Below are 57,671 nucleotides of genomic sequence, written 5' to 3' on the forward strand. Positions count from 1 at the left end.
GTGGGCCGTCCGCGATTCGAACGCGGGACCAATTGATTAAAAGTCAACTGCTCTACCAACTGAGCTAACGGCCCTGAGAAGCGTTTAAAAATTGCATGCAATTTTAGCTTCGCAAGTTAAAATCCTTTAAATAGGATTTTATTAAATCTTGATATCTTAGAGATATCTATTACGAATTTACATTTTCGTAAATTTATTAAAACTTGAACATATCATCTATCTGAGCATAATAAGATTTAAAACTTAACTTATCAAGCTAATGCCGGATAGGGCAATATACTTAATAAGGTCTAACTGAAATATGGTGGGCCGTCCGCGATTCGAACGCGGGACCAATTGATTAAAAGTCAACTGCTCTACCAACTGAGCTAACGGCCCTGAAGAGCTGATAAAAAAAGCACTGCTTTTTTAGCTCTGCAAGAGAAAATTCTTTAAATAGAATTTTCTTAAAACTAGATACCTTTGAGATATCTATTATGAATTTACATTTTCGTAAATTCTGTGAAAACTAAAAATTGTATGCAATTTTAGCTTCGCAAGATAAATTCCTTTAAAGGAAAATTTATTAAAAATTTGCACTTAATCAAGCTTAACAGCAAATTAAAAGACATTAAGCTTGTTTCTGCGTTTAGATAATTTGTATCTCTAAACGTGAGAGCACATTATATATACTCTTGTAATAATTACAACCCTATGTAATGAAAAAAATGTAAATTCTAAGGAAAAGTTAGCATTTTCTTAAAAACTATCCCTGAATAAGTCTAAAGTTTTAAATTTAATCTCGAGAAAGGGCTTCAACCGGATCCAGTTTGGCTGCATTGTGTGCAGGCAAGAAACCAAAAATAATACCGATAAGTGTCGAGCATACAAAAGCGGCGATAATAGAGGTCGGTGAATAAATAACCTTAAAGCTATCACCACCAACCCGATTAATCAGCTCGCCGATGGCAAAGGCTAGACCGATACCGAGGAGGCCCCCTAAAATACAGACCAAAATAGCTTCAATCAAAAACTGCTGCATGATATCACTTTGGCGTGCCCCTACTGCCATTCGTACACCAATCTCATTGGTACGCTCAGTGACCGATACCAGCATGATATTCATAACCCCAATACCGCCAACAATTAAAGAGATAATAGCAATGGATGAAATCAGTAAGGTAAGGGCAGCGGTGGTAGACTCAATGGTCTGGCGAATAGAGTCTGAATTGCGTATCCGAAAGTCATCGGTACCATGGCGGCTTTCTATCAGCTGGAAGATGGCGGTCTCCGCAGCAGAGGAGGAGATGTCATCATCAATCAGCGCCACGAAACTTTCGATATAAGCACTGCCGATGAGACGTGACATCATAGTGGTATAAGGCATATATAGTGTCGGTGAATCCACCCCACCACCAAAGCCGCCATCATTGGGTGCAAGTATCCCAATCACTCGTCCCGGTACGCTGCCTATTAACAACACTTCACCGATAGGGTTGGCATTATTAGGAAAAAAGGTTTGTTTGGCATTATCATCAATAATAATATCTTGGGTACGGCGTAAGATGCTTTGCTCATCGAAGCCTTGACCTTTAATTAGGGTCTCACCGGTCACATCAAGATAGTCTTTACCCACGCCCCTGACGCTTGCCGCCTCTTGCACGCTGCGATAGCGTACATTAGTATTGTTATTAATCTGCGGGCTGACGCTAATGACATACGGCTGATCGGCTACTGCTTGTGCGTCTTGTGGGGTTAGATTGTCATCGTTATATTGGCGTCTGGGGTCGCCATATGGGTAACCATCAGAAACAGTGATGGTGTTGGTACCCAGCGAGCTGATATTGGTTAAGATTTGCGCTTGTGAGCCTTTGCCAAGTCCCACGACTGACACGACTGAAGCGATACCGATAATGATACCCAGCATAGTTAGCAAGGTACGCATTTTATGAGCGCGCATCGCTAGGAGTGACATTTTAAAGGCTTCGAACAAACGGTCTATAAAGCTACCAAAAGCACTCTTGCGATGTTTATCAAGGATGGCTTCCGGTTGCGCTTGGGTTTGCTTGTATTGCTCCGTTTTATAGTCGGCGATGATATAGCCGTCTTTAATTTCAATAACACGTTCAGCTTGTTCGGCAAGATTGGGATCATGGGTAACCATGATAATAGTGTGACCTTGGGCGTTTAAACCTTGTAAAATTTGCATCACATCATCGCCAGACTTACTGTCAAGCGCGCCTGTCGGCTCATCAGCCAAGATAATATCGCCGCCATTCATCAGCGCCCGTGCGATAGAAACGCGCTGCTGCTGACCCCCAGACAGCTGGCTGGGACGGTTATTGACTTTATCGGCCAACCCTAAATCTGATAGTAGCTGCTCAGCTCGTTGGCTGCGTGCTGGTCCATCCATACCTGCATATACTGCAGGGACAGCGACGTTATCACGAGCGTTAATATCGCCTAATAGGTGGTAGCGCTGAAAAATAAAGCCAAAGTGCTCACGGCGTAATTTCGCTAATTCATCGGCTTCTAAACGATTGACAGACTGGCCAAATATTTTATAGTCACCAGCGCTGGCTTGATCTAAGCAGCCTAAAATATTCATTAAAGTGGACTTACCAGAACCTGATTGCCCAATGATGGCGACCATCTCACCTTGATTAATGGTCAGATTAATATCATGCAGCACGCGAATGGTCTGCTCACCAGCTTTAAACTCTTTAATCAGCCCTTTGACTTGCATCAATGGGACATCAATCACATCAGTCGCAGCGTTCGTATTGGGGTCTTGGATGCTCATCTACCATACTGCCTATATTAATATTACTTATATAAATCGATGTCAAAAGCCAACCTACTTCGATTTAACGTTTGATGTTAAAACGGTCTTCCACCTCTACCGCTTTTCGCTGCGCCTTCTTCGCCTAATATGACTTCATTGCCTACGCTTAATCCGCTTAAAATTTGTGCATTAACACGGTTATTGATACCGACTTTTACCCGTTGCTCGGCTACTTCGCCATCGTTTTTAAGGACGCGAACTTTGGCCATGGTTATGCTAGGATCGTTGTTATCATTAATATTCGTATTAACAGTGGCGTTGTCAGGGTCAGCATTTGAATTTTTAGAGCTATTGGGTTTTTTAGGTTTGTCGGCAGGTTGTAACGCTGCAGAAGGAATGAGTAAGGTGTTTTTTGCCTGATTGATAATGATATAAACCTGCGCAGTCATATCGATACGAAAGCGGCGTTCGGTATTAGGTACTTCGATGTAGCCCACATAATAAATGGCGGCATCGGTTGAGCTGGTATCGCTAATGCGCTCGGGCGCCGGCTCAATAGCTTTGAGTACGGCATCATATTTTTGATCAGGGTTACCGATAATATTGAAATAAACTGGCATACCGGCCTTTACGTTAATGACGTCGGCTTCAGATATTTGCGCATTGATGCGTACGGTCGATAAGTCTGCTAGGGTGACAATGGTCGGTGCACTTTGATTGGCGTTAACGGTCGTGCCTTGTTCGGTAGTGACTGAGACTACGGTACCTGCCATCGGTGCGCGAATAGTGGTATAGCTGAGGTCTTCTTGGGCGGTATTGACGTTGGTCTGTGCTTTGCGTAGGGCAGCTTGTTGGCTACTGATGTTAGCTTTTGTAGTCGCAATCGCGGCGTTAGCGGTATCAATAGAAGCGCGAGCATTGGCAACAGCCGATTTTGCGGTGTCGATACGAGTGGCTTGAGTATCGTACTCTTGCTGGGAGATGGCATCAATAGCAAGCAAAGATTGTAGACGCGCGAAGTCCGATTGGGCTTGTTTCAGCTCTGATTGCCGGCTAGTAAGGTCAGCATAAGCACTTTTTAGTCCCGCTTCACGGCTCAAGGCTTCTGCTTGGGCGCTTTGGATAGCGGCTTCACTCTGATCGAGGCTGGCTTGTTGATTGCTCAAGTTATTCTTTTGAGTGACTTGGTCAATCTGCGCAATGAGGTCGCCTTTTTGTACCTCGTCGCCCACTTCAACAAATAGCCGTTTAACCTCACCGGATACCTGAGCCCCGACATCAACAGTATTGAGAGCTTTGACTTTACCTGATGCCATGACGTTATTTTCGATATCACCAATCTCAGCAATCGCGGTAAGATAGTTGGGCTGGATTTCTTCCGGTTTTAAGGTTTTATAGGCCAAAGCCGCTAATGCTATGACAATTAAGGCAATAACGCCCCATTTAATAGCAGACTTTTTGCTTAGTTTGCGCATGCTGAGCATCCAATTACAATCAAATCAAGTGTAGGTATAGTAAAGGCTTCATTGCCAAAAGGAAATGACAATTAGTTTGCGAAAGGTTAAGGAGAATGTTAAAGAAGATTAGTCATTATAACGACTATAAATAAAGGCTTTAAACGATGTTCAAAAGAACCACTGCAAGTAACGGATGGTAAGATTTGTTAACGTTTATTTGATAGGGAACAGACGTTTTCCTGCCAGCTCTAATGCTGCTTGCAATAATAATTCCCATGCTGGCTGACGTACAATACCTTTAATGGCTTGGTCACAGCGATAAATCAGCTCAGGCCATTTGGCAGCTTGTGCTTTTGACTGTCGGTGACATGCTTGCTGATATAGACTTTGTTTACTGCGCCAAATACCAAGCGCCTGCGGGTCTTGACCATCAAGTAACGCCATGATTAAACGCATGTCTTTACTGATGGCCCAAAGCACTAAGGTAGTCGGCTCGGCAGTCGCTTTGAGCTGAAATATAATCTTTGCCACTTGTGCGCTATTACCCGCTAGCATGGCATCGGATAAATCAAACACGCTAAACTGCGCATCGCTAACCAGTGCAGCTTGTAGATCGCTGATATCCAAGGCTACTTTTGCAGAAGGTGTTGTAGCCGTGCTGCTCTCATTACCATGCTGACTATTATTATGCTCTAAATGCTTATTGTTAGCCGCTAACTGCGGTGCAAATAAATAAGATAGCCGCCATAAGGTTTGATAGGCGCTCAATAGGTGATGCTCAGTATGTGACATCAATAGCTGCCAGGCATCTTGTGACAAACGTAGTCCAAACTGTTGCGCCTGAATCTGCAAAAGCTGCTGCCGTTGTTGTTCATTATATAAGTTACAATCAATGACATGACCATACTGCGCAAAAGGCGCAAACCATTTACTGCTTTGGGCGCGGCGGTCTTGTTTGGATGTTAGCCACAATAAACTGTGACCATTGGCCTCTGTTTGCGCTTCTTTAGCAAAGCGCTCAAGCTCAATGATAACCGCTTTATCTGGCTTATGGTTACCCGTCACAATTAATGCGCTCGCATCATCAAATAAAGACAAACTACCCAGCTCAGATAATACCTCTTGCCAGCTCTTTACTGATATTAATTCAATACGCTTAACCGCATAGTTTTTCGTACGCCAATGTGGACGAAGTGCATCAATTAGCCACTGACTTAATAGCGGCTCATCACCATGCGCCAACCACACACCCGCTACCGCAATCGACGACTGCAGTAGCTTTGGGTAGGCTTGTATAAAGGTCTCTTGCATAGGTATTGAGCGATCACTTTATGAAGTAAATATAAATAAAAAACTAAGGGCTGGGCTCAACGACGGTTACTGTTGCTGGGCTATTACTGATTGACGCTCGCTTATTAGCGCTAGGTGCTACTTTTGGTAGGCCAATCGCTACATATTGATCTGTAATACGACGGGCTAAACTGTCATATAGCCACGTGCTAATTTGACTGCCTTGCTGATCATCGGTACTTACTGAGGCTTCATTATATTGATAGCTGCGCTCAACTTGAATAGGGTTAGTTAACGTCACCGGCTGACCGTTTTGAATGGTCTGATAAGTCACATCCGCTGATAATACCACACGAATCTCAGTCAGGACGCCGACCAATTCATAACGCTTAAAACGCACGTTATTGACGGTAATAGTGGCAATCTTTTCAGAATCATTATTGCTGGTGGTGTTATTACTCGCATTTTCTATCAGCGCCATACTGTCAACGACATCGACACCTAAGGCTTCTAAACGCCGCGTTAAAGGTAGCTTCAATGGAAAGGAGATGCGATTGTCTTCAATCACTACCGCTGTTTTGGCAATATCGAAACGCATAGGCGTATCATAACCACGTAGATGAAAGCCACAACCGCTAAGACTGCTTGCCGTACCAAGCACCATAAGCATTGGCACGGAAGCCAGTAGAATCGTGGCTATTTTTTGTCCACGATGTTTTTTTACAGGTGCTGATAACTGCGTAAATCGATGCTGATACGACATAATCGCTATCCTTGTTTTTAATAAAGTGGCTTAACGCTTAGCCGGCTACCACAATATTAACCAGCTTATTAGGCACAACAATCTCTTTTTTGATCTCACCAGTGATAAATTTAGCGACACTATCAAGGGCACGCGCTTGTGCTTTTAGCTGCTCAGGATCACTATTTGGTGCCACATCCATCTTGCCGCGTACTTTACCATTGACTTGAACGACCATCGTGACCGTATCTTGTACCAGCGCATTAGTATCAACAGCTGGATAGCTCAGGGTTTTAGTATCAAGCCCCAGCTCTTCAAGTAAGTGTTCACCGACATGTGGCGCATATACTGACAGCATAATAAGCAAATCAATCAGTGCTTCATGTTGGACTTGTAGGTCTTGCTCGTTGCTAGCCTTAAAGCTTCCCAGCTCGTTGGCCAGCTCCATCAAACTTGATACAGGGGTATTCAGCGCCAAACGGCTACCAAGGTCTCTATCAATTTTGGCTATAGTTTCATGCGTTTTTCGGCGTAAATCTTTGGCAGCTTTAGATAAGCCATCATTATCTAAAGCCTTGCTATTTAACGTATCAAGGTTTAAATCCGCTATTGTTAGCGCCTGCATATGCTCAGTGGCAATTCGCCAGACTTTTTTAACAAAGTTATAAGGGCCTTTTAAAGCATCATCTGACCATTCTAAAGTTTGGTCAGCAGGTGCCGTAAATAAAGTATAAAGGCGCACCGTATCAGCACCATATTGATCAATGGTGGTTTGTGGATCAACCCCGTTATTTTTGGACTTAGACATTTTTTCTATTTTGCCGATAGTGACCGGTTGTCCATCCGCTTTGAGTATCGCTTTGATGGGCTGTCCACGCTCGTTATAGTCAATATCGATATCATGCGGGAAGTAATAAGTGGTACTACCGTCAGCATTGACGCGGTAAAAAGTACCGGCGAGTACCATTCCTTGGGTCATTAGGTTGGCAAAAGGCTCATCTCCTGATACCAAGTTCTCATCACGCATGAGCTTATGGAAAAAACGCGCATAAAGTAGATGCATTACCGCATGTTCAACCCCGCCGACATATTGATCAACAGGCAGCCACTTATTAGCAGCAGATTTATTAACCATATTTTGTGCATCTTGCGGACTGGCAAAGCGTGCATAATACCAGCTGGATTCGACAAAGGTGTCAAAGGTATCGGTCTCTCGCTCAGCAGGATTACCACATTTAGGACAGCGGGTATTAACGAATTCGGGGATGTTTTTGAGGGGGTTACCGCGTCCATCAGGAACAACATTAGTAGGCAGTACTACTGGCAAATCTTGTTCTTCGACAGGAACCGTACCGCAATGCTCACAATTCACCATAGGGATAGGGCAGCCCCAATAACGCTGGCGTGACACACCCCAGTCACGCAGACGATATTGAATCTTTTTATTGGCAAGCTCTAAGGGCTCAAGCTTCGCAAGCATAGCTTCAAAGGCTTGTTCAAAGTCCATACCATCAAATTCACCTGAATTGACTAAAGTGTTGCGCTCAGTATAAGCGCGATTGCTGTCAGTATTGTTGTCTGAATTGACATCTGCATCGTCAAAATAACCGTCAGGAATGTCAATAACTTGCTTAATAGGCAAATCATACTTGATGGCGAATTCATAATCGCGCTCATCATGGGCAGGTACGGCCATGACCGCACCTGAGCCATAGCTCATTAGTACATAGTTGGCGACCCAAACGGACACTTGCTTTCCGGTGAGTGGATGAGTGACCGTTAGACCGGTATTCATACCGATTTTTTCTGCTTTAGCAAGATCTGCCTCAGCAACTGAGCCTTTTTTGCAAAGCGCACAAAACTCAGCGATTACTTTATTATGTTCAGCAGCATACTGCGCTAATGGATGCTCAGCAGCAACGGCGACATAAGTGACGCCCATCAAGGTATCAGGACGGGTGGTAAATACGTCTAAGGTATTGTCTTGGCCTTCGAGGTTATAAGGAAAATGTACTTCCATTCCTGCACTACGACCAATCCAATTGCGTTGCATGGTGAGCACTTCAGACGGCCAATGACCCTCTAATTGATCCAAGTCATCAAGCAACTCATCGGCATAATCAGTAATTTTAAAGTAATACATCGGAATATCGCGCTTTTCGACCGCAGCACCACTACGCCAGCCTTTACCATCAATGACTTGCTCGTTTGCCAAAACCGTATTATCGACAGGATCCCAGTTGACGGTAGCCAGTTTCTTATAAACCATGCCTTTTTTGTATAACTGCAAAAATAACCACTGTTCCCACTGATAATAATCAGGGTTGCAGGTAGCAAACTCACGTGACCAATCCACTGACAAACCGAGTAGTTTCAGTTGTGCGCGCATATTATCAATATTAGCAAATGTCCATTCGGCAGGTGGCGTTTGGTTGGCAATAGCCGCATTTTCAGCGGGCAGGCCAAATGCATCCCAGCCCATTGGCTGCATGACTTCAAAACCTTTAAGGCGATAATAACGACTCAAAACATCGGAGATGGTATAGTTACGCACGTGCCCCATGTGCAGCTTACCGCTTGGATAAGGAAACATAGAAAGCATGTAACGGCTCGGCTTAGCGCTGGGCTCATTACTGACTTCAAAGCGCTTGTCCGTTGCCCATTTAGCTTGCTGCGCAGCTTCAAGAATCTGCGGCTGATAAGTGTCAATATTGGCGTCGGTGGTGTTTGCTGATTGGTTATTAGTTGGGGCAGTTTGCGAGTTACTCATTGTCGGCTCTAATTGGTTAACACAGATAAAGGGTGAGATTTTGCAATGCCATAGCATAGCGTAATTTGGCAAAAATTGCGACGCTATGATGAGGCAATCGAATCAGGGATACGCGGTGTGCTCGACTGATAAAATGCTAGACTACGTGCGGATTAACCACAATTTAAATAAAGACTTAAATACAAAAATATTGGAGATCCTATGACCATCACCATTTACGGCATTAAATCATGTGACACGATGAAAAAAGCGCTTACCAAGCTTGATGATCTGGGGGTGGAATACAATTTCCATAACTATAAAAAACAAGTTATTGACAAAGATAGTGTGCAGCGCTGGGTTGCTATATTAGGAGTAGATAAAGTACTGAATAAACGTGGAACCACATGGCGCAAATTAAGCGATGAGCAAAAAACTACAGCAGATACAGACGAGATCGCAGCAATTGAGCTGTTACTTGCCAATACTAGTATGATTAAGCGTCCAATCGTAGAGGGAGTACATAAAGACAAACAGGTACTGTTATGCGGCTTTGATGAAAACGCGTTCAATACCGCTTTTTTATAAAAATGCTGTCAGGTGTATGGAACGAGTTATCATAGCAACGTAGAGTTCTACGCCTATTAATATAATTCAGCCATAATAAATATTACCCCAATGAAACCTGAGCTTAGAATGACCTAAGATCAGGCTTTATAACCCCTAAAATAAAATAAACCAGACTGGCCAGCCAAATAAGCAGCATATACATACGAATTTGTTCTGCATTCCAGTCTAGCGCAAACCATTCAACTAGAAAGAATGACCTCCAGCCTTCTACCCATTTTGCGCCACCGTAACCGATAATCCACCAGCAATATAGGCTATAAAAGGCAAAAAGTAGACACCATAACCATAATGGCATTATCTACTCCTAGCATAGTGCGGCATCCAAATCGCGGCTGATTAATGTGCCCACACCTTCATTAGTAAAAATTTCTAACAGAGTGGCATGCGGAACACGGCCATCAACAATAACGGCGCTTTTCACACCACTACGAACGGCATCCAGAGCGCACTGTATCTTAGGAATCATACCGCCTGAAATCGTACCGTCTTCAATTAAAGCATCGACAGTTTTGGGCGTCAAACCTGTGACTACTTTGCCATCACGTCCCAATACGCCTTTAATATTGGTCAGTAACATTAGCTTTTCAGCTTGTAAGAATTCGGCAACTTTGCCAGCGACCAAGTCAGCATTAATGTTGTAAGTATTGCCTTCGCTATCGACCCCAAGTGGCGCGATAACGGGGATAAAATTGGAGGAGATGAGCATGTTAATCACGTCTTTATTGACGCTGACCACTTCCCCCACAAAGCCTAAGTCTACAGGCACAGCGATACCATCATCGCCAATTTTTTCCATGATAAGTTTTTTGGCTTGAATCAGATTGGCATCTTTGCCGGTTAGGCCAATGGCCTGTCCGCCATGCTTGTTAATTAAGCTAACGATAGACTTATTGACACTACCGCCTAGCACCATCTCTACTATATCCATGGTTTTTTTGTCGGTCACCCGCATCCCATCAATACGTTGAGACTGGCGCCCAAGCTCTTTTAATAAGTTATCAACTTGTGGGCCACCGCCATGGACTACCACCGGATGTAGGCCGACGGTTTTTAGGAGCACGATATCGCGGGCGAATGAGCTTTCAAGCGCCGGGTCAGTCATCGCATTACCACCATATTTGACCACGATCAACTTACCTACAAAACGTTGAATATAAGGTAGCGCTGTGGTTAATACTTCAGCGGTGATTTTGGCATCATCAAAATTAAGCGACATCATGAGTTCCTAAAATAGTGTTATAAAGCGCACGCTCAAAACATGCGACAGCTATTAATAATGGTTAAAAATTAACTTTAAAATTATTATTCAGTAAATGTTGCGATTAAGTTATTTGCTCATCGTTTTTATTGGCGTAGCTACTGAAAACCAAAGCTATTCAGGATAAATAGCGGCAATTTGCGCTGCTAACTGGCTATCAAAGGGGTGGCACAAAGCCACAAAGCGGGCTTGTATGTCTTTTAAGTCAGCAACGCTATCACCAGCAAAACGTACGGTGAGGCTATGACTGGTATTTGATTGGCGCAATACGCCAAAGCCGTGCGCAAAATCTAAGCGGACACCGTCAATACAAGATAACAGCGTCCCTGCTGGCAATAAGCGCTGTGCTTGTGCTCTCGTTGTATGTTGACCTGTAGTGAAACAAGCGCAAGATGATGAGGTTGCTAAAGTTGACGTCCCAGTAGCAGAATTCTCAAAAATAGGCTTTTTAAGAGATAGGGGAGCACTAATTAAACGCTGCAAATAACGGCAAAACTCTGATAAATGTTCGACGATTGAGCAATTAGTGCTCAAATTAGTCGTCAATGGCAAGTAATGGTCAGCGGTACTGACAAGCAAGGGCATATTATGGGTAAAGTCAGTCAGTTGATAAGGTGGCAAAATTGCTCTAGGTTCACCCCATAAGTCAGTGGTCATGGGTACCATATTAAGGTCAGTATCATTATAGATAGTGGTGTTCAGTACCGCTATAATATTGAGGTTAGCAACCGTATTTGCCAACCAATGTAATAGCCGTAAGCCCGCATACATCGCATCATCATAGACAATAAAATAGCTGTCATTAAAAATAAAGTGTCCTGATAGCTCGCCTGCGAATATAGCCTGACGTTCGCAAGCTTTTAGCCGCTGGCGTAAGAGGCTGCTGCCCGTCTTAGTCATAACTGGTATCGCACCAAGGGTAGTAAGCAGCTTTGGTAGATGATGTGAGCATTTGACATCGAATAGAACCTGCGGCGCGGCCAAATCTTTTGTAGAGATGGGGCGTTCAGTTATCGCTACTTGCGCTAATAAGTACAGTAGATGATCAGGGGTAACCACCTTACCACTATTATCGACGATCATTAATCGGTCACCATCGCCATCAAAGGCCAGTCCAATATCTGCCTCATTAATGATGACAGTTTGTTGCAATTCTGCAAGACGATTGGGTTCCGTAGGGTCAGGATTACCGGTGGGGAAATTGCCATCAGGCGTATCATTAAGCATAATGACCCGTTGGCAAAAGCGCGTAAATAAACGCTGAGCGATGTTGCTGGTGGCGCCATGCATACAGTCAATGATGATCGTTAGATTTAGCTTAGATACTGTCTTGGTAATGAGGTTGTCATTGTCTGATTCTAGCTGGTCATTATGCTGATGAATACGAGTAAATACCTGTGCGATAGCATCGATATAAGTCGTCGCTATCGTATCAGTAGGTAAATTAGTAATGGTACTGGCAAGTGCATTATGACGTTGTGCAGAAATACTTTGAGTGTTATTACCTTTATAGGTATGGCTTTTATTATTATTTCGAGTATTAATAGCGTTTTCTGAATGAGCAAAAGATAGGGTCTGATAAAGTTTTTGGATATCTACGCCACTAGGAGACCCATTATTTACCAGCCACTTTATCCCTAAGGTATCTTTAGCTGAATGACTGGCGGTAACCATGATACCGTGACCATCATACTGCTCGGCCCAAAATGCCATCATAGGAGTAGTAATGAGCCCTAAGTGAATGACCGTTAATTCATCATACTCATTTAGAATGTTAGCAAGTATATGCGCAATAGTGTCACTATTACAGCGCACATCGTAACCGATCACAACAGTGTTGGTTCTAGGGTTAGCTTTGTAGGTTAGCTCGCCGTTACAAGCTGCATGACTGTATTCTATAGCATGGCTTTGTAACTTATAAAGCTGAGCGAAAGCTTTACCTAGCGTTCGTACAAATTCAGAAGTAAAGTACTGCCGCGCGCCGCGAATATCATAAGCACGAAATATGGATTGCTGAGCGGCAAAAGGCGGCATAATATTCATCTCCTTACTTTCATCTCCCTATTATCGCTATGATTGTTTAATGGCTTATACCGTTTTAGAGTGACACAAAATCGTGCTAAAAAGTAATTTTACTGACGACCGGAATGTCCAAAGCCGCCTACACCGCGCGCGCTTTCATCACTAAACTCAGCAACCACTGTAAATTCAGGACGGGCAATAGGCACTACGACATACTGCGCCATACGCTCAGCGGGGTTAAGCACAAAGTCCTCGTTACTACGATTCCAAACACTGACCATCAGCTCGCCTTGATAATCAGCATCAATCAGCCCGACCAAATTGCCCAATACAATGCCATGTTTATGGCCGAGACCTGAGCGCGGTAAAATCATCCCTGCATAATTAGGGTTCTGGATATAAACCGCTAAACCTGTACCTACCAAGTGTGTCGCACCTGCTTTGATCGTCAATGGCTCATCGATACAAGCGCGCAGATCAATACCTGCTGAACCATCAGTGGCCCGCGTTGGTAGAGAGAATGCCTCATCTTGGGTGATTTTTGGGTTTAAGACTTTAACTTGTACCGCTTGCATAACACGCTCACTTAACGATTTGACAGTTTGGATTAATAAATTTTAATAAATAGAGAGACAACCACAGTGCTTTAACATATGCCGTTTTTAAATTTAAATGTATAACGCTGCAACTAGAACCATCATCTTTAAAGTAGCAGCACGCTTGCCAATCCTAAAAACGACATAAAGCCGACAATATCGGTCACAGTAGTTAAAATAACTGAGGCTGACAGCGCCGGATCAATATTCATATTCTTTAACATCAGCGGTATAGTGATACCTGAGACATTAGCAGCGGTCATATTAATAGCGATCGCACAGCCAATCACGGCACTAATCTTAACATCATGAAACCACATCTGTGCAATTATCGCCATAATGACTGCCCAAATAATACCATTTATCGCCCCAACCCATAGCTCTTTATTGAACAACCACCAGCGGTTGGAGCCCCCGATTTGACCCATTGCCATACCGCGGATGACCACCGTTAGCGTTTGTGAGCCGGCGATACCGCCCATACTGGCGACTACTGGCATTAATATTGCCAGGGCCACTACTTTTGCAAGTACGGCTTCGAACTGACCAATAACTGCGGCGGCTAGAAGGGCGGTACATAAATTAATACCCAGCCAAATACTACGGCTTTTGGCACTGGTCAAAATGGGCGCAAACAGCTCCTCATCTTGACTGACACCAGCTAGGTTTTTCATGGTGCTATCGACATCATCTTGGATGATTTCCATGATGTCCTCACCATTTAACTGTCCAACCAGCTCACCATGGCTATTAATCACAGGCGCAAAACGAATATCTTCTGAACGGAAAATCGCTGCCGCATCTTGGATATCTAAGCGGTCATTGATAGTAATCGCGTTATCAATAAAGCCCGATACCAGAGCGCTTTGCTCATGTTTTATTAAATCAACGAGACTGAGTAACCCTAATAACTGCTGGCTTTGATCAACCACCAATAGCTCTTGGCTCTGGTCATCAAGCAAATCATCATTAGCGCGTAGCCACTCTTGTACTTGCGCGAGACTAATGTCATCGTGTACCTGAATGATATCTGGATCCATATAGCTACCGACTTCCCAATCGGCATACGTATCAAGCTTATTGACCTGAATACGAATATCTTCATCTAAAGTTGCCATCACTGAGGTACGAACCGTTTCAGTGACTGTATCTAGAATCTCCGAGATATCCTGTGCATCAAGATCTTGGGTGAACAAGGAAATCTCTTTTGAAGATATATTTTCCATCAAGGGCTGGCGCGTATCGAATTCGAGCTCAGCCAGTACTTCACCTTTTAGCTGCTCAGGGACTTGTGCCCAAATTAGCAGCCGATCTTGAGTTGGGAAGGATTCTAGTAAGTTAGCAATTTCGTACTCAGACTGCTTAGCCAAAAACTCTGTAATGGCAACATAGGCCTCATCAGCCACCAATTCCTGTAAATATAGTAGCTTATATTCAGCACTATATTCTAGTGCATTATAGTCTGCCTGCGGCTTGAACGGACGATTAGAGCTAGGCATGGGGGCAGACATAAGCGTTCCAAAAGTATTAAAAAAATATAAAATGAATCAAAGGTAAAAAATAAGTAGCAATCTGCTGCCATTTATTGAGGTATTAACATCAAGACTAGCCACTGCCCAACTAGCGCTTACCCAATAACGCCCGAATATTTGCCAAATACTCATCAGCGACCGCTTCCGGATCTTTTGTCGCTTTCACCTTTTTAGCTTTGGCGGGCCAGTCGATATGATCCTCTGGCAGTTCCTCTAAAAATCGTGATTCCGACGTCACGCGCATCTGCCCGCCTGAGCGGCGCTGCGTGGCTAAGGTCAAGGTCAGCTCACGACGAGCGCGGGTAATGCCCACATACATTAAGCGGCGTTCCTCTTCGACCGTCTCACTCATAATAGAATTACGGTGCGGTAGCATTTCTTCCTCTAAGCCCATAATATAAACGTAATTAAATTCTAGGCCTTTTGCCGCATGCAAGGTCATTAGATTAACTTTATTGGTATTCTCGTCTTCTTGTTGCTGTTCCAGCATATCAAGCAATACTAGCTTACGGATGATGGTATCAATAGTACGATCTTCGTCGTTTTCCGCGCGGTTGATAAGCGATTGAATGCTGGTATAGAGCACCTCAATATTATCTAGACGGTTTTTTTCTTGCTGCGGGGTTTTGGCCTCCGAGCGTACCACGTCAACGTAACCGGTTTCATCAATCATTTGGCGTACGATAGGAACAGGATCAGGGTGCTGATCAAGCTCGCGGGTATAATGCTCAATAAACTCACCAAACTCTTTTAAAGTGCTATAGGCTTTAGTCGGCAACACATGGCTAAGACCCGCATGGGTACAGGCCGCTAGTAATGAGACACTATGTTCTTGTGAAAACAGTCCGAGCTTCTCTAATGTCGCAGGGCCCATACCACGCTTGGGGGTGTTAATAATGCGTAGAAAAGCACTGTCATCTTCTGGATTTAAGATAAGGCGCAAATAGCCCATGATGTCTTTGATTTCACTGCGCGCAAAAAATGACTGACCACCAGAAATTTTATAGGGCACTTGTAATTGGCGTAGTTGTGCTTCTAACATCCGCGCCTGAAAGTTACTGCGATAAAGCACCGCATAATCTTCCCATTCATTACCAAAGCGTAGTTTATGAGTGACAATCTCTTTAGCCACGCGCTCAGATTCATCGTCATCATTACGGCAATTGATAATACGGATTTTTTCACCATGACCTTTGTCTGACCATAGTTTCTTTTCAAATAAATGCTCATTATTGGTAATGACCGCATTGGCAGCGGTCAAAATACGACTGGTTGAGCGATAGTTTTGCTCAAGCATAACGATTTTTAACTTAGGAAAATCTTCTTTTAGCAACGCCATGTTTTCAGGTTTTGCCCCGCGCCATGCATAAATGGATTGGTCATCATCACCGACTACGGTAAAGCGCCCTTGTGGCCCCACCAGATATTTAATCATCTCATACTGAGCGGTATTGGTGTCTTGATATTCATCGACCAATAGATAGCGAATACGGTTTTGCCATTTATCACGCAGCTGAGCATTTTCGCGTAAAATTTTAGTCGGCAATACAATCAAGTCGTCAAAATCGACCGCATTGTAAGCGCGCAAATTACGCTCATATAGTGCGTAAAGGGTGGCAAAAATCATATCTTCTGGATCGGTTAAAGTATCTGCCGCTTGTGCTGGATCAATCAGATCGTTTTTCCAGTCGGAGATGAATTTCATCGCTTTACCGACCAGCTCGCGACTTTCAGCGCCACTTAAATTGTCGCGCATCATCAGCTCCATCAATAAGCGCTTACTATCATCGCCATCCATGATCGAGAAATTACCCTTTAGCGGCGTATGAATCAGCTCATAACGCAAAAACTGTAAGCCAAACTGGTGAAAGGTTGAGACCGTCAGCCCGCGTGTTTTTTCACTGGGCATCAATTTACTAACCCGAGCTTTCATCTCACGCGCCGCTTTATTGGTAAAAGTCACTGCGGTGATACGCTCGGCTGGCATGTTGCATTCTTCGATAAGATAAGCAATCTTACGGGTGATAACTGAGGTTTTGCCTGAGCCTGCGCCTGCCAACACCAGTAGTGGGCCTGATACGTAGAGCATGGCTTCTTGTTGTTTGGGGTTTAGTTGACTCATAAGGTGACCTGTAAGACAAAAGCGAAAAAGAAGAGTAAACAATGATAGCGGCGCTGACAAAATGAATGCGGCGCGTAGCAGTATAAAAGAGTTAAGTAAAAAATTAGGTTAGAAGAGTAGGGGTTAAGCGCAGTGAAAATAACGACTAGTAATTTATTGGATCGCTAGTAACAATCGTATGCATAAAAAATGCTGTGTCATTATACTCAGTATATTAAATAACACTATAAATTCAACAGTTAGCATCAAAGATGCGATCAAAATTAGGTGGGTTATTATAAAGCAAAATAGTACTTTTGGGCAGGAGATCGATAAAGAGTGTCAAGATTATAATAGAAGTATAAAGATAAAAATATCAATAAAATCGCATCAACTAACCTCAGTCAATTGACACGAAAAGGTAGTTCTTTAATAAACATCCTAATATTAAGCGTTGTTTAACTGCCGTGCTGCCTCTAGCGCAAAATAGGTTAAGATACCATCAGCACCGGCGCGGCGGAAACCAATTAGTGATTCTAAAATCACCGCCTCACTCAACCAACCGTTTTGAATCGCGGCCATATGCATGGCATACTCACCAGAGACTTGATAAGCAAATGTCGGTACGCCAAAAGTGTTTTTCACTTCACGAATTAGATCTAAGTACGGCTGACCCGGCTTAATCATCACCATATCAGCGCCTTCATTGATATCCATGGCGACTTCATGCAACGCTTCTGCACGATTGCCATAATCCATCTGGTACTGTTTTTTATGGCCACCTTTTAGATTGCCAGCACTGCCGACCGCATCACGGAAGGGGCCATAATAAGCGGAGGCATATTTAGCTGAGTAGGCCATGATCGCAGTATTGAAGAAACCTTCTGCTTCCAAAGCATCACGCATGGCTTTGATACGGCCATCCATCATATCACTGGGTGAGATAATGTCAGCACCAGCGCGGGCATGTACTAAAACTTGCTTGACCAATACCTCAACGGTTTCATCATTAATCACATAGCCGCTATCATCAAGTAGGCCGTCTTGACCGTGTGAGGTATAGGGATCTAAGGCTACATCGGTCATCACCACCATTTCCGGCACCGCATCTTTTACCGATTTTACCGCACGCGCACTTAAGCCGTTTTCATCATAAGCGGCGTGACCATCGGCCGTTTTTAAGCGGTTATCGATGACTGGAAAGATATCAATCGTCGTCACGCCTTCTGCTAATAACTCTTTAGCATAGTTAATAAGCAGATCAATTGATAAGCGCTCAACCCCTGGCATACTGGCGATCGCTTCGCGTTGATTATTGCCTTCTAAGACAAAAACTGGCGCAATAAAATGCTTGGGATGTAGCTCAACCTCACGAATCATCGCGCGTACATTGTCGTTATAACGCAAGCGGCGCAGGCGAGTAGCGGGAAATTGGCGATTAAAAGTGTAAGTCATTATTATTCCTTATTAGGTCGTAAACCAAATATAAAGCTGTTACAAGGTCAGACTCGCTTACTATACTTGCTTTGAAAAGCTAGCGACAATTTGCATTCGTCTTTTTGGTACCAGATTTATATTTGACTCACTATTATGGTTGTTTTTTCATACTATAGAATAGCTTCAGATATGGTGAGGCTACTATAACCAAAATTGAGGACTAAAAGCAAAAAGCCCCACCAAGCTGGCAGGGCTGATTATGCTAAATTTATTCATTATTGATTTAATAAGTAGTCAAGGCGCAATAAATTGCGTGAATAACACTTACTCAATCGGTGTTTCTTTGGTGATGATACCGACAGTGGCATCTGTTTTACCATCGTTATCGACATCAACGACTGCCGTCGGCTCAAAAGTAGCGGTTGCTGGTGTTTTAGACTGTTTAATCGCTAAGGCCTCCTGTGCTGAAGCAACTCGCGCTGAGCTTGATACTTCAAGGGCATAAGCCGCTTTTGCTTCGGCGCTGTTGGCAGGTGCTCTACCTAATTGTGCAACATTAGTGTACTGCGGCACTGGAATAATCGCGGGAAGATCAAGATTAGCCCCACCACCCAGTACTTGATAGAGCTCAACTTGGCTAATGATTTTTTGCAATTCTAAATCTAAAATCCCTTGCTGAGTTGAAAACAATGAGCGCTGCGCATCGAGCACGTCTAGATAGTTAGAGATACCGGCTTTAAAGCGCGCATCTGCAATTTGATAGGTCTGCTCAAAGTTATCTTGCAAGCGGTATTGCGACTCAAGCTGCTCACCTAGTGTCGCCCGTGTTGCTAAGACATCGGAGACTTCACGGAAGGCTGTCTGGATAGAATTTTCGTAGCCGGTGAGCGTTTGCTCACGTTCTATCTGAGCCACATCGTAGTTGGCATCTAAGCGACCGGCATCAAAGATAGGCACGTTAATGCTTGGGCCAAATGACCAACCGACCGCGCCACTTTTGAACAAATCATCCAAACTACCGCTACTCACGCCTATACTGCTTGCCAGACTGATAGAGGGATAATAAGACGCGCGCGCCACTTCAATATTAGCGCCAGCGGCTTTTAAGTTATATTCCGCTTGTAGCACATCAGGCCGATAGCGTAATAGCTCACTAGGCAGTCCAGCACTAAAGATTTCTTGCGTGGTGATGTTGCTGACCGCCGGTGTGGGGATAAGCGCACTTGGAATCGGCGCTCCAAGCAAATATTGCAAAGCATTACGCGAGGTTAAGATGCTACTTTGGGCACGCAGTACGGCAAGTCTAGCGGTCTCTAATGAAGCACTTGCTTGTAATGACGGCAGCTTAGGATCAATACCGGCCTCAAAACGTTTGCTGGCGATAAACAGTGATTTGTTGCGACTTTCAACCGTTGCTTCTGCCAGTTTGAGCTGTGCCAAGCTATAGCTTAAATTGGCATAGCTTTGGGCAATATTACTAACTAGGCTGATTTGGGTCGCGTCTTTTGCGGCAGTGGTTGCCAAAAAATTCTGTAAGGCTTGATCTTTTAGGCTGGCAATCTTACCCCAAAAATCAAGCTCGTAATTGGCCAAACCCAATTGCACATTATAGCTATTACCAGTGCTTGAGCCTAGTTGGTTTTGCACCTGGCGTCGACGAGAATAGCCTGCTTGACCATCAATAGTTGGTAAGTCGCGAATATCAGTAATGCGATATTGCGCGCGCGCTTTTTCAATGGCTAAGCGTGCACTTTCAAAGTCTTTATTATTCTCAAGACCTAAGGCAATCAGACCTTTTAAGCGCTCATCGCTATAAAAGTTCTGCCAGCGTTGACTGGCAAGGCTAGGTTGCTCAGCGCTACTAACGGTCTCGCGATCGAATGCACCATAGGCTTGCTCAATCGGAATATTAGGCTCAGCAAGCACCGGGCGCATATCGGCTTTGGGAATGGTATTACACGCCGCCATGCTCATTGCCAATGCCGTCAAACCCAGTAAGCGGCCTCCATTTTTGCGTGTTCGTGCTAGAGGAAAACTTGCAACAGTTAGAGTAGGCGCAGAGCGCTTGCCTGTAATTGGGCGCAAACCAGCAGTCATCGCGACTGCCGTGGTTGCTGAGTTAGGGGCAAAAAAGGATCTAAAACTCATTGTGTATTATCTCCAAAGTTTACAGGCTGATAACTCTCAGAGGGAGTTAAGTCTTGCGACTCATCGATTGGCGGATTTGGCGTGTTGTTCGGATCTTTTGGATCAGTCGGATTTTTTGGATCATTACCATCATCTTTATCATTCGGATCATGCGCTTCATTATCTTTATAAGGGAAAATACTACGTACCCAAATATAGAACATAGGAATAAAGAAAATACCTAAGAAGGTAGCGGTGACCACCCCACCAACAACACTGGTACCGATCGCGTTTTGGCTACCAGACCCGGCACCGGTTGCTATGAATAATGGCACAACACCCAGACCAAAGGCAAGTGAGGTCATGACGATTGGGCGCAAACGCTGCCGCGCTGCAAGCATTACTGCATCTTTGAGGCTATAACCTGCCTCTTGGTGATCCCTCGCAAACTCGATAATCAAGATGGCGTTTTTGGCTGAAAGCCCCACCACCGTCAATAGACCGACTTGTAAGTAAATGTCATTAGAGAAATCACGGAACCAGGTAAATAGCACCGCCCCCAATACCCCAAGTGGAATCACCAATAGTACTGAGAATGGAATTGACCAACTTTCATACAGAGCAGCCAGACATAAGAATACCACTAAGATTGAGATGGCGTATAGCATGGGCGCTTGAGCGCCTGACTTTTGCTCCTCTAATGAGAGTCCTGTCCATTCATAACCGATGCCTTCAGGTAGTTTTTCGACCATGGCTTCCATAGCATCCATCGCTTCACCAGTACTGAGACCTGGAGCGGCATTACCCTGAATGTTCATTGACGCCAAACTGTTATAGCGTGTGAGACCCGGTGAACCGGTTTCCCATTCACTACTAGAGAAAGCATCAAACGAAATCATCTCGTTGCTGTCATTACGGACATACCATTTACCGATATCATCAGGGTTAGTACGGCTACTAGGCTCACCTTGTACAAACACGCGTTTAACACGACCACGGTCGATAAAGTCATTGATATAACTTGAACCCCAAGCGGTTGAGATAACGCTATTAATACTCGCCAGAGATAAACCATAAGCAGAGGCTTGTTCTTGGTTAATATTGATTTTCAGTTGCGGTGCATCTTCTTGTCCGTTTGGACGCACACCGGCCACTTGATCATTTTGAGCGGCCATACCGAGCAGCATATTACGTGCTTCAAGTAGTCCTTCGTGCCCGACGTTACCGGAATCTTGGAGCATCAAGTCAAAACCACTAGAGTTACCAAGCCCACTAATCGCTGGTGGTATAATATTAAAAACAGTCGCTTCGTTAATTTGGCTAAAGAAGTAACCCTGTGCACGATCAGATACAGCCCGCGCCGTATTTTCTGCACCTTTACGGTCTGCCCAGTCATTTAATTTTACGAAGGCGATACCGACGTTTTGTCCTTGTCCAACAAAACTGAAGCCCGCGATTGTAAATGCTGAAGCAACATTATCCGGTTCTTGGCTACTATAATAATCACTTACTTTATCTAGCACATCTTGGGTTTGATCAATGGTCGAACCAGCAGGTAACTGTACGGCGGTAAACATAATACCCTGGTCTTCTTCTGGTAAAAATGAGCCGGGGATGCGTAAGAATACCACTGCCATAATACCGATAATGGCGGCATAGACAATGAAGTAGACCCATTTAAAGCGGAAACTTTTACCGACAAAATTTTCATAAGAGCGACTGGTTTTAGTGAAAGAACGGTTAAACCAACCGAAGAAGCCTTTTTGATGCTCGTTATTGCCTTTTTCATGGCTCTTACTACGTTTTAGCAACGTCACACACAGGGCAGGGGTAAAGATGAGTGCAACTAGAGCCGACAGCACCATACTGGTAATCAAGGTAATGGCAAACTGACGATAAATCACCCCAGTTGAGCCACCGAAGAATGCCATCGGTACAAATACCGCTGATAAGATAAGCGCGATACCCACCACGATTTTACTAATCTCACCCATTGATTGGATCGTAGCATCTTTAATAGAGATATGAGGGTCTTCTTCTAAGATCCGCTCAACGTTCTCTACCACCACAATGGCATCATCCACCAGTAGACCAATGGACAGTACCATCGCAAACATGGTGAGTACGTTAATACTAAACCCTGCGACATAGAGCACTGCAAAAGTACCTAGTAGTACCACAGGTACGGCAAGGGTCGGGATAATAGTCGCACGCCAGTTCTGTAAGAAAACGAACATGACGATAAATACCAATATAATCGCTTCAATTAAGGTCTTAACGACTTGTTCAATAGACAAGCGTACAAATGGGGTGGTGTCGTAAGGAATGACTGACTTTAGACCTACCGGGAAGTTCGCTTCTAGCTCGGCGACTCGATCACCGACCAATTCGCGGGTTTCAAGCGCGTTAGCACCACCTGCTAATGAGACGGCAAGGCCAGCTGCTTCTTTACCATTAAACAACGAAATAGTACTGTAATTTTCACTACCAATTTCAACGTCTGCAACATCCCCTAAGCGTACTTGCGCACCAGAGGTATCGGTTTTTAGTAGAATATTTTTGAACTCGTCAGGCGTTTTTAGATAGCTTTGTACGGTAACGGTCGCATTAATAACTTGTTCATCAACATCAGCGGGTGCTTGGCCTAATTGACCTGCAGATACTTGTGCGTTTTGCGCTCGTACGGCATCGGCCACATCAGATGGTACCAAACGATAGCCACGTAAGCGTTCAGGGTCGAGCCAAATACGCATGGCGTAAGCGGCACCGAATGCTTGTACTTGACCAACCCCTTCAACACGGCTGAGCTGATCGACGACATTAGAGTTGATATAGTCACCGATATCAGCACGATCCATACTGCCATCTTCGGAGACAAACCCAAACACAGCTAAAAAGCCATCAGAGGCTTTATTAACGTTGACGCCCTGACGCTGTACTTGCTCAGGCAACGAGCTCATTGCGGCCTGTAATTTGTTCTGAACTTGTACTTGTGCCGTATCGGCATCCGTACCGTTCTCAAAGTAAAGCTGTACAGAGGCACTACCATTCGACGCGCTCGACGACTTCATGTACATCAAGCCATCAAGCCCCTTCATGCGCTGCTCAATAATCTGTACCACTGAGTTTTCAACGGTTTCAGCGTCAGCACCAGGGTAGCTGGCGCTGACCGAAATAGTTGGCGGTGCAATAGCTGGATACTGCTCAATCGGTAGGTTGATAACCGATATTATCCCGATGAGCATAACCAAAATAGCCATCACCCATGCAAAGATAGGGCGATTAATAAAAAAAACTGACATAGTATATCCCTAAGTCTTCCTAGCTTTGAATGGAATTAGTTGGCGGCTGCTGGTGCCGGTTTGTTGGCAGTTTTGCCATCGGTAGACTTATCCATATTTTTTGCAGCTTGCTGCGGGGTTTTGGTAGCAGTGCCAGTAGGAGCACCTTGCTCAGAAGAGGGTGCTGCGTTTGGATTTTCCAAAGGCTTAGCGACCACTTCTTGTTCAGGTTTAACTTTTGCGCCACCAATAACCACCACTTTGTCGCCACTCTTTAGACCGTCAGTGACCACCCATTGTCCATTATAAGTACCATTAATCGTAACCGGACGAACTTGGATTTTGTTATTTTCATCAACGATATAAACTTGAGGTTCACTTTTAGTCGAACGCATAACTGCACTTTGTGGGACTAAAGCGGCGTTAGTAATAACGCTTTGGGTCAAGCGTGCGCTGACATACATGCCGGGTAGCAAGATATTGTTATTATTTGGGAATACGGCACGTAAGGTTACTGCACCTGTTGACTCATCAACTTTCGCTTCTGATAACGCCAGCTTGCCTCTTACCGGATAGATAGAGCCGTCCTCTAATACCAGCTCAACGGTATTCATTCCTGCCTGAGCTTTACCAGCAGAGATTTGCTGACGAAGTTTGAGCAGCTCAGAGGATGATTGGCTGATATCGACATAGATAGGGTCTAAGCGCGAAATGGTTACTAGCGGATTGGCCTGACTGGCACTCACTAGCGTACCGGCAGTGACGCTTGAGCGATCACTACGACCAGTGATAGGTGCGCGTACAATAGTACGGTTAAAATCTAAGGTGCTGGCATCAAGGCTTGACTTAGCCGTTTGAATACCGGCTTTTGCGCTTTCGATACCCGCTTGTGTTTGTCCGACAGCGGCAATTGCGCTTTGAACGGCAGCTTGCGCGGTACGTACTTGTGTTTGAGCCTGCTCGTACTGTTGCTTGGAGATGGCGTCAATACTGACCAGCCCTTGCAGACGCTGTAGATCATTTTGCGCTTGGGCGAGTGAGGCTTGTCGGCTAGCCAGTTCCGCTTTAGCATTGGCATTATTTGCCAGTGACGTTTGATAGTTAGCTTGTGCTTGTTGTACCGCTGCTTGACCGCTAGCTACAGAGGTCGCGTAGTTATCAGTGTTGATACGATATAAGGGTTGGTCTTTTTTAACGTTGCTGCCTTCACGGAACAGCACTTCGTCAATGATACCGTTTACTTGGGGGCGGACGTCTGCTATTTGATAGGCAGTAGTACGTCCAGAAAAAGTCTGTACTTGGGGCACGCTGTCAAAAGTCACGGTCTGGACGTTGACGACGGCAGGTGGCATCTGCTGCGTAGCTTCACCTGCGGCGTCCTCATTTTTGTCACAGCCAACCAGTACAGCTCCAGAAAGTACAGATGCTATTACAAGCGCAAGATAAGAGTGCTTCATCAATGTCCTCGGCAATAATATAAAATAAATGCAATATAAAAATTGAGTGATAAATTTTAACGTTATAAATAGGGAGGTTGGTGCTCATTCACCAGTAGTGCTGCTGTTCACAACTCACCGAATAAAAACTCGATAAGCAGTTTTAATTCAATCGACTATTATAAACTATAGGGTCTACCCTACAGTCAAGCGATCAAAAACGTCTTTTGATGCCTTAATCCAGCGCTTGTTTTTCACTAGATGCAAAAAACGCTGACAATACAAGAGTTACATGAAAGAACAGATAAGAAATTTATAATAACTTATGAGTCAAAATAATGTTAAATTTTGTTATGTTACTACTTGTAAGACTGACAGAATAGACAATGACCGTTAAAAAAGATTGAAAAATGAAGCTGTCATCAAAATCAGCGTGTTAGCAACGAATGATTATCAACTAAATGTAAAGACTGATTATGAAAACAGTAAATAGGTTAAATGTGGTTTAATAATATAAGACGATTGTAAATATTATCTTAATAATTTATATACCGCTTGGTAAAGACAGTAAGTTAGCAAAAACCTCCGACATACCTTTATCAGTAGTCGTTAACAAATTTCAAGATTCACGTTTGAGATGATTTAGCTTAAGGCTATTTAGAGTCAAGAATCGCTTAAAGCAATCTTGCGCTGGCAAGTTCAGTCAACTCGTATAATCCTTGACGATAGCGGTTAGCGGGTAGCGTATTGAGTGCTTGCTGTGCTAACTGGGTTTCTTCAAGCGCGCGCTGTTTACAATAAGCTAATGAGCCCGAATTGCGAACCAGCTCAATCAGTTGCTCAGCGTTTGGCGTTTTCCCGGTCTGTACCGCGATACGTAGCTGCTCATAACCGTCTTTATTGCTGTCTTTAAGCAGTTCAAGCGCTTTGATAGTTGGCAGAGTTGGTTTACCTTCTGCGAGATCATCGCCGAGGTTTTTACCCATCAGTGCACTATCGCCACTATAATCAAGCACATCATCGACAATCTGAAACGCATTACCAAAATGCTGTCCAAAATCTGCTAATGCTTGAAGGTGTTGAGTTTGATCTTGCAAAATAGCCGCGCCTTGAGTCGCCATCATAAACAGCCTTGAAGTTTTGCCATCAATGATGCGCAGATAATCGTTTTCGTTCGCTGCTGGGTTATGTTGATGCTGTAGCTGTAACACCTCACCCTCAGCAATATCGCAAGTACCATCTGAGAACAGCTGCAATAGCGGCAAGCTCTGAAAGCCGACCAATAAGTTAAACGCTCGCGCTATCAGATAATCACCGACCAGTACCGCCGTGGCATTATCCCACGTCGCATTGGCCGTAGGCTTACCGCGACGTTGTCCTGACTCGTCAATCACATCATCATGGACTAAGGTGGCAGTATGCAACATCTCAGTAATAGCCGCTAAGTGCATGGCTTGCTGTGACGGCGCATCATAGAACATACGCGCACATAATAAAGTGATCAGCGGGCGCATACGTTTGCCGCCAGCATTAATTACATGCTGTGAGACGCTCATCACCAGCTGTACTTTTGAATTGAGACTGCCAAAGACTTGCTTATCCATAATGTCAAAGTCATCAGCAACGATACTTTGAATATCAGCATAGCTTGGTTTGGATAAAGGCGTGGTCGATGAGGGTGATAAAGGAGTACTGGTCATAATAAGTAGTCATATTAATTAGAATAAAGAGGATGTTTTGATAGCCATATCTATAAATGCTATCAGCTTGCTCATAATAGCATAGCTATATGCCCAAATCGGTGATTAAAGTGCGAGATAAGGCAAGCGATTAACTTGATTTTAAATTGTTAACTGATTCGTAGGGTAGAGATTTTGTTAAAACTATCTATTAAAAATAATAACTGTTTACTAATAATTAGAGTCTGTTATTACCAATAACTGCTAGCTACTGAGAAAACATTGTAAGTCACTGATTGTATACGCTATAATAGCCGCCGTTAGGCATAGATATATCACCCTTATTATCATAACCCTAGCTTTCCCCATTAGTGTGACAGGGGGCTGGCTAGTTAATCGATAATACTAGCAGTGGTGATAATGCTCTAGATAATTAGCACCTTTCAAAAACAAGACGAGCCGCTTGCTTTTAACAGCAAAAAGCCGTAAAATTACGCCTTTAATTTTTCCCTGTCGTGTTCGTTATTGAAGCGTTGGTATCATATCAGCCACGGCACACGGGTTAAACGGAGTCAGACAATGTACGCAGTAATCAAAAGTGGTGGTAAACAACACCGTGTAGTCGTCGATGAATTGCTTAAAGTTGAACTACTAAAAGCAGAACAAGGCGAAACAATCGAATTTGAAGACGTGTTGATGATTGTTGACGGCGATAACGTCAAAATCGGTCAGCCAGTCATTGATGGTGCAAGCGTAGAAGTTGAAGTGGTTGAGCATGGTCGCGGCGAAAAAATCCGTATCATCAAGCACAACCGTCGTAAGCATTATCACAAAGAGCAAGGTCACCGCCAATGGTATACCTTGTTAAAAATCAAAGCGATTAATGTTTAATTAATCATCAATGCATATATATTGATGATTAGTAGCGCACTAAAAGCTTAAGAGTTATCGCAACAGCGGTAAGTCACATTAACAAGGAGATTTTCTCATGGCTCATAAAAAAGCTGCTGGTTCGACTCGTAACGGTCGTGATTCAAACCCAAAAATGCTCGGCGTAAAAATCTTTGGCGGACAAGCCATCGTCGCTGGTAACATCATTGTTCGTCAACGTGGTACAGAATTCCACGCTGGCGAAGGTGTTGGCATGGGTCGTGATCATACTTTATTTGCACTGAATGATGGTGTGGTAAAGTTTGCGACCAAAGGTAAATTTAACCGTCGCTACGTGATGGTTGAAGGCGCATAGTTGTCGCTTTGCTACTGACTTATTGCTTTTAGATAAGTTGTTATAGCAAACATAAAAGTCCCTATTACCAGATGGTGATGGGGACTTTTTTATGACTAAACGTTATGGTTGCTGTCCTAAAGTTACCATTAATTTTTTCGAAAGTGCTATAGATCTCAGTTGATAATGACAAAAGAGCGAACATGTCTGCTTGTGAACAACCAAGATAAGTGTTTTTTGTCATAACGCTATAAAAGCCAATAACGCATACAAGACAATAGGGTGTAAGACACAGCCAATTACAAGTGTGCAATTGCCCTCGTTACAAGCGTGTATGGCAGGCGTAGTGTTGATTGCAATTCACGACTAGGCGCGTAATAAAAAAGCTGCCACACTGTGGCTATTGGTGAATAGCCCTGCAATAACTGATGACACATAACTAATTATGCAGGTTCCTGATTACCTAATATAGCAATTAGCTTAAAATCGGCAAGCACTAGTTTCTTCTATAAACAGTGTTTAGCCACAATAAATACACGGCTGATCTGACTAGTAAACCAATTGTTTAATATTCTATTTTTATTGTGAGAGGAAAAATGATGACCTTATTAACTAAGAGAATGACTAAGCAAACCATAACGACAAAACAAAAAATGATGAGTGGGGCTTTGGCTGGGGTGTTAATGACTACCCTTGGTGTTGCCGCGCCCATGATGGCATTGAGCCAATCAGCGAACGCTGCCCCTGCAACTAATCTAGTTGCCGCTCAGCGCCTAAATAAGCTGTTGACCAATACCAAAAGTATGACTGCTAATTTTACCCAAACGACTAAAGGCGCCAGTAGTGGTACCTTTAAAGGTGCTATGAGTGTCCAGCGTCCTAATAATTTTCGCTGGGAAACCAAATCGCCATCAGAGCAATTAATTGTGGCTAATGGTAGCTCAATGTGGGTTTATGACAAAGATTTAGAGCAAGCAACCAAACAAGGTGTTGATAGTCAAGTGGGCAATACTCCAGCATTATTATTATCAGGTGACCCAAGCAAAATCGACAAAAACTTTAAAATCACTCAGCCTTATGATAACAAGAACTACTATGTACTTTACCCTAAATTAGAGGATGCTAGCTTCAAAAACTTGTCAGTAAGTTTTAATGGCGGCAAACCGGTGATGATGGTGCTCAACGATACTTTAGGTCAAACGACCTCTATTAAGTTCAGCGGCATTAAACTTAACCCAAGCATCAGCAGCAGTCAGTTTAAATTTACGCCACCAAAAGGCGTTGATGTCATCAATCAGTAATCGATAGTTACTATATATCGAATTACAGAATATCAAATTACAGATAGTACGCTATAAACAATAGATTATGAAGAACAGGGCAGGCCTTTATTTGGGCTTGCCCTTTTTGCTTTATAGCCGCTAGTTGATAGCTGGCCATTAGTACAAGAACCATATAAAATAATTGAAGTCAAAATACTATGTAATAAAAGGTAAATATAAGCTCAGTATACTAATATTTAATAAAAGTAGGCTTAGGGATAGGTTGCAATTACCCGTATTTGGTTTACAATATCTGCAACCTATAACGTATGTTGTTTACTTAGACTAGTAAAAACACTCATCAGAATGTCTGAGATTTTGTTCAGACATTTTTTTGTTTTTAGCGCCTAAGTAGGGTTTATTATGAGCCATATAAGCCGATTTTAGCACCATATAATATCAGCCAGAAACTGAATACCTAGTATTATTTTTTGCTCAAGACATATCTTTTGTAGCATATAATATGACGTCTCAATACAGTTAAAAACTGGCTTTTAGCCCTTGATATGCGTATAGTAAGTAAATACTTTATGCCAGTTGTCACGCCATTGTTGATCACGTGTAATGAGTTATTAAATCAATTAAATGAGTAAGTATGATATTGATTTAATAAGTTTATTTAACGTCGTTGAAATAGATGTGTTTGATGACCAGCCCCTATCTGCAATCGCTATTATTTAAAGTACTGATAGTTAAGAAAACTGATGGTTTTATTATTGTTGTATTTTCCCAAATCTATTTATCCCAGGGTTTATAGTTAGAGTAAATGAAGCCGTATCAGTAATGAATAGCGCGTAGATAGCCTTTTGGCTGGTTTCGTCTGTATCTATCGTCAATAAGCGTGATGATTGGCCATTACCAGCACAGTTATTTGTGTTTTCGTCTGCGTCAGATAAGCCGTTATGCTGTCACGTTGTAATTTGTGAGAGTAGGCGATGCTTATGACACTGGATTGGGTGAGGAGCACGTATTATCATGTCTGCCTTTAATTGGTCAGCAGTTGCCTTTATTCTAGCCGCTATCGGTCTGGTTATCTTTATGCTAGCCGTTCCGCGCCTACTTGGCGGACGCTCTGATGGCTTACAAAAAGAAGAAGTATTTGAAGCAGGTGTTGTCGGATCAGGCAATGCCCGTATTCGCTTGTCTGCTAAATTCTATTTAGTCGCTATTTTCTTTGTCATTTTTGATCTAGAAGCACTGTATTTATATGCCTATGCGGTGTCAATTCGTGAGACCGGCTGGGCAGGCTTCATTGCCGCTGCAACTTTTATCATCGACTTGTTGATTGGTTTAGTATATGCGTTGAGTTTAGGCGCGTTAAACTGGTCTCCTGCGGACAAACTTCGCAAAAAAGCACGCCTTTATGCGGCACCTGCCGATTTTAATATGGCGGCCATTACTCAGTTCGATGGTGTCGATGAGCTGATGGTCGATCCTACCGGTAAAATACCTGCACAGTCTTCAGGGCAGATTAATGTCTCAAATAATATTGAGTCCAATCGTCGCCACCTACAAAGTATTGATCATATTAATACCACAGGTAATATTACCTCTGTGGATTTTGCTGCGTCTGCCCAAAATACGAATACAGAGCATAGTCGTTAATACCTAAGTCGTTAGCACATAATTTTTTATTAGACTTTATAGCTGCACATTATGTTTGCAAGATTTGCAGCAACGATATGTCTAATATCGCAGCACTACTAGCTAGGATAATATCATTGCTACGCTGTGCTTAATTTAAAGGTTGTATGTTATGAAATACACATTAACAAAAGCCAATCCTGATGCAGAGACTTACCCTGCAGAAACTCGTCAAACAGTCAACGATCCTATCGAAGATGAAGTCAATAAAAACGTTTTTATGGGTCGTCTAGAAGACATTGTGCATTCAACGGCCAATTGGGGACGTAAAAATTCGTTATGGCCATTTAATTTTGGTACCTCTTGTTGTTACGTGGAATACGCCACTACTTTGACTGCGGTTCACGATTTGTCGCGCTTTGGGGCAGAAGTTATTCGTGCCTCGCCGCGTCAAGCAGATGTGATGATTGTAGCGGGAACTTGTTTTATTAAAATGGCACCGGTCATTCAACGTCTTTATGAGCAAATGCTTGAGCCCAAATGGGTTATTTCTATGGGTGCTTGCGCCAACTCTGGCGGTATGTATGATATTTATTCTGTCGTACAAGGCGTGGATAAGATTATTCCAGTGGATGTTTATGTCCCTGGTTGTCCGCCGCGTCCTGAAGCCTTGATTCAAGGATTGATGCTGCTACAAGACTCAATCACTAAAGAGCGTCGTCCGCTAGGTATTCATGTCGAAAATCAAGGCGTTTATCAGCCACAAATGATGCCTGAACGTGATCGCAAGCAAGCAGATCGTATTGCAGTGAAGAACTTACGTAGTCCAGACAGTATTTAATCTGATTTACTCCCTAATAAGTATTTTATGTCGTAGAAGTGGTTAGTATTTGATCGCATCCATCACAGTTTAGTTATGATTAATGAAGGAAGACATCATTCATGGTCACGGTAGTCGAAAACATAGATCCTAAGATCAAACTTGTACCAGCAGTCATCAAAGAGCTGGAACAGAAGTATGCCGGTAAGTTTGTTGTCCAGCAGACCGTCGATGAGATTCCGACCGTTTGGGTGGCGCGTGCTGACGTATTAGACATATTAATGTACCTGCGAGAGCTGCCTAAGCCTTATGTCATGTTATTTGATTTATCGGCAATGGATGAGCGTCTGCGTCAACATCGTGAAGGACTGCCGGCCAGTGACTTTACGGTGTTTTACCATTTGATGTCGCTTGAGCGTAACAGCGATGTGCGCATTAAGGTAGCGCTCAGTGAAGATGATTTAAATATACCCAGTGCGACTAAAATTTGGCCAAATGCCAACTGGTACGAGCGTGAAGTTTGGGATATGTTCGGTATCGTCTTTAGCGGCCACCCTCATCTAACCCGTATTTTATTACCTAAATATTGGGAAGGTCATCCACTACGTAAAGAATATCATGCGCGTGCGACTGAATTTACCCCGTATTTTTTGAATGCTGCTAAGCAACAATATGAGCAAGAAAATCTGCGCTTTGTCCCTGAAGAATGGGGTATGAAACGCTCAGGACGTGATGAGGACTTTATGTTCTTGAACATCGGTCCCAACCATCCCTCAGCGCATGGTGCATTTAGATTGGTACTACAACTAGATGGCGAAGAAGTTATTGACTGCATTCCAGATATTGGCTATCACCACCGCGGTGCAGAAAAAATGGCCGAGCGCCAAACCTGGCATTCTTATATTCCCTATACTGACCGGATTGATTACCTCGGCGGTGTGATGAATGAGCTGCCGTATATCATGTCGGTCGAAAAGCTAGCCGGTATTACTATTCCAGCTCGCGCCGAGACCATTCGCGTGATGATGAGTGAGTTTTTCCGGATTACTAACAATTTATTGTTTGTCGGTACTTTTATTCAAGATGCTGGTGGTATGACCCCCGTATTCTATATGTTTACCGATCGCCAAAAAGCGTATGACGTGATTGAAGCGGTTACTGGTTATCGGATGCATCCAGCATGGTTCCGTATCGGCGGTACGGCACACGATTTACCGCGCGGCTGGCAGCGTCTGGTCCGTGAATTCTTGGACTGGATGCCGAAGCGCTTGGATGAATATGTCAAAGCAGCGCTCCAAAATAGCGTACTGAAAGGCCGTACCCAAGGCGTTGCTCAGTATGATGCTAAGCAAGCATTGGCTTGGGGCGTGACTGGTGCGGGTCTGCGTGCCACGGGTGTCGATTTTGACTTGCGTAAAGCGCGACCTTATATGGGCTATGAAAACTTCGATTTTGAAGTACCGATTGGCTATAACGGTGATGCTTATGATCGTTGTATGATTAAAGTTGAAGAGATGCGTCAGTCTTTGCGTATTATTCGTCAATGCTTAGATCATATGCCACAAGGGCCTTATAAAGCCGATCATCCATTAACGGTACCACCACCAAAAGACCGCACGCTGAATGATATTGAGACTTTGATTAACCATTTTCTCTCAGTCTCTTGGGGTCCGGTGATGCCAGCAGGTGAGTGTGCAACGATTGTCGAGGCGACTAAAGGTCTTAACAGTTATTACATTACCTCAGATCGTGCAACCATGAGTTACCGAACTCGAATTCGCACTCCGACATTTGCGCATATTCAGCAAATGCCATCGGTCATTAATGGCTCGCTGGTATCGGATGCCATTATGTATTTGGCTTCGATTGATATTGTAATGGCTGACTGTGACCGTTAACGATGATTACTTTAAAAATAAAAGGCTCAGAAGTTAATTGCTGTAGCTGTAATAAAGAATTTAATCAATATATTATCGCCAATAGGCACACCAAAACGCTGTAGCATTTCAATGTGGCGACAGTCGCAACCTGACACAGCGTGATGAGTGAGGATAAATACAAGATATGAAAATTGTTTCCGATAAAGCGCCAAAAGTGAATGTGGAAAGTATCTTAACCGCTGAAGAAATTAAAGCCATTCATGAGTTTATGCATCATTATCCGCAAGCACGTTCTGCTTCGCTAGATGCGCTAAAAATCGTGCAAAAGCGCAACGGCTGGGTCGATGATGCCCAAGTCAACGCCATTGCCAACATTTTAGATATTCCAGTGACTGATATTGATGGGGTCGCAACCTTCTTTAATCGCATCTATCGTCAGCCGGTCGGTCGTCATGTGATCTTAATTTGCGACTCTATAGCGTGCTTTTTGACCGGCTACGAAGCGCTGTCTGCTGAGTTCAGGTCTCAGCTGGGTATTGAGTATGGTCAGACCACTACTGATGGCCGTTTCACAATATTACCGATTTGCTGTTTGGGCAACTGTGATAAAGGCCCTGCGATACTGATTGGTGAGGATACTTATGGTCCCGTCCAGCCTACTGAGGTCGCCCAATTATTGGAGCTATACGCATGAGATTAACCGTTTCAGAGCAGATTGCTCTTCGCAGCCAAGGCAAAGCGCCAAGCCAACTTAATGAGCAGCGGATCGCAGTATATGGTGACAAAGCGACCGCCACCAGTGAAACCAAACCGTTAACATGGCGTTTAGCGCATCATGATGCGATATTGGATCTCGCTACTTATGAATCACTACGTGGTTTTGAGGCACTTAAAATAGCTTTAAACCAATCACCAGACGATACTTTAAAGACCATTAAAGAAGCAGTGGTCAAAGGTCGCGGCGGTGCCGGTTTTCCAGCGGGTATTAAGTGGTCGCTAATGGCGCCACCAGATGGCGGGCCGCGCTACTTAGTTTGTAATGCGGATGAGATGGAGCCGGGTACTTTTAAAGATCGGTTGCTAATGGAACGTTTACCATTACAGCTTATTGAAGGCATGATCATATCTGCTTACGCTATTGGCGCGACGGCCGGTTATATTTTTATTCGTGGTGAATACATTTTAGCGGCCGAGCGTTTAACAGCGGCTATTGAAGAGTTAAAAGCTCACAATATTCTTGGCGACGATATATTAGGGTCGGGTTTTGACTTTGATTTGCACGTGCATACGGGCGCTGGTCGCTATATCTGCGGTGAAGAAACAGCGTTACTTAGTTGTTTGGAAGGTCGCCGTGCCATTCCACGTACTAAGCCCCCCTTTCCACAAGTGTCAGGAGCGTGGGGCCGGCCAACGGTAGTGAATAACGTTGAAACCCTCCATAATGTGCCAGCCATTATTTTGCATGGTAGCGCCTGGTATCAAGACTTGCCAAAGGCTAAAGGTGTGGTCGAAACCCCAGGCACTAAGCTGTTTGGTTGCTCAGGTCTAGTTAATGATCCAGGTTTATGGGAATTGCCTTTTGGTTATACTGCGCGGGAGATTATTGAAGACTTCGCCGGCGGTATGCAAGAGGGGCGCAAGCTAAAGGCATGGTTGCCCGGCGGCGCGTCGACTGACTTTTTGACGGCTGATCATTTAGATGTGGTGGTAGATTTTGATACCATCCAAAAAGCCGGTAGTCGAATGGGTACTGGACTGATTATGGTGGTTGATGAGCAGCAAGACATGGTAGCGCTACTACGCAACCTTGAGATTTTTTTCCAACGTGAATCATGTGGCTGGTGTACGCCGTGCCGTGATGGCTTGCCGTGGGGTGTTAAATTGCTCACCGCTATTAATGACGGTGACGGGCAAGTGGGCGATGTGGAAAAGCTTGAAGGCTTAACTCGTGACTTATGGCTCGGTAAAACATTTTGTGCCCACGCCCCCGGTGCTATGGAGCCTCTTATGAGTGCAATAAAATATTTCCGTCCTGAGTTTGATCAAAAAATTGCGCAGGCGGTTGGGGTAGATGTCATTGAGGCTGCAGCCAGTCAACAGCCAGTAGTGAAATAAGGAGAGCGGCATGGCAGTCATACATATTGATGGAACCACTGTCGAAGTAGATAGCGCAGACAACTTGCTACAAGCATGCTTGTCACTTGGCATTGATGTGCCGTATTTTTGTTATCATCCTGCTTTAGGCTCGGTAGGCTCGTGCCGTCAGTGTGCGGTCAAGCAATACCAAACCAAAGAAGACCTTGAGGCTGGTCGCGGCAGGTTAGTGATGTCGTGTATGGTTGCGCCAACTGAAGATATGTATATCTCAGTCGATGACGAAGAAGCCAAAGCCTTTCGGCAATCGATCGTTGAATTCTTAATGACCAACCATCCCCATGATTGCCCAACCTGTGAAGAAGGCGGTCATTGCCATCTTCAAGATATGACTTATATGTCAGGACATCATCGTCGCCGCTATCGTTTTACCAAGCGTACCCATCACAATCAAGAGCTCGGGCCCTTTATCGCCCATGAAATGAACCGCTGTATCGCTTGCTATCGCTGTGTCCGCTTTTATAAAGACTATGCGGGCGGCGAAGACTTAGGCGTTTTTTCTTCAAATAACCGCGTCTATTTTGGTCGCGATACTGACGGTCAGTTTGAAAGTGAGTTTTCTGGTAACTTAACCGAAGTATGTCCAACCGGCGTATTTACGGATAAGACCCACTCTGAGCGCTATAACCGTAAATGGGATATGCAATATGCCCCAAGCATCTGCCATGGTTGTTCGGCGGGTTGTAATATCTCACCTGGCGAGCGTTATGGTGAATTGCGTCGTATTGAAAACCGCTATAACGGTGAAGTGAACCGTTACTTCTTATGTGACCGTGGCCGCTTTGGTTATGGTTATGTCAATCGTGAAGATCGTCCCACTCAAGCCCTTGAACGTATCAATGGTAAGCATGTCAAAATAAATATTGATTATGCACTGGATGAGACTATCAAACGCCTCAAAGATAAAAAAGTCATCGGTATTGGCTCTCCGCGTGCCAGCTTAGAGACTAACTTTGCGCTGAAAAACTTAGTCGGCTTTGATAACTTTTCAACCGGTCTTAATCACCAGCAGCAAGCATTGGTCAATAAGTGTATTGAAGTATTAACGACTGAAGGTGTTTATAATCCTGGTATGACCGACATTGAGAGCCACGATGCGGTACTGATTTTGGGTGAAGACATTACTCAGACTTCAGCACGGGTAGCTCTGTCAATACGTCAAGCAGCCAAAAACGAAGGGCTCAAAATGGCAGCGGCGCTAAAAACCCAGGCATGGTTAGCCGAGCCGGTACAACGTATCGCCCAAAATGCGCTAAGTCCGGTTTATATTATCGATGTTAGCCAAACCAAACTTGACGATATCAGTAAAGCAAGTGTGGTAGCGACCCCTGAAGACATTACTAAGTTGGGCTTTAAAATTGCTGATGAGATTAAGTGGTTAGCGGATGATTTAGCGCAAATTGTAGATTCGCAAATCTCTGATTCATCGACAGCAGAAACTGAACAAGATACCGATCCGATGCAAGCGCTTGCTCGACAAATCGCTTATGATTTAATACAAGCAGATCAGCCCCTGATTGTATCAGGTACTAGCTTATCGTCTACTGCGCTGATCGAAGCGGCCGCTCAAATCACTCAAGCACTCAGTCAGAAGCGTGCGATCATTAAAGCGACTGAGCATGAGCAGGTTGAAACTCATAATGCCAAAGTTCAAGCGGCAGAAAAACGTGCGGAAACGGCGCAGCCTGTTGAAGATCAAGAGCTTGCCGCTAAGCCTGCCAAACCTGAAACGGGCACCAACAAAGATGAGCAGGATGATGTTGAGCGTAAGCCTGCTGAGAAGCTTGAGCTAAAACAGGAAAACACCCGTTACCACGCGCAAGCCAGTATTTATCTGACGGTTCCTGATGCTAATAGCATGGGCGTGTGCCTGCTTGGTGGCAAATCGGTAGAAGAACTACTAGCGACTGACTATGATGTGGTCGTAGTCGCTGAAAACCAGCTCACCGATGCTATCGATGCACAGAAGCTTACGCAACTGTTAGCTGATAAAATGGTCATCGCCCTCGATCATCAGCTATTAGATTGGCATAAAGATGTCGACATTGTGCTACCAGCGGCAAGCTTTGCCGAAGCCGATGGTACTTTGGTCTCTGCTGAAGGCCGTGCTCAGCGTTTTTTCCAAGTTTATGATAACAATTACTATCATCCGCTTAGTAGTATTAAAGAGGGCTGGCGTTGGTTGCATGCGGTACATAGCAGTTTATTAGGCAAGTCTGTCGACTGGACACAGCTTGATGATGTGATTAATGCCTTAGTGGCGACCCATCCTAAGCTGGCTGGTATTAAAGCTGCTGCTCCTGATGCTGATTATCGCATTACCGGTCTAAAGATTGCTCGCGAGCCGCGCCGCTATTCAGGTCGTACCGCGATGCGTGCGCAAATGTCAGTACATGAGCCCATGCAGCCAAAAGATTTGGATACCGGTTTGACCTTTTCAATGGAAGGCTATAGCGGTAATCAGACCCCAAGCTCAATGATTCCGTTTGCACAGACTGCTGGCTGGAACTCACCACAAGCATGGAATAAGTATCAGGATAAAGTGGGCGGTAGCCTAAAAAATGGTGACCCAGGTGTGCGTTTATTTGATCAGCTAGAGCGCTTAGTGTTGCGCCAGTACATTGCCCCACCAGCGACGTCTTTAACCATTACCGATATACAGCAAGGTCAAGCCAAACTGGTGCCTATCTATAATATTTATGCCAGCTCGATGATGGCCTCACGTAGCCCAATCGTCGCTGAGCAATTACCGATAGCTACATGGCGTGTTGGCATTGACGATGCTAATGATTGGGACGTTGTCGCTGGTGATTATTTAGCTATTGAAATTGATAAGCAGCAAATTACGCTACCCGTGCAACTGGTACACTATTTAGCAGAAGGTTGTATCGGCTATCCGGTTGGACAAGTAAATATTATTCACCCATCTATGCCGGCATCGGTACGTAAAGTTGATGCGCCTATTACGATGTCTGGAGCCATGGCAAGTGATACCGCTTCGATAACTAACTCTAATGCTGATTTTAATGTTGACCGCGCGACTATAGCGCCGACCACCACTCAGGAAGTGTAATATGCAAGTAACTCGTATTATGCCTGATGTGCCAAGCTTTTTGGCCGGTAGCATGACCTTTGATACTTGGTCGATTTTGTTCATGGTCGTACAAGCGCTTGTCATCTTTTTGGTAGTAGTGATTGTTGCTGCCATGATGATCGTCTATGAGCGCCGGATGCTCGCGCTTTGGCAAGACCGCTATGGCCCTAATCGGGTGGGACCGTTTGGCTCTCTACAATTAGTCGCTGATATGCTTAAAATCTTCTTTAAAGAAGATTGGACGCCGAATTTTACCGATAAGTTCATTTTCACCTTGGCGCCTGCGGTTGCCATGTTTACCGCGCTGGCTTCTTTTGCCATCATTCCGATATCGCCAACCCTCGGGGTAGCTGATTGGGATATTGGTATTCTGTTCTTCTTTGCTATGGCAGGCATTGCTGTTTATGCAGTGATGTTTGGCGGTTGGGCATCAGCAAACAAATTCTCGCTACTTGGCGGACTGCGTTCAGCGGCACAAACTATCAGTTATGAGGTGTTCTTAGGCTTATCGTTGATGGGTGTGGTCGCACTAACTGGCTCCTTTAACTTACGTGCAATTGTTGAGTCCCAAATTGATGGCTGGTATATTATCCCGCAGTTTTTTGGCTTTTTAACTTTTGTGGTGGCAGGGGTAGCGGTGACGCACAGACACCCCTTTGATCAGCCAGAAGCGGAACAAGAGCTTGCTGAAGGTTATCATGTCGAATATTCTGGTATGAAGTTTGGGATGTTTTTTATCGGTGAATACGTCAATGTGGTATTGATTTCAGCCCTAATGACCTGCTTGTTCTTTGGTGGCTGGCTGGCACCCTTTAACTTAGATATTCCATTTATACCGCCCGCTTTTTGGTTCATGATTAAGACGCTGTTCTTTATGACCCTGTTTATTTTGGCACGCGGTTCGCTCATCCGCCCGCGCTACGATCAGGTGATGAATTTTGGCTGGAAGGTCTGCCTGCCGGTGACCTTGATTAATCTGCTAGTTACCGCAGCGGTAATTTTGATTTTTTCCCCAACGCTGTAACTTTGCTGATGATCTAAAGTAATGCTGATAAGGATAATAATCCCATGTTTACTACGATAAAAAAGATTGTCATTGGTATGTTTACCATTGTCCGCAGCATGTGGATGGTCAACAGTCATGCGATTCGGCCTCGTGATACTATCTTGTATCCTGAAGAGCCCGTTCCAGTTCCACCGCGGTTTCGTGGGCGCATTATATTATCCCGTGATCCTGATGGTGATGAGCGCTGCGTCGCTTGTAATTTATGTGCCGTAGCCTGTCCAGTGGGCTGTATTTCCCTACAAAAGGCTGAGCGTGACGATGGGCGCTGGTATCCGGAGTTTTTCCGTATTAACTTTTCGCGTTGTATCTTTTGTGGACTGTGCGAAGAGGCTTGTCCAACCACAGCCATTCAGATGACCCCAGATTTTGAGATGGGCGAATATGTGCGTCAAGACTTAGTCTATGAAAAAGAGCATTTACTAATCTCAGGACCAGGTAAATATCCCGATTATAACTATTATCGCGTATCCGGTATGGCGGTGGCAGATAAACCAAAAGGCGCCGCGCAAAACGAAGCAGCACCTATTGACCTAAGGAGCTTACTGCCATGATGAATATTCTAAACAATCCTGATTTGGCAGGGTTCTACGCGCTTGCGGCGGTAGCTATTTTTGCCAGTCTGCGCGTTGTTATCCATGCCAACCCAGTACACGCCATCTTATCGATGATTGTCTCGTTATTGGCAGTTGCTGGCATCATGTTTGTGTTGGGTGCCCCATTTGCAGGTGCGCTTGAAATTGTGGTGTACGCTGGGGCAATTTTGATATTGTTCGTCTTTGTGATTATGATGCTCAATTTAGGCATGGAGAATGAGGCGCGAGAAGAGCGCTGGTTAGATGCCAGAACGTGGGCGATACCAACGGGACTTACAATCATTATCGCGGTTGTGCTATATGCGATGATTGGTCTAAATCATGATGAGGCAGCCGTTATTGGTGGGGTCAGTGTTCCCGCTAAAGCAGTCGGCACGGCCTTATTCAGCAAATATATTATGTTGGTCGAAGTGGCAGCACTATTGCTATTGGCCGCATTGGTTGCCGCTTATCATTTGGGTAAAGCGTCCCTTGATGACGAAATTATTGGTAACGACAGCCAAGCCTTTAACCCGAGCGTTGGTAGTATTATGGAATACGATAATGCAGACAGCCATAACCACCAGAGTTATGATGCGGTTAAGATGGCTAAGCCCTATGTCTATGAAGATGTTGACCCTCATGATTATGTGGGTATGCAGCGAGATACGCGCAAGGAGTCAGACTGATGGTACAAGCAGTAAGTGTGGCACAAGAGGTGTCAAATGTACCATTTTCTCATGAGGTGGTGAGCTTAGTACAACCGGTTGCTGAGGTGCAGAATGTATTGGGTATGATACCCATGAGCCACGGTTTAATTTTGGCAGGTATTTTATTTGCTATTGGTTTGTGCGGCGTCATGGTACGACGTAACTTTTTATTCATGTTGATGAGTCTGGAAATCATGATGAATGCAGCAGCACTTGCATTTGTGGTGGCAGGCAGTCGTTGGGTCGATCCAGATGGACAAGTTATGTTTATCTTTATTCTAACTTTAGCCGCGGCTGAAGCAGCAATTGGTCTGGCGATATTACTACAGTTTTATCATAAGCGTGGGCATCTCGATGTCGATAGCGCCAATGAGATGAAAGGATGATGTCATGAGTTTATTACCATTAACCTTTATATTCCCGCTCATTGGCTTTTTGATTTTAGCCTTTATGCGCGAGCGGTTAACTGAACAGGCAGCGGCGTTTGTCGGTGTTGGTAGCATGTTGCTATCGGCATTGTGTACGCTAGTGGCCAGCTTTACCTTTTTAACCACCTATCCGGCAGGAACCGTAGTAGAAATACCACTATGGACCTGGTTTCAAGTCGGCGATTTTACGCCAAGCTTTGGCTTAAGCTTTGATGGTCTAGCACTGACGATGATTGGGGTGGTGACTGGGGTCGGATTTTTGATTCATTTGTTTGCCGCCTGGTATATGAAAGGTGACAGCGGTTTTGCGCGCTTTTTTAGTTATATGAACTTATTCGTCGCCAGTATGTTGTTACTGGTATTGGCGGACAACTTATTATTGCTATATCTAGGCTGGGAAGGTGTGGGTATCTGCTCGTATCTGCTAATTGGTTTTTATTTCCAAGACCGAGCCAATGGCCGTGCAGCGATAAAAGCCTTTACCGTGACGCGCATCGGTGATGTGTTCTTGGCATACGGGCTGTTCTTATTGTTCCGCGAATTTGGCACTCTTAATATTCAAGAGATTATTACTCGCGCCCCTGAGGTGTTCGATATTAATAATCCGACCATGATTTTGACCACTATGATGTTAGTGGGTGGAGCAATGGGTAAATCTGCGCAGTTGCCGCTACATACATGGCTTGCTGATGCAATGGCTGGTCCAACGCCAGTATCGGCATTGATTCATGCCGCCACCATGGTAACGGCTGGGGTTTATTTAATTGCTCGCATGCATCCACTATTTATGCTTACCCCAGGTATTTTATTGTACTGGGTTGGTGGCGTGGGTGCCTTGACCTTAGTGGTTGCTGGATTCTGTGCGCTTGCCCAGACTGATATTAAGCGTATATTAGCCTATTCAACTATGAGTCAAATTGGCTACATGTTCTTAGCGCTAGGTGTTGGGGCATGGCAAGGGGCTATCTTTCATTTGATGACCCATGCCTTCTTTAAGGCATTGCTATTCTTATCATCAGGTGCAGTGATACTTGCGGTTCATCATGAGCAAAATATCTTTAAGATGGGCGGATTGCGTAAGAAGATACCGTTAGTATTCTGGTGCTATGTCGTTGGCGGTGGCGCGCTTGCTGCCATACCTTGGGTGACCGTTGGTTTTTATTCAAAAGAAGCAATTCTTTGGGAAACCTATGCTACCGGTCATCAAGTTCTATTCTATATGGGTGTGTTTGGGGCCTTCTTAACCGCACTTTATACCTTCCGTATGATTTGGATTGTCTTTTTTGGCGAAGAAAAGACCCCAGCGCACAAGCTATCAGGTGTGTCGTATTGGTTGCCCCTTAGCGTATTGTTGATATTATCAACCGCCGTTGGTGCGTTGATTACCCCGCCATTACAAGGCGTGTTGCCAGAGAGCGTTGGGCATTTATTAGAAGTGACCAATCAAGCGCATGGCAAACATACCGCTGAATTTATCGCCATGGGTGCGATGGCCGCAGGTCTGATCCTTGCTGCATTGCTATATGTAGTGAATAAAGGCCGGATGCTCACCAGCTTTAAGCAGTCGCGAGTCGGCGGGGCTTTATATTATTGGTGCTATCACGGTATGGGTTTCGATGCGCTGTACGATTTAGTTTTTGTAAAACCTTTTTTATTCATTGGCCGCTTATTCAAAGCCGACCCGGTTGATAAGACCTGGAATATATTACCAATGCTGGTTTCAGTGGGTAATAAAGCCTTGTCTGCAACGCAAACTGGGTCACTTCGAGGCTATGCTGCAAGCTTTGGCTTGGGTGTCGCTGTACTGTTGGTGCTGGTAATGATGACGGTGGTATAAGATGATAGATTTACAACAAACGTGGATGCTGCCAGCATTAATTGCAATACCGTTTATAGCGGGATTGCTCTGTTGGCTGGTTGAGCGGGTTAACAAACGTCTGCCACGATGGATTGCTTTGATTGGCATGATATTGACTTTTGGGCTGTCAATAGTGCTATGGTATGTCGGCGATTTTTCGGGTATGAGCACACAGGTGATTGCGCCTGAGTCTGCGGTGCCTTGGGTTGCTGAATTCAGTGTGCCGTGGATACCAAGCTTCGGTATTAGCTTTCATTTGGCAATGGATGGCTTGTCGCTGTTAATGGTGGGCTTAACAGGATTGCTAGGTGTTGCTGCCGTTGCTTGTTCGTGGAATGAGATTCAGCGCCGCGTAGGCTTCTTCCACCTGAACCTATTATGGAGCTTAGGTGGCGTTATTGGGGTGTTTTTAGCCATTGATTTGTTCTTATTCTTCTTCTTTTGGGAGATGATGCTGGTTCCAATCTACTTCTTGATTGCCATTTGGGGTCATGATGTGGTCGGTGGCAAGACCAAAGAGTATGCAGCAACCAAGTTCTTTCTTTATACCCAAGCCTCTGGGCTCATCATGCTCATCGGTATCTTGGTACTGGTCATCATTAGCTATGCTTATCGCGGTGAAGTCAGCTTTAATTATAATGACTTGCTCGGTACGCCACTTGGCGGCTGGGAATATCCGATTATGCTGTGCTTTTTTATTGGCTTTGCGGTCAAGTTGCCGATTATTCCATTCCATGGCTGGCTACCTGACGCGCACGCACAAGCACCAACCGCTGGTTCGGTCGATTTGGCTGGGGTACTGATCAAAACTGCTGCTTATGGTTTGATTCGATTTGTATTGCCATTATTTCCCGCCGCATCACAAGAGTTTGCGCCGATTGCCATGACCTTAGGTACCATCGGTATCTTCTATGGTGCCTGGCTGGCCTTTATGCAGACGGATATGAAGCGTCTTCTTGCTTACACCAGTATCTCGCACATGGGCTTTGTGGTGTTGGCAATTTATGCTGGAACACTACTGAGCTTACAAGGTTTGATGATTCAAATGCTAGCGCACGGCCTCAGTTCAGCAGCATTGTTTATTATGGCCGGTCAGCTATATGAGCGCCTACATACTCGCGACCTGACATTAATGGGGGGTATGTGGGGACAGTTCCGTTATTATGCACCGCTATTAATGTTCTTTAGTGCCTCACTACTGGGTATACCTGGCACTGGCAACTTTATCGGTGAGTTTATGATTCTATTAGGCTCATTTGCTCAATATCCGGTATTTGTAGTATTAGCAACATTCAGCTTAGTATTAGCAGGTTTATACTCATTGATTCTGATTCATCGTACGCTATTTGGGGCTAATAATACTAAAGAAGTGGCGTTAAATGAGACTAAATCACACGGCTTACCCGAACGTCCGTTAAAAGACTTAGGCAAACGTGAGATATCATTACTATTAATGTTAGCAATTGGATTGGTATGGCTGGGACTGTATCCGCAGCCGATACTTGATACTTCAAGCCACGCTATGCAGTGGATTAATAATGCGTATATTTACAGTGAGGTTACTCAGGTAGATATATTGCAGTCACTTGATGCGATGGAGGCACGTTAAGTCATGAATGAATTTACGATGAATGATTTGATGGGGCTGATGCCTTATGCACCAATCATTGCCGTAGTGATTACGGTACTGCTAGTGATGGTTGCCATTACCATTAAACGCTCACATGTCTTCACTGGTACTATCACAGTGTTAGGGCTTAACATCGGCCTGTTTACCTTACTGGGGCAAATAGGTGGCGTGATAAGTAGCGGTTCGGTGTTACCACAAGCTGAGCAGCTGTTTGTGGTTGACAGCTTTGCTCAATTTAATATGGTGGTCATCTTTATCTGTGCACTAGCGTGTTGTACGCTATCGTATGCTTATTTGGTGAACCTAAAAGACAATAAAGACGAGCTATATCTGCTCATGCTGTTATCGACGACTGGTGCGCTACTGATGGTCTGCGCGCAGCATATGGCCGCATTCTTTATGAGTTTAGAGCTACTATCAGTGCCGTTATATGGTCTGTTAGCTTATACCTTTTTACGGAATCGCTCGCTGGAATCAGGGCTTAAGTATTTAGTATTGTCGGCTACTGCGTCTGCGACCTTGTTAATGGGTATGGCATTTATCTATGCCCAAGTGGGCTCATTAGCCTTTAAGCCGATCAGTCTTCAGCTTGTGAACATGTTTGAGTCGCCACTATTAATATTAGGCGCAGCGATGATGATGTTTGGTATTGCCTTCAAATTATCGGCAGCACCCTTTCATGCTTGGACACCCGATGTGTACGAAGGAGCACCTGCCCCTATCGCGACTTATTTAGCATCGGTGACTAAAGTGGCGATGATGGCACTTGCCATTCGCTTCTTACTTGATACTAAGTTATTAGCATTACCCTCTATACAGATGTTAATTATGGTGATGGCCACTTTATCTATTTTAGTAGGTAACTTATTGGCCGTCCGTCAAACCAACCTTAAACGTTTACTGGGCTATTCTTCTATTGCGCATATGGGTTATGTGCTGATTGTGATTGTTAGCATTGGCAGCGCTGCTGATAGTATCTCTAGCATGTATATGGCCGTTTATGCATTTACCTCTATCGGTGCCTTTGGGGTCGTAACCTTGATGTCGAGTCCTTATCGTTTATCGGGTGAAGCGGGTGAACTGATACATTATCAAGGGCTATTTTGGCGTCGTCCGGTATTAACGGCAGTGATGACCATTATGATGTTATCACTGGCAGGTATACCTTTGACAGCAGGCTTTATTACCAAGCTATTTGCAATATTGGCAGCCGTTCAAGGTACTCAGTGGTTCTTGGCTGCGATGATTATCTTAGGTAGTGGCATTGGTTTGTTCTATTATCTGCGTGTGATATTGACCCTATTTAAACGTCCAAAAGAGTTTATTGAATTTGACGTAGCAGGGCAATGGGGCATTCGTACCGGTGGTATTATGGTAATTGGTGTCACTGCGGTTATCGTCTTCTTCGGTGTCTTGCCAAATAGTTTGATTGTATGGTCAAGTCTGGCGCGTATTTGGTAGCGCCAACACGCTATATTTATAATAAGGTGTCAACAGCGTTTGCTGTAACGGTTCTGATAAGCCAGCTAAATTTTGCGCTTTGTTTCCTCATACCATTTTTACATTACGTTGACTTAAAATTAAGTAAAAGATAGAGGTTAGCGCCAAGCGAGCATCATTGCCGCCTGACGGTTACCTATCGCAAGACAAGATGCGCCACGTTTATGTTAAACTTGGCGCATCTTTTTTTATTTATTATTGCTAATAAATAGCTAATAACCTTTTTAATAAAAATACAGACTGATAAAATTATAAGTGATTAATTGTTATGAGTGAAAATATTCAAGCCGTAAAAGTACTCAGTAAAACCACATGGACACCTAATTTATTTAGCTTTACGGTCAGCCGTCCCGATAGCTTTAAATTTACTGCCGGACAATTTGTACGCTTAGGAGTCAATCCTAGTAAGCTGCAACACTATAAGCAACTGAACGACCCACAAAGCCAAACACGAGCGGCAGAACAAGCACCCGATGAAGATATTTTTCGTGCTTATTCAATCGTTTCCTCACCCTTTGATGAGGTGTTAGAGTTTTTCTCTATTGTTATCCCTGATGGCGCATTTACCTCACAATTGCAGCATTTGCAAGTGGGTGATGAGTTATTGCTTAATACCATGCCGTTTGGGTTTTTGACTCTAGCTCGTTACCAAAAGCCGCACCCAAAAGACTTGTGGTTGCTAGCAACCGGTACCGGATTGGCACCATTTTTATCGATGTTACAAGACCTGAAAACGTGGGAAGACTACGAGCATATTGTGCTGGCTTATAGTGCGCGCTCGTTCGAAGAGCTGGCCTATGTCGATAAGATTCAGCAGTTACAAGATGATTTTGGCTCATTGGTTGATAATCCAGCGCGCTTAATTTTTATCCCCATTGTGACGCGCGAGCCGATGGATGGCGCATTAACGGAGCGACTGCCCAAGTTATTGTTAGAAGGCTCGTTACAGAAGCGCGCAGGCATTGCGCTAGAAACTGATAGCGCCCATGCGATGCTATGTGGTAATCCAGAAATGGTAGAAGATACTAAGGAAGCGTTAAAGACATTAGGTATGGTGATGAATCGCCGCGGTGAGGGTAATATTGCAGTAGAAAATTACTGGTAAATTAGAACTATAAAAAAGCCGCAACTTTATTGATTATTAGGTTGCGGCGTATAAGGTTAAAGTAATGGCGGTTCATAGCCTTTTATTCTTGGCTAGGTTCTGTGGCATCCCCTAAAGGATTAATTGGCCCTTTCATGAGCTCGGGTTCGTCATCATCGTTAATGATATCCTCGCCACTACTACCACTTAATAGATCACGGTAATTCACTTGGGTCTTGAGAATGAGTTGTTCTTCTTCGACTTCACCATAGTTCACTTGCACCTTGTGCAAGGTACTCATGATCTTTTGGTTCTTTTTAAGCCAGCGATGAATATCAAGATAAATAATATCGTCTTTAGCACGGGCAATATTGATATAGGTCAAGATGACGCCTAGCGGATCTTTTTTGAGCACACTATGATAAAACCAGATGGCAAGCTTAATCCCTTGGCGCTTCATAAAGGACTCACAGCGCAAATTTAGTACATCGGTATAGGTCTGTTGACCAAAGACGAAACGCTGCACATTGCGGTCAAGCTGGACATGAACCAAGCTAAAATTACTGGCAACCTCAATATAAATGCCAGCCACATTAATCGTACAATATAAACGAAACCAATCATCATGAAGCTCAACCCGCAGCTCCAAGATAGACTTGACATTATCAGTGACAAACTTTTGTAGCGCGTCATTGACATATTTCTGGCCGACTGGCAGTGCTATCTCATCGTCAAGCTTTTCTGTAGTTTTGTTATATAATTTTCTAAAAGTTTGGGTTAAACTTTCCCAGCCATTGCTAAATGATTCGTTAAAACGGTAGCCAATAGTGTCAGAGAAATCATCAAAGTTATCAAAATCACTCAAACTCATCATCCTTATGATATGTAATATGATTGGTTTTAAACGTATGATTAGTTATCGGTTGCTTATTAATGCCGTAACCATAAATAGCAAAATATATGTTAAAAATAGTATATAGCAAAAGTGCATAGCGCAAAACTGATGGGCGCATATTGTAGCAAATAACCTAAACAATCTAGTTGATATCACTATACTAATCAGGTGGTAGCTATCGTATTTAGGCTTACGAGATCAGTCTCGCTATTGTACGTTATAATAAGTATGCTCAATCATTAGCCTGTCAGATTAATTATCTGCTCATGTTATGATAGCGCTCATAGCATAGCCGCTAGCACGTACTGGTATAATTATTAAAATTGGTAGTGTTGTTTTACATACGCATTTATAAAAGATACAGAGTAAAGAGTAAGTATGGAATTTTTAGGATTTACGCTTGATATTGCTTCGCTGACTGACAGTGCTTTAACATTATTACTTAAAGTCGTGTTAGCGCTACTGATATTTGTAGTGGGACGCTGGCTGGCCAAAAAAGCCATTACGGTTGCCAACCGCATTATGATACGTAGCCGGATAGACAACACGGTGGCCAGCTTTTTAAGCCGCTTATTGTACGGCATATTACTCGTCATCGTCGCCTTAGCAGCACTCAGTAAAGTTGGCGTACAGACGACTTCGGTAGTGGCTATATTAGGTGGTGCAGCCGTTGCGATTGGCCTGTCGTTAAAAGATCAGTTGTCAAACTTCGCTGCTGGGATAATGATCGTGACCTTTCGCCCGTTTGTACGTGGCGACTATGTACAGATCAAGACCTTTACGGGCACGGTCACTGAGATTACCTTAATCAATACTCATCTGACTACCATTAACAATCACGATATCATCATTCCCAACAGTGATATTACCACCTCAGCCACCACCAATTATACTGCGCTGCCCAATCGTCGCGTCGATATTACGGTAGGTATTGGCTATGATGCCGATATTAGAACAGCTAAAAACATTATGTTGAGCTTAGCTAAGAATAACCCTATTGCATTCAGTGATCCTGCGCCTGTGGTGCGCGTGACTAATTTAGGCGACAATTCAGTAGATCTAACGTTGAACGTTTGGACCACTAATGATGATTGGTGGGGAATGCAGTGCGACTTACTTGAGCAATTCAAATACGCGCTTGATGACAATAAAATTGATATTCCTTTTCCGCAGCGCAGTGTCCATGTTAAAGGCTTGGATCAGCTAATGAATAATATGGATCAATCACAAAAACTGCCGATGAATAAAGACTAAAGGTATAATTGTATTTATGTCTAAGTAGCATTAAAGGTAAGGATTAGGCAGTTCTAGGCGCGCTAAAATATCAATCTCAAAGCTTTCCATCTCATCTTGTTGCGCCTGTCCGAGCATATGATCAAAGCCGAATAGATGTAGTATTCCATGTATCAATAAATGGCTGATATGCTGGGCAATGCTTTTATCTTGCTCAGCCGCTTCTTTTACCACCACTTCATGACAGATGATAAGCTCACCCAGTGGCAGGGTTGGCATCAGCTCAATAATGTTGACTGGTATCTCGCTTGGGTAAGATAAAACATTAGTCGGATAATCCTTTCCACGCGCCTCTAAATTTAGCGTCCGTCCTTCTCTAGCATCGGTAATATATATATCCAACGCTTTAGGCTTTTGCTGCCATAACTCATCATTAATATCAGTGAAATAGGGTAGGGCAAAGCCACTTTTTAGTTGCCCCTCAATATAGTCTAAGGTTGCTATCAATATTGGTTGAATGGTGGCTTCTGTATAAAAATCATTCAGTAATGCGTCATCAATACTATCAGTCGCGCTAATATTAAGTTCCGTACTGTCTACACCATCAAACGCTGAGTGATGCAACTTATCGGCTTGGTTGGTAGATGGGTTCATTAAATGGTCCTTTGTTTTATTCATTAATTATCATTGTAAAAGTTAGTATTGTGAGAATAGCGACGTAGTGACATAAGTGCTGTCAATGGTCTTGGTCGTTAGTACCACTATAGTCAAGTTATGTCCTTGCGACGATTGATGGTCATCAACGCTCGGCCATTAAAAAACCGGATTTAATATCCGGTTTTTTTGTCAGATAAATACCGACTAACCAAGGCAACATAGAATCATCTTTAAGTAAGCAATATTAAAGTCTTGTAGCCGCGTCAGCTAGCATTTGTTTGTGTTCTTGCTCAGCCATACGTTCTTGCTTACGTTTCTCTTTAAGTATCTCTTGCTCATCATCAAACACATCATAAGCTTCGACGATTTTTTGCACCAACTGATGGCGTACCACGTCTTTTGAATCAAACTTGGTAATGTGTATCTCGTCAATACCGCTTAATATTTCTAGCGCTTGGGTTAGGCCGGATTTACTACCACGTGGTAAATCTACTTGGGTAATATCACCGGTAATGACGGCGCGTGAGCCAAAACCTAGCCGCGTTAAAAACATTTTCATTTGTTCAGGAGTGGTATTTTGTGCCTCATCCAAAATGACAAATGAGTTATTGAGCGTACGACCACGCATATAGGCGAGTGGCGCTACTTCAATCTCTTGGCGCTCAAGCATTTTACCGACTTTCTCAAAGCCTATCATCTCATAGAGGGCGTCATATAATGGGCGTAGATAAGGGTCAATTTTTTGTGCTAAGTCACCTGGCAAGAAGCCCAATTTCTCGCCAGCCTCAACAGCGGGACGAACTAATAAAATACGTTCAATCTCATTACGCTCTATCATATCAACCGCGCAAGCGACCGCCAAATAAGTTTTTCCGGTACCCGCAGGGCCAATACCAAATGACAAATCTGACGTCAAAACATTTTTAACATAGCGCTGCTGATTGCCGCCGCGTGGGATAATTTTACCTTTACGAGTACGCAGACTAATAGGTGTAAAGTCCTTAGCAGAGTCTAAATCGTCTTCATTATTATGATCGTTGTCGTTATCAAGCGCTTGCTTATCGTCTTCTATATCCTGGTCACGCGCAATGCTTGATTGGATAATGAGGTGGAGCTCTTCTGGACTGATGTCTTTTGAGTTTTGAGCTTCGTCAGCTAGCTTGTATAAAATACGTTCACCGCGCTCAATTCCAGTTAAATCGCCACTAAGGCAAAAATCACCCTGACGCTGGCTGATTTTGATATTGAGGCGATTTTGGATGTATTTCATATTGTTATTGTATTCACCAAGCACCGTTTTTAGTTGGGCGGGCGTCAAAGATTCAAATTTTACATGGCGGCTCATGGAGTCAGTCAAGCGATTATCCTTGTATTGATTGCCTCGTATTGTGGTCATAGATACACAGTTATAACGCGACATTATTGACGGGCGGAGTATATAAAATAGTCATAAAAATACTACTAAAGTTAAAAGCGTACATTGAAATTCTTTTAATATGAATAAATGTAAGTAACTACACTATCTCCATTATGGTTGATAGTTTTTAAATTTCAAGCGATGTATAGCATTGGATGAGGCTGTTTTTGTATGCTGATTGCAATCACTTAGCCAATCATTATAATCTAGACCAGTCAACACTATCATATCGCTCCCTTTTGATGTCATGTCACTGCTAGCAAAAGCTTAAAAGCTCAGGATAGGTGCTACAAAAGCCAGCTAGCTGGCGGCATCATGGGTAATTTGTGGTAATCTATTAGTTACTTCATAGCTGTTTTACTCATCGGCTTTGCAACAGAAAAAAAGATAAATTTTTCAGAATAATTAAAAACGTAATGACCCATTAAACACGCATTAAGCGGGACATAATAGGAACAATAATAATGCAAACGACAGATATAAAAGTTCCCCATACTGAGCAGCCTGATAAGAGTCAACAGCCTAAAAACTTAGCCACACTGACCGAGCAGCAGGTGCTTATTGTTGGCGGTGGCCATGTTGGTTTGTCTTTTGCGTTATTGCTTGCGCATCATGGTATTGTCAGTACTTTACTAGAAAAAAATAGCTACCCGGTTATCAGCCCAGAAGATGACCGCACGCGTAGCCACTACTTAGACAGTCGTAATACGGCATTGTCACGGCGGACCGTACAGATTTATCAAGAGATCGGTTTATGGTCAGAATTGCAAAGTCACGCCTGCCGTATTGATGCAGTACAGATCAGTGAGCAAGGCAGTTTTGGTCGTGCGCAGCTGAATAAAGCTGATGAGCAAGTAGAATCCTTTGGACAAGTGATGGAAAATGCTTGGCTGGGTCGTAAGTTGTTACTAGCGGCGCAAAATGAGGCGTTGATTACTTTAATAGACAATGCGGCGGTCACCACTATTGATCAACAGTCAGATGGGGTTACAATTACTTTCAGCTATTATGATGATAATGAGCATGAGCAGCAATTGCAGGGCAGTGTATTGGTCGCTTGTGATGGTCGCGATTCTACCGTCCGGCAGTTGTTAAATATAGGCACGACCACTTATGATTATAAGCAAACCGCTATCGTGGGTGTGGTGGAGACTGACCAGCCGCATAAGCATGTCGCGATTGAGCGCTTTAGCCCCGCAGGACCACTGGCGGTATTACCGTTAACTGACCCAGACGGTGATGGTAATGATGATTATCAATCAGGTTATCGGCGTTCGGTGGTTTGGGTCTGTCCAAAAGGTGAGGAAACCCAATATTTAGAGGATGACTCGCATTTCTTACAGACTTTACAGCAAGCTTTTGGTCAGCGCGCTGGCACGTTTATCACCGCTGGTCGTCGCGGTGCGTATCCATTGACGCGGGTATTAGCAAAAGAGCAAGTCAATGGTCGCTGCGTCATCATGGGCAATGCCGCTCACACTTTGCATCCCGTAGCTGGACAAGGCTTTAACCTTTGTATGCGTGATGCCCATGTATTGGCGCAAATGTTAAGTACTCAGGTACTAAAAGGCGCCGATATTGGCGATCCGCAACTACTGAAACGCTACGAGAAATCAAGACAGACTGATCAAAAACGGGTTATTCGCTTTTGTGATGCCGTCGTCCATGGCTTCACCCATCCCAATCCTGCGATAAAGCTGGCACGTAATGTGGCACTAATTGCCTTTGATAAGTTACCTAATATCAAGCCATTAATCGCTAATTACGCCATGGGCTTAAAGTCTTAGCAATTGAAATCTCAGCCCTTAAAATTAAAGTCTCTAAACCAATCATTAAGAAATAGTACGCACGGGTTTAGTTTGTGAGTGTTGCGGTTAATAGTATTTATTAAAGGATATCTTATGAAAAACAACCACACGCTTATCATCGGTGGCGGTATCGTTGGTGCAAGTCTGGCGTTAAAGCTGGCAAAAGCTAAGCATCTAGTCACTTTGATTGATGCGCGCCCTGAATGTAACGAAGCAGATTGGGCAAATAAACTTAGCCATCGTGATGCACGTGTTTATGCCTTAAGTCTAGCGAGCATTAAACTACTACAAGATATTGGTGCCTGGCAAAAAATTGCCGCCTCCAACCGTAAAGCCGACTATTCACAAATGCAGGTATGGCAGCTTAACGGTATTGGCGAGCTACTGTTCGGTGGTAGCAGCAATCATAATGACAGTAGCGTTAGCGGTAATGAGGACAATGCTGCACCTAAGATGCTCGGCAGTATGGTTGAGCCGGCAGTCATTGAATATGCACTATGGCAACGTTTGTTTGATAATGATGTGAGTGATTATCTGACGGTTCTTGCTGGGCGAAAGGTAGTGCAGATGGATTGGCTAGGCGCGAAGCAGGGCTACCGTGTTACTTTAGATAATGAGATGGCTATTGAGGCGAATTTGTTAGTCGGTTCTGATGGGCGCGGCTCGTTTGTTCGCCAGCAGGCAGGAATCGAGCTGGATACTTTAGACTATAATCAAACCGCGATTTGTTGCGCGATTCAAACTGCCAAACCCCATCAAGCGACCGCCCGCCAAGCCATGCTGCCGACCGGTACGCTAGCACTATTACCTTTAGCCGACATCACAGATGACGATAAGAAAAATCCGCAACACTGGCAATCAGTGGTCTGGACATTACCGCGCAATCAAGCACTAGAGCTTGAGATTCAAGCGCCGCGCATTATCGCTGATAAACTCGCTGCTGCCAGTAACTATGAGCTTGGAGCGATTAGTCAGATTGAGTCAATTGCCAGCTTTCCATTGGCAGCACAACAAGCACGCCGCTATGTTACTGACAATCTAGTATTGATCGGTGACGCTGCGCATGGCGTGCATCCATTAGCAGGACAAGGACTCAATCTTGGGATGCTCGATGTAAAAGCATTATGCATGCAACTAGAACATGATTTTGTGCGTAGTGGTGGAACCTTATGGGGCACCAATCAAACCTTGCGCACCTATGAGCGCCTGCGTCGTCCGCACAACAGTCTGATGATGCATAGTTTTTCTACCCTCAATTGGTTGTTTGCTGGCGAGCTGGCACAATGGCGTCCTATTCAACAGATTCGTAGCGAAGGTATGTCTCGGGTCAGTAAAATCAAACCATTGATGCGTTTGTTTGCTAAGCAGGCAAGTGGGGTTTAAAAGTTTAAGCATCATAATGAAAGAGTCATGAAAACCAAGCTATGGACAACAATAATCACTATAGCAAGTACTGCGCTATTATCATCGTGTCAGACTCTTCCGGTATCGTCCTCTAAGCCAAACTCTGTATCTAAACGTCTTAATAACTATGAAAGTAAAGATTATGGGCATGAAAGTACTATCACATTAGTACCAGATATTCCCGATTCAGATGGCGACGGCGTTTTAGATGACATAGACGAATGTCCTAATACCCCACTGTTTATAAACCAGAATTTGCAAAGATCGCAGAGAAGCTCAATGAGTATCCAGACGCCAATGTTTTTATTTTTGGTCATGTCGCATCAAATGAAACTAACAAAGATTTTTTAGTGACCTTTAACTTTGAGCCTTTACCACGTAATCGGGCGCTTATTATCAAAAATATCTTGCTATAGATACAAACGCTTTAGACCGTAACTTTGAATTGCTTAATCACAAAAATATTGAGTCAAAAGACAGCCGTGTAACTTTGCTGGCAAGCACTGAAGTGAATGACTTAATGGATCTTGAGTATGTCGCTTATACAAGAAAATATGGCGAGTACGCAAAGCACTGTGACAAGTTTGATTAGCGATGTAAATGATGGTTAATTATTATCGAATATTAAAATCCATATCTACCCCAACGCCGAAAATACCACCATCAGCACCGGCGAGACAATATTAATAATAAAACCGAAGCTGATGGCAAGGGGTACGACTTTTAAACCACCTGATTGCTGAATAATAGGTAGGGTAAAATCCATACTGGTCGCCCCGCCAAGCCCTACCGCTGATGAGGGATATTGACGCATAAAGACCGGAATGAATAATAGGGCAAAAAACTCACGTATCAAATCATTAAAGAGCGCCACACTGCCCCAAATCGCCCCATAAGCATCGGTCATTACAATCGCTGATAGCGAGTACCAGCCAAATCCTGATGCCAAAGCGAGCCCTTTGGTCCACGATACATCCGTAAACAACAGCGCAAAGCCCAGCCCGCCAACCAGTACTGCAAGCGTAAAGATGATACTCATCTCCACCCCACGCTTATTGAGTAGCACTTCTTTTAAAGTAATGCCTGAGCCCTTAAGACCAATACCGACTAGCAGTATCAACAGCATTAGTAAAATCGTCATAGTAATGTCATGTGGCATATAAGCGGCAGGTAGAAAGTGCCCAATCATAAAACCAATTACCACACAAACTAGCTGCGTTAAACTGCCGCGAATACTAATGCGATGTTGCTGATTCTTAGCGGTTGGTTTTTTGGCATGCCATGGGCGCAGATGGTCAAATAGCATTAGCGCAAACAGTCCCGTACCAATAGTTAATACCGATAGCACGGTCACATATAATGCAATCTCAGCTAACTGGCTACCCAGCTCTTCTACTTGAGATAATTCAATACCGATAAGGGTCAAAATAATAAAGACCAAATAAGACAAGCCTTTATCCGCAAACTTGGTCAGATTTGGATTGCTTGGGATCACAAAGCCAATAAATAGCGGCATTAAGACTAAAATAAGGGTAACCAGGCTTTGCATGGTGGCAGGCTCATAACTTTTTTACTAAACAGGCAATTGTAACATAATCCGCTATAAAATCTGGAATTGCTAGGCAAAATTTACCGCTAACCCAAGCGGATATAACCAGTCCACTGTGCCAGCCATTTTATTCGATTTGTCTGTTGGGGGCTCAATAACACTTATCAAAGGTTTGCTTGCTAAATCAGGATAATCTTGTCGATAATGGCCCCCACGACTTTCACAGCGTTGATAAGCCGATTGGACAATCAATATCGCTAACTGCAACTGGCGTTCTAATCGAAAATGAATAAGTCTATCAAATGTAGCAGAACTATTAACGCTATTTAAGGCTTCTGAGTATTCTGAAACTTCTAAATGTTGTAAGGTATCTGAATTAAAAGGTTCAAGCGCCTGTTGCCAACATTGTATCTGCTGAAGTGCTTGTGCTAACTGCTCAGCGCTACGCATGATGCCCATATTGCTACTCATTAGGGCTTTGAGCTCGGCAGTAATGACATTAAAATTAGCGTTTAGATTGATAATATTGTTAATATCAGTACTACTATCATCTTGATAAGTAGACATCAAACCAGTTGAGGGCAGGACGATTGGCTGAGTGTTAGAAAGAAAGGGTGGCGTCCAACTAGAAGAGAGGAGATAGCGCGGTAAGTGTGCTGCAATATTGCGGCCAACCACCA

Annotated in this window: 42 protein-coding genes and 2 tRNA genes (1 of these 44 running past the window's edge); 21 read left to right on the plus strand and 23 right to left on the minus strand. The window is 43.9% G+C overall.

Going from position 1 to position 57,671, the window contains the following annotated elements; genetic code table 11:
* Position 1: 1 nt before the first annotated feature.
* The 7 genes from AAEY88_RS06060 to leuS all read right to left on the minus strand — a co-directional run bounded on the left by AAEY88_RS06060 (position 2) and on the right by leuS (position 9,023).
* Positions 2–74 (minus strand) — tRNA-Lys (locus tag AAEY88_RS06060).
* A 228-nt stretch (positions 75–302) separates the two neighbouring features.
* Positions 303–378 (minus strand) — tRNA-Lys (locus tag AAEY88_RS06065).
* Between the two features lie 397 nt (positions 379–775).
* Positions 776–2,782 (minus strand): MacB family efflux pump subunit, encoded by a 2,007-nt coding sequence (locus tag AAEY88_RS06070; protein ID WP_350560500.1) that lies wholly within the window; start codon positions 2,780–2,782, stop codon positions 776–778.
* Between the two features lie 77 nt (positions 2,783–2,859).
* Positions 2,860–4,239 (minus strand): efflux RND transporter periplasmic adaptor subunit, encoded by a 1,380-nt coding sequence (locus AAEY88_RS06075; RefSeq protein ID WP_350560502.1) that lies wholly within the window; start codon positions 4,237–4,239, stop codon positions 2,860–2,862.
* Positions 4,240–4,434: 195 nt separating this feature from the next.
* The gene (gene holA, locus AAEY88_RS06080; protein ID WP_350560504.1) at positions 4,435–5,532 is read right to left on the minus strand and encodes a DNA polymerase III subunit delta; all 1,098 of its coding nucleotides are present in this window, start codon (positions 5,530–5,532) and stop codon (positions 4,435–4,437) included.
* A 43-nt stretch (positions 5,533–5,575) separates the two neighbouring features.
* On the minus strand, positions 5,576–6,274 hold the full coding sequence (locus AAEY88_RS06085) for a hypothetical protein (protein ID WP_350560506.1): 699 nt from the start codon (positions 6,272–6,274) through the stop codon (positions 5,576–5,578).
* A 37-nt stretch (positions 6,275–6,311) separates the two neighbouring features.
* Positions 6,312–9,023 (minus strand): leucine--tRNA ligase, encoded by a 2,712-nt coding sequence (leuS, locus tag AAEY88_RS06090; RefSeq protein ID WP_350560508.1) that lies wholly within the window; start codon positions 9,021–9,023, stop codon positions 6,312–6,314.
* Positions 9,024–9,224: 201 nt separating this feature from the next.
* On the opposite strand from leuS, the gene AAEY88_RS06095 reads away from it, so the two are divergent.
* Positions 9,225–9,590 (plus strand): Spx/MgsR family RNA polymerase-binding regulatory protein, encoded by a 366-nt coding sequence (locus tag AAEY88_RS06095; RefSeq protein ID WP_350560509.1) that lies wholly within the window; start codon positions 9,225–9,227, stop codon positions 9,588–9,590.
* A 103-nt stretch (positions 9,591–9,693) separates the two neighbouring features.
* Here AAEY88_RS06095 and AAEY88_RS06100 read toward each other — a convergent pair whose 3' ends face one another.
* From AAEY88_RS06100 to AAEY88_RS06150, 11 genes are all read right to left on the minus strand, one after another.
* Complete coding sequence (locus AAEY88_RS06100) at positions 9,694–9,927, minus strand: hypothetical protein (RefSeq protein ID WP_350560511.1); 234 nt, start codon at positions 9,925–9,927, stop codon at positions 9,694–9,696.
* A gap of 9 nt (positions 9,928–9,936) precedes the next feature.
* Entirely contained in the window at positions 9,937–10,848 is a 912-nt protein-coding gene (gene argB, locus AAEY88_RS06105) for an acetylglutamate kinase (RefSeq protein WP_350561083.1), read from the minus strand.
* A 156-nt stretch (positions 10,849–11,004) separates the two neighbouring features.
* Positions 11,005–12,924, minus strand: coding sequence for a phosphomannomutase (locus AAEY88_RS06110; RefSeq protein ID WP_350560513.1), 1,920 nt, complete (start codon positions 12,922–12,924; stop codon positions 11,005–11,007).
* A gap of 98 nt (positions 12,925–13,022) precedes the next feature.
* Positions 13,023–13,487, minus strand: coding sequence for a dUTP diphosphatase (dut, locus tag AAEY88_RS06115; protein WP_350560515.1), 465 nt, complete (start codon positions 13,485–13,487; stop codon positions 13,023–13,025).
* Positions 13,488–13,615: 128 nt separating this feature from the next.
* On the minus strand, positions 13,616–15,019 hold the full coding sequence (mgtE, locus tag AAEY88_RS06120; RefSeq protein ID WP_350560517.1) for a magnesium transporter: 1,404 nt from the start codon (positions 15,017–15,019) through the stop codon (positions 13,616–13,618).
* A 109-nt stretch (positions 15,020–15,128) separates the two neighbouring features.
* Positions 15,129–17,162 (minus strand): UvrD-helicase domain-containing protein, encoded by a 2,034-nt coding sequence (locus AAEY88_RS06125; protein WP_350560519.1) that lies wholly within the window; start codon positions 17,160–17,162, stop codon positions 15,129–15,131.
* Between the two features lie 426 nt (positions 17,163–17,588).
* The gene (hemB, locus tag AAEY88_RS06130; RefSeq protein WP_350560521.1) at positions 17,589–18,596 is read right to left on the minus strand and encodes a porphobilinogen synthase; all 1,008 of its coding nucleotides are present in this window, start codon (positions 18,594–18,596) and stop codon (positions 17,589–17,591) included.
* Positions 18,597–18,902: 306 nt separating this feature from the next.
* Positions 18,903–20,726, minus strand: coding sequence for an efflux transporter outer membrane subunit (locus AAEY88_RS06135; protein ID WP_350560523.1), 1,824 nt, complete (start codon positions 20,724–20,726; stop codon positions 18,903–18,905).
* A complete protein-coding gene (locus AAEY88_RS06140; RefSeq protein ID WP_350560525.1) occupies positions 20,723–24,007 on the minus strand; it encodes an efflux RND transporter permease subunit in 3,285 nt (1,094 codons plus the stop codon). The genes AAEY88_RS06135 and AAEY88_RS06140 overlap by 4 nt, the downstream gene beginning before the upstream one ends.
* 35 nt (positions 24,008–24,042) lie before the next feature.
* A complete protein-coding gene (locus AAEY88_RS06145) occupies positions 24,043–25,443 on the minus strand; it encodes an efflux RND transporter periplasmic adaptor subunit (RefSeq protein ID WP_350560527.1) in 1,401 nt (466 codons plus the stop codon).
* A gap of 653 nt (positions 25,444–26,096) precedes the next feature.
* The gene (locus AAEY88_RS06150; protein WP_350560529.1) at positions 26,097–27,122 is read right to left on the minus strand and encodes a polyprenyl synthetase family protein; all 1,026 of its coding nucleotides are present in this window, start codon (positions 27,120–27,122) and stop codon (positions 26,097–26,099) included.
* 558 nt (positions 27,123–27,680) lie between these two features.
* On the opposite strand from AAEY88_RS06150, the gene rplU reads away from it, so the two are divergent.
* From rplU to AAEY88_RS06235, 17 genes are all read left to right on the plus strand, one after another.
* Positions 27,681–27,992 carry a 50S ribosomal protein L21 gene (gene rplU / locus AAEY88_RS06155; protein ID WP_350560531.1) on the plus strand — a complete coding sequence of 104 codons (312 nt, stop codon included), beginning with the start codon at positions 27,681–27,683 and terminating at the stop codon, positions 27,990–27,992.
* A 97-nt stretch (positions 27,993–28,089) separates the two neighbouring features.
* Positions 28,090–28,347, plus strand: coding sequence for a 50S ribosomal protein L27 (rpmA, locus tag AAEY88_RS06160; protein ID WP_350560533.1), 258 nt, complete (start codon positions 28,090–28,092; stop codon positions 28,345–28,347).
* A 578-nt stretch (positions 28,348–28,925) separates the two neighbouring features.
* Positions 28,926–29,627 (plus strand): outer membrane lipoprotein chaperone LolA, encoded by a 702-nt coding sequence (gene lolA, locus AAEY88_RS06165; RefSeq protein ID WP_350561085.1) that lies wholly within the window; start codon positions 28,926–28,928, stop codon positions 29,625–29,627.
* Between the two features lie 996 nt (positions 29,628–30,623).
* Positions 30,624–31,253, plus strand: coding sequence for an NADH-quinone oxidoreductase subunit A (gene ndhC, locus AAEY88_RS06170; RefSeq protein WP_350560535.1), 630 nt, complete (start codon positions 30,624–30,626; stop codon positions 31,251–31,253).
* Between the two features lie 151 nt (positions 31,254–31,404).
* Positions 31,405–32,073 carry an NADH-quinone oxidoreductase subunit B gene (locus AAEY88_RS06175; RefSeq protein ID WP_350560537.1) on the plus strand — a complete coding sequence of 223 codons (669 nt, stop codon included), beginning with the start codon at positions 31,405–31,407 and terminating at the stop codon, positions 32,071–32,073.
* A 101-nt stretch (positions 32,074–32,174) separates the two neighbouring features.
* Positions 32,175–33,950 carry an NADH-quinone oxidoreductase subunit C/D gene (gene nuoC / locus AAEY88_RS06180; protein ID WP_350560539.1) on the plus strand — a complete coding sequence of 592 codons (1,776 nt, stop codon included), beginning with the start codon at positions 32,175–32,177 and terminating at the stop codon, positions 33,948–33,950.
* A 166-nt stretch (positions 33,951–34,116) separates the two neighbouring features.
* The gene (nuoE, locus tag AAEY88_RS06185; protein WP_350560541.1) at positions 34,117–34,626 is read left to right on the plus strand and encodes an NADH-quinone oxidoreductase subunit NuoE; all 510 of its coding nucleotides are present in this window, start codon (positions 34,117–34,119) and stop codon (positions 34,624–34,626) included.
* Entirely contained in the window at positions 34,623–36,047 is a 1,425-nt protein-coding gene (nuoF, locus tag AAEY88_RS06190; protein WP_350560543.1) for an NADH-quinone oxidoreductase subunit NuoF, read from the plus strand. Before nuoE ends, nuoF begins: the two co-directional genes overlap by 4 nt.
* 10 nt (positions 36,048–36,057) lie before the next feature.
* Entirely contained in the window at positions 36,058–39,159 is a 3,102-nt protein-coding gene (gene nuoG, locus AAEY88_RS06195) for an NADH-quinone oxidoreductase subunit NuoG (RefSeq protein WP_350560545.1), read from the plus strand.
* A gap of 52 nt (positions 39,160–39,211) precedes the next feature.
* Complete coding sequence (gene nuoH / locus AAEY88_RS06200) at positions 39,212–40,204, plus strand: NADH-quinone oxidoreductase subunit NuoH (RefSeq protein ID WP_350561087.1); 993 nt, start codon at positions 39,212–39,214, stop codon at positions 40,202–40,204.
* A gap of 44 nt (positions 40,205–40,248) precedes the next feature.
* Positions 40,249–40,797 carry an NADH-quinone oxidoreductase subunit NuoI gene (gene nuoI, locus AAEY88_RS06205; protein WP_350560547.1) on the plus strand — a complete coding sequence of 183 codons (549 nt, stop codon included), beginning with the start codon at positions 40,249–40,251 and terminating at the stop codon, positions 40,795–40,797.
* The gene (gene nuoJ, locus AAEY88_RS06210) at positions 40,794–41,507 is read left to right on the plus strand and encodes an NADH-quinone oxidoreductase subunit J (protein ID WP_350560549.1); all 714 of its coding nucleotides are present in this window, start codon (positions 40,794–40,796) and stop codon (positions 41,505–41,507) included. The genes nuoI and nuoJ overlap by 4 nt, the downstream gene beginning before the upstream one ends.
* Before the next feature lie 98 nt (positions 41,508–41,605).
* Complete coding sequence (gene nuoK, locus AAEY88_RS06215; protein ID WP_350561089.1) at positions 41,606–41,914, plus strand: NADH-quinone oxidoreductase subunit NuoK; 309 nt, start codon at positions 41,606–41,608, stop codon at positions 41,912–41,914.
* Between the two features lie 4 nt (positions 41,915–41,918).
* Positions 41,919–43,793 carry an NADH-quinone oxidoreductase subunit L gene (nuoL, locus tag AAEY88_RS06220; RefSeq protein WP_350560551.1) on the plus strand — a complete coding sequence of 625 codons (1,875 nt, stop codon included), beginning with the start codon at positions 41,919–41,921 and terminating at the stop codon, positions 43,791–43,793.
* A gap of 1 nt (position 43,794) precedes the next feature.
* Positions 43,795–45,423, plus strand: a complete 1,629-nt coding sequence (gene nuoM / locus AAEY88_RS06225; protein WP_350560553.1) for an NADH-quinone oxidoreductase subunit M — start codon at positions 43,795–43,797, stop codon at positions 45,421–45,423.
* Between the two features lie 3 nt (positions 45,424–45,426).
* Entirely contained in the window at positions 45,427–46,905 is a 1,479-nt protein-coding gene (locus AAEY88_RS06230; RefSeq protein WP_350560555.1) for an NADH-quinone oxidoreductase subunit N, read from the plus strand.
* A 307-nt stretch (positions 46,906–47,212) separates the two neighbouring features.
* Positions 47,213–48,049, plus strand: coding sequence for a ferredoxin--NADP reductase (locus AAEY88_RS06235; RefSeq protein ID WP_350560557.1), 837 nt, complete (start codon positions 47,213–47,215; stop codon positions 48,047–48,049).
* 82 nt (positions 48,050–48,131) lie between these two features.
* Here the strand turns inward: AAEY88_RS06235 and AAEY88_RS06240 are convergent, their stop codons facing one another.
* Positions 48,132–48,899, minus strand: coding sequence for a hypothetical protein (locus tag AAEY88_RS06240; RefSeq protein ID WP_350560559.1), 768 nt, complete (start codon positions 48,897–48,899; stop codon positions 48,132–48,134).
* Between the two features lie 402 nt (positions 48,900–49,301).
* On the opposite strand from AAEY88_RS06240, the gene AAEY88_RS06245 reads away from it, so the two are divergent.
* Positions 49,302–50,177 (plus strand): mechanosensitive ion channel domain-containing protein, encoded by an 876-nt coding sequence (locus AAEY88_RS06245; protein WP_350560561.1) that lies wholly within the window; start codon positions 49,302–49,304, stop codon positions 50,175–50,177.
* A gap of 30 nt (positions 50,178–50,207) precedes the next feature.
* Here AAEY88_RS06245 and ybeY read toward each other — a convergent pair whose 3' ends face one another.
* Positions 50,208–50,810 (minus strand): rRNA maturation RNase YbeY, encoded by a 603-nt coding sequence (gene ybeY / locus AAEY88_RS06250; RefSeq protein ID WP_350560563.1) that lies wholly within the window; start codon positions 50,808–50,810, stop codon positions 50,208–50,210.
* A gap of 247 nt (positions 50,811–51,057) precedes the next feature.
* Entirely contained in the window at positions 51,058–52,158 is a 1,101-nt protein-coding gene (locus AAEY88_RS06255; protein WP_350561091.1) for a PhoH family protein, read from the minus strand.
* Positions 52,159–52,691: 533 nt separating this feature from the next.
* Here AAEY88_RS06255 and AAEY88_RS06260 point away from each other — a divergent pair.
* Entirely contained in the window at positions 52,692–54,017 is a 1,326-nt protein-coding gene (locus AAEY88_RS06260; protein ID WP_407074435.1) for a UbiH/UbiF/VisC/COQ6 family ubiquinone biosynthesis hydroxylase, read from the plus strand.
* Positions 54,018–54,131: 114 nt separating this feature from the next.
* Entirely contained in the window at positions 54,132–55,421 is a 1,290-nt protein-coding gene (locus tag AAEY88_RS06265) for an FAD-dependent oxidoreductase (RefSeq protein WP_350560567.1), read from the plus strand.
* A gap of 658 nt (positions 55,422–56,079) precedes the next feature.
* Here the strand turns inward: AAEY88_RS06265 and AAEY88_RS06270 are convergent.
* Both AAEY88_RS06270 and nadB read right to left on the minus strand, forming a co-directional pair.
* A complete protein-coding gene (locus AAEY88_RS06270; protein WP_350560569.1) occupies positions 56,080–56,991 on the minus strand; it encodes a lysine exporter LysO family protein in 912 nt (303 codons plus the stop codon).
* A 69-nt stretch (positions 56,992–57,060) separates the two neighbouring features.
* Positions 57,061–57,671, minus strand: the final stretch of a protein-coding gene (nadB, locus tag AAEY88_RS06275; RefSeq protein WP_350560571.1) for an L-aspartate oxidase. The gene runs 1,351 nt beyond the window's last position; the window shows 611 of its 1,962 coding nt (coding positions 1,352–1,962); its start codon lies beyond the right edge, outside the window; its stop codon occupies positions 57,061–57,063.

The sequence above is a fragment of the Psychrobacter sp. CAL346-MNA-CIBAN-0220 genome, from assembly GCF_040309805.1.
Classification (GTDB): domain Bacteria; phylum Pseudomonadota; class Gammaproteobacteria; order Pseudomonadales; family Moraxellaceae; genus Psychrobacter.

What these genes read in the sequence shown, in the direction of transcription:
- AAEY88_RS06070 (WP_350560500.1), bottom strand. Translation starts at nt 2,782, where the DNA reads ATGAGCATCCAAGACCCCAATACGAACGCTGCGACTGATGTGATTGAT.
- AAEY88_RS06075 (WP_350560502.1), bottom strand. Translation starts at nt 4,239, where the DNA reads ATGCGCAAACTAAGCAAAAAGTCTGCTATTAAATGGGGCGTTATTGCC.
- holA (WP_350560504.1), bottom strand. Translation starts at nt 5,532, where the DNA reads ATGCAAGAGACCTTTATACAAGCCTACCCAAAGCTACTGCAGTCGTCG.
- AAEY88_RS06085 (WP_350560506.1), bottom strand. Translation starts at nt 6,274, where the DNA reads ATGTCGTATCAGCATCGATTTACGCAGTTATCAGCACCTGTAAAAAAA.
- leuS (WP_350560508.1), bottom strand. Translation starts at nt 9,023, where the DNA reads ATGAGTAACTCGCAAACTGCCCCAACTAATAACCAATCAGCAAACACC.
- AAEY88_RS06095 (WP_350560509.1), top strand. Translation starts at nt 9,225, where the DNA reads ATGACCATCACCATTTACGGCATTAAATCATGTGACACGATGAAAAAA.
- AAEY88_RS06100 (WP_350560511.1), bottom strand. Translation starts at nt 9,927, where the DNA reads ATGCCATTATGGTTATGGTGTCTACTTTTTGCCTTTTATAGCCTATAT.
- argB (WP_350561083.1), bottom strand. Translation starts at nt 10,848, where the DNA reads ATGTCGCTTAATTTTGATGATGCCAAAATCACCGCTGAAGTATTAACC.
- AAEY88_RS06110 (WP_350560513.1), bottom strand. Translation starts at nt 12,924, where the DNA reads ATGCCGCCTTTTGCCGCTCAGCAATCCATATTTCGTGCTTATGATATT.
- dut (WP_350560515.1), bottom strand. Translation starts at nt 13,487, where the DNA reads ATGCAAGCGGTACAAGTTAAAGTCTTAAACCCAAAAATCACCCAAGAT.
- mgtE (WP_350560517.1), bottom strand. Translation starts at nt 15,019, where the DNA reads ATGTCTGCCCCCATGCCTAGCTCTAATCGTCCGTTCAAGCCGCAGGCA.
- AAEY88_RS06125 (WP_350560519.1), bottom strand. Translation starts at nt 17,162, where the DNA reads ATGAGTCAACTAAACCCCAAACAACAAGAAGCCATGCTCTACGTATCA.
- hemB (WP_350560521.1), bottom strand. Translation starts at nt 18,596, where the DNA reads ATGACTTACACTTTTAATCGCCAATTTCCCGCTACTCGCCTGCGCCGC.
- AAEY88_RS06135 (WP_350560523.1), bottom strand. Translation starts at nt 20,726, where the DNA reads ATGAGTTTTAGATCCTTTTTTGCCCCTAACTCAGCAACCACGGCAGTC.
- AAEY88_RS06140 (WP_350560525.1), bottom strand. Translation starts at nt 24,007, where the DNA reads ATGTCAGTTTTTTTTATTAATCGCCCTATCTTTGCATGGGTGATGGCT.
- AAEY88_RS06145 (WP_350560527.1), bottom strand. Translation starts at nt 25,443, where the DNA reads ATGAAGCACTCTTATCTTGCGCTTGTAATAGCATCTGTACTTTCTGGA.
- AAEY88_RS06150 (WP_350560529.1), bottom strand. Translation starts at nt 27,122, where the DNA reads ATGACCAGTACTCCTTTATCACCCTCATCGACCACGCCTTTATCCAAA.
- rplU (WP_350560531.1), top strand. Translation starts at nt 27,681, where the DNA reads ATGTACGCAGTAATCAAAAGTGGTGGTAAACAACACCGTGTAGTCGTC.
- rpmA (WP_350560533.1), top strand. Translation starts at nt 28,090, where the DNA reads ATGGCTCATAAAAAAGCTGCTGGTTCGACTCGTAACGGTCGTGATTCA.
- lolA (WP_350561085.1), top strand. Translation starts at nt 28,926, where the DNA reads ATGACCTTATTAACTAAGAGAATGACTAAGCAAACCATAACGACAAAA.
- ndhC (WP_350560535.1), top strand. Translation starts at nt 30,624, where the DNA reads ATGTCTGCCTTTAATTGGTCAGCAGTTGCCTTTATTCTAGCCGCTATC.
- AAEY88_RS06175 (WP_350560537.1), top strand. Translation starts at nt 31,405, where the DNA reads ATGAAATACACATTAACAAAAGCCAATCCTGATGCAGAGACTTACCCT.
- nuoC (WP_350560539.1), top strand. Translation starts at nt 32,175, where the DNA reads ATGGTCACGGTAGTCGAAAACATAGATCCTAAGATCAAACTTGTACCA.
- nuoE (WP_350560541.1), top strand. Translation starts at nt 34,117, where the DNA reads ATGAAAATTGTTTCCGATAAAGCGCCAAAAGTGAATGTGGAAAGTATC.
- nuoF (WP_350560543.1), top strand. Translation starts at nt 34,623, where the DNA reads ATGAGATTAACCGTTTCAGAGCAGATTGCTCTTCGCAGCCAAGGCAAA.
- nuoG (WP_350560545.1), top strand. Translation starts at nt 36,058, where the DNA reads ATGGCAGTCATACATATTGATGGAACCACTGTCGAAGTAGATAGCGCA.
- nuoH (WP_350561087.1), top strand. Translation starts at nt 39,212, where the DNA reads ATGACCTTTGATACTTGGTCGATTTTGTTCATGGTCGTACAAGCGCTT.
- nuoI (WP_350560547.1), top strand. Translation starts at nt 40,249, where the DNA reads ATGTTTACTACGATAAAAAAGATTGTCATTGGTATGTTTACCATTGTC.
- nuoJ (WP_350560549.1), top strand. Translation starts at nt 40,794, where the DNA reads ATGATGAATATTCTAAACAATCCTGATTTGGCAGGGTTCTACGCGCTT.
- nuoL (WP_350560551.1), top strand. Translation starts at nt 41,919, where the DNA reads ATGAGTTTATTACCATTAACCTTTATATTCCCGCTCATTGGCTTTTTG.
- nuoM (WP_350560553.1), top strand. Translation starts at nt 43,795, where the DNA reads ATGATAGATTTACAACAAACGTGGATGCTGCCAGCATTAATTGCAATA.
- AAEY88_RS06230 (WP_350560555.1), top strand. Translation starts at nt 45,427, where the DNA reads ATGAATGAATTTACGATGAATGATTTGATGGGGCTGATGCCTTATGCA.
- AAEY88_RS06235 (WP_350560557.1), top strand. Translation starts at nt 47,213, where the DNA reads ATGAGTGAAAATATTCAAGCCGTAAAAGTACTCAGTAAAACCACATGG.
- AAEY88_RS06240 (WP_350560559.1), bottom strand. Translation starts at nt 48,899, where the DNA reads ATGAGTTTGAGTGATTTTGATAACTTTGATGATTTCTCTGACACTATT.
- AAEY88_RS06245 (WP_350560561.1), top strand. Translation starts at nt 49,302, where the DNA reads ATGGAATTTTTAGGATTTACGCTTGATATTGCTTCGCTGACTGACAGT.
- ybeY (WP_350560563.1), bottom strand. Translation starts at nt 50,810, where the DNA reads ATGAACCCATCTACCAACCAAGCCGATAAGTTGCATCACTCAGCGTTT.
- AAEY88_RS06255 (WP_350561091.1), bottom strand. Translation starts at nt 52,158, where the DNA reads ATGAGCCGCCATGTAAAATTTGAATCTTTGACGCCCGCCCAACTAAAA.
- AAEY88_RS06265 (WP_350560567.1), top strand. Translation starts at nt 54,132, where the DNA reads ATGAAAAACAACCACACGCTTATCATCGGTGGCGGTATCGTTGGTGCA.
- AAEY88_RS06270 (WP_350560569.1), bottom strand. Translation starts at nt 56,991, where the DNA reads ATGCAAAGCCTGGTTACCCTTATTTTAGTCTTAATGCCGCTATTTATT.